This is a genomic window from Methylococcus sp. S1M (assembly GCF_051295855.1).
GTDB classification, from domain to species: domain Bacteria; phylum Pseudomonadota; class Gammaproteobacteria; order Methylococcales; family Methylococcaceae; genus Methylococcus; species Methylococcus capsulatus.
The window spans coordinates 1-53,299 of sequence record NZ_JBPDXO010000009.1 but is presented as its reverse complement, the minus strand read 5'-3'; the positions used below and the strand labels follow the sequence as shown (position 1 = coordinate 53,299).

The 53,299-nt window shown below is 62.7% G+C and carries 62 protein-coding genes (1 of these 62 cut by a window edge); 16 read left to right on the top strand and 46 right to left on the bottom strand.

The window, feature by feature from the left end; all coding sequences use genetic code 11:
- From ACSHWJ_RS14085 to ACSHWJ_RS14050, 8 genes are all read left to right on the top strand, one after another.
- Window positions 1-6,464, top strand: partial view of a tape measure protein gene (locus tag ACSHWJ_RS14085; protein WP_432539980.1) — the 3' portion only. It extends 175 nt beyond the left edge of the window; the window shows 6,464 of its 6,639 coding nt (coding positions 176-6,639); its start codon lies beyond the left edge, outside the window; the stop codon is at window positions 6,462-6,464.
- 3 nt (window positions 6,465-6,467) lie between these two features.
- On the top strand, window positions 6,468-7,970 hold the full coding sequence (locus tag ACSHWJ_RS14080) for a hypothetical protein (RefSeq protein WP_432539981.1): 1,503 nt from the start codon (window positions 6,468-6,470) through the stop codon (window positions 7,968-7,970).
- Between the two features lie 2 nt (window positions 7,971-7,972).
- Window positions 7,973-8,770 carry a hypothetical protein gene (locus ACSHWJ_RS14075; RefSeq protein ID WP_435920368.1) on the top strand — a complete coding sequence of 266 codons (798 nt, stop codon included), beginning with the start codon at window positions 7,973-7,975 and terminating at the stop codon, window positions 8,768-8,770.
- Window positions 8,771-8,786: 16 nt separating this feature from the next.
- Window positions 8,787-9,188 (top strand): hypothetical protein, encoded by a 402-nt coding sequence (locus ACSHWJ_RS14070; protein WP_432539983.1) that lies wholly within the window; start codon window positions 8,787-8,789, stop codon window positions 9,186-9,188.
- Window positions 9,189-9,208: 20 nt separating this feature from the next.
- A complete protein-coding gene (locus tag ACSHWJ_RS14065; protein ID WP_432539984.1) occupies window positions 9,209-10,945 on the top strand; it encodes a hypothetical protein in 1,737 nt (578 codons plus the stop codon).
- A gap of 8 nt (window positions 10,946-10,953) precedes the next feature.
- Window positions 10,954-11,325, top strand: a complete 372-nt coding sequence (locus ACSHWJ_RS14060) for a hypothetical protein (RefSeq protein WP_435920366.1) — start codon at window positions 10,954-10,956, stop codon at window positions 11,323-11,325.
- On the top strand, window positions 11,322-11,516 hold the full coding sequence (locus tag ACSHWJ_RS14055) for a hypothetical protein (RefSeq protein WP_432539986.1): 195 nt from the start codon (window positions 11,322-11,324) through the stop codon (window positions 11,514-11,516). The genes ACSHWJ_RS14060 and ACSHWJ_RS14055 overlap by 4 nt, the downstream gene beginning before the upstream one ends.
- A 173-nt stretch (window positions 11,517-11,689) precedes the next feature.
- On the top strand, window positions 11,690-12,460 hold the full coding sequence (locus tag ACSHWJ_RS14050; protein WP_432539987.1) for a DNA adenine methylase: 771 nt from the start codon (window positions 11,690-11,692) through the stop codon (window positions 12,458-12,460).
- A 57-nt stretch (window positions 12,461-12,517) separates the two neighbouring features.
- On the opposite strand, the gene ACSHWJ_RS14045 is transcribed toward ACSHWJ_RS14050, so the two are convergent.
- From ACSHWJ_RS14045 to ACSHWJ_RS14025, 5 genes are all read right to left on the bottom strand, one after another.
- The gene (locus ACSHWJ_RS14045) at window positions 12,518-14,116 is read right to left on the bottom strand and encodes a formylmethanofuran dehydrogenase subunit A (RefSeq protein WP_432539988.1); all 1,599 of its coding nucleotides are present in this window, start codon (window positions 14,114-14,116) and stop codon (window positions 12,518-12,520) included.
- Window positions 14,117-14,131: 15 nt separating this feature from the next.
- Window positions 14,132-14,821 (bottom strand): DUF1826 domain-containing protein, encoded by a 690-nt coding sequence (locus tag ACSHWJ_RS14040; RefSeq protein WP_432539989.1) that lies wholly within the window; start codon window positions 14,819-14,821, stop codon window positions 14,132-14,134.
- 15 nt (window positions 14,822-14,836) lie between these two features.
- A complete protein-coding gene (locus ACSHWJ_RS14035) occupies window positions 14,837-16,966 on the bottom strand; it encodes a TonB-dependent receptor (RefSeq protein WP_432539990.1) in 2,130 nt (709 codons plus the stop codon).
- Window positions 16,967-17,184: 218 nt separating this feature from the next.
- Window positions 17,185-17,703 (bottom strand): transcriptional repressor, encoded by a 519-nt coding sequence (locus ACSHWJ_RS14030; RefSeq protein ID WP_050738210.1) that lies wholly within the window; start codon window positions 17,701-17,703, stop codon window positions 17,185-17,187.
- Window positions 17,700-18,194, bottom strand: a complete 495-nt coding sequence (locus ACSHWJ_RS14025; RefSeq protein ID WP_017365416.1) for a hypothetical protein — start codon at window positions 18,192-18,194, stop codon at window positions 17,700-17,702. The genes ACSHWJ_RS14030 and ACSHWJ_RS14025 overlap by 4 nt, the downstream gene beginning before the upstream one ends.
- A gap of 164 nt (window positions 18,195-18,358) precedes the next feature.
- Here ACSHWJ_RS14025 and ACSHWJ_RS14020 point away from each other — a divergent pair, with 164 nt between their 5' ends.
- Window positions 18,359-18,715 (top strand): hypothetical protein, encoded by a 357-nt coding sequence (locus ACSHWJ_RS14020; protein WP_432539991.1) that lies wholly within the window; start codon window positions 18,359-18,361, stop codon window positions 18,713-18,715.
- A gap of 55 nt (window positions 18,716-18,770) precedes the next feature.
- Here ACSHWJ_RS14020 and ACSHWJ_RS14015 read toward each other — a convergent pair whose 3' ends face one another.
- From ACSHWJ_RS14015 to ACSHWJ_RS14005, 3 genes are read right to left on the bottom strand one after another with little or no spacing between them, the layout of a single operon-like run.
- On the bottom strand, window positions 18,771-21,869 hold the full coding sequence (locus ACSHWJ_RS14015; protein ID WP_432539992.1) for an efflux RND transporter permease subunit: 3,099 nt from the start codon (window positions 21,867-21,869) through the stop codon (window positions 18,771-18,773).
- A complete protein-coding gene (locus ACSHWJ_RS14010) occupies window positions 21,869-23,038 on the bottom strand; it encodes an efflux RND transporter periplasmic adaptor subunit (protein ID WP_010961553.1) in 1,170 nt (389 codons plus the stop codon). The genes ACSHWJ_RS14015 and ACSHWJ_RS14010 overlap by 1 nt, the downstream gene beginning before the upstream one ends.
- Complete coding sequence (locus ACSHWJ_RS14005) at window positions 23,035-24,333, bottom strand: TolC family protein (RefSeq protein WP_432539993.1); 1,299 nt, start codon at window positions 24,331-24,333, stop codon at window positions 23,035-23,037. The genes ACSHWJ_RS14010 and ACSHWJ_RS14005 overlap by 4 nt, the downstream gene beginning before the upstream one ends.
- Before the next feature lie 380 nt (window positions 24,334-24,713).
- Between ACSHWJ_RS14005 and ACSHWJ_RS14000 the strand changes: the two genes are divergently transcribed.
- Entirely contained in the window at window positions 24,714-25,400 is a 687-nt protein-coding gene (locus ACSHWJ_RS14000) for a response regulator (RefSeq protein ID WP_010961558.1), read from the top strand.
- Complete coding sequence (locus tag ACSHWJ_RS13995) at window positions 25,397-26,797, top strand: sensor histidine kinase (protein ID WP_432539994.1); 1,401 nt, start codon at window positions 25,397-25,399, stop codon at window positions 26,795-26,797. Before ACSHWJ_RS14000 ends, ACSHWJ_RS13995 begins: the two co-directional genes overlap by 4 nt.
- Window positions 26,798-26,932: 135 nt before the next feature.
- Here ACSHWJ_RS13995 and ACSHWJ_RS13990 read toward each other — a convergent pair whose 3' ends face one another.
- Genes ACSHWJ_RS13990 through gshB form a run of 7 tightly spaced genes read right to left on the bottom strand, consistent with a single transcriptional unit; the run spans window position 26,933 to window position 32,587 of the window.
- The gene (locus ACSHWJ_RS13990; protein WP_432539995.1) at window positions 26,933-28,228 is read right to left on the bottom strand and encodes a dihydroorotase; all 1,296 of its coding nucleotides are present in this window, start codon (window positions 28,226-28,228) and stop codon (window positions 26,933-26,935) included.
- On the bottom strand, window positions 28,225-29,211 hold the full coding sequence (locus ACSHWJ_RS13985; RefSeq protein WP_218798157.1) for an aspartate carbamoyltransferase catalytic subunit: 987 nt from the start codon (window positions 29,209-29,211) through the stop codon (window positions 28,225-28,227). Before ACSHWJ_RS13985 ends, ACSHWJ_RS13990 begins: the two co-directional genes overlap by 4 nt.
- Window positions 29,208-29,720: a bifunctional pyr operon transcriptional regulator/uracil phosphoribosyltransferase PyrR gene (pyrR, locus tag ACSHWJ_RS13980; protein ID WP_010961562.1), complete on the bottom strand. Its 513-nt coding sequence runs from the start codon at window positions 29,718-29,720 to the stop codon at window positions 29,208-29,210. Before pyrR ends, ACSHWJ_RS13985 begins: the two co-directional genes overlap by 4 nt.
- A gap of 3 nt (window positions 29,721-29,723) precedes the next feature.
- Entirely contained in the window at window positions 29,724-30,179 is a 456-nt protein-coding gene (gene ruvX, locus ACSHWJ_RS13975; protein WP_010961563.1) for a Holliday junction resolvase RuvX, read from the bottom strand.
- On the bottom strand, window positions 30,172-30,738 hold the full coding sequence (locus tag ACSHWJ_RS13970; protein WP_010961564.1) for a YqgE/AlgH family protein: 567 nt from the start codon (window positions 30,736-30,738) through the stop codon (window positions 30,172-30,174). Before ACSHWJ_RS13970 ends, ruvX begins: the two co-directional genes overlap by 8 nt.
- Before the next feature lie 45 nt (window positions 30,739-30,783).
- Window positions 30,784-31,623, bottom strand: coding sequence for an energy transducer TonB (locus tag ACSHWJ_RS13965; protein WP_432539999.1), 840 nt, complete (start codon window positions 31,621-31,623; stop codon window positions 30,784-30,786).
- On the bottom strand, window positions 31,613-32,587 hold the full coding sequence (gshB, locus tag ACSHWJ_RS13960; RefSeq protein WP_017365424.1) for a glutathione synthase: 975 nt from the start codon (window positions 32,585-32,587) through the stop codon (window positions 31,613-31,615). The genes ACSHWJ_RS13965 and gshB overlap by 11 nt, the downstream gene beginning before the upstream one ends.
- 97 nt (window positions 32,588-32,684) lie before the next feature.
- Here gshB and rpmB point away from each other — a divergent pair, with 97 nt between their 5' ends.
- The 5 genes from rpmB (at window position 32,685) to ACSHWJ_RS13935 (ending at window position 35,766) form a co-directional block, all read left to right on the top strand.
- On the top strand, window positions 32,685-32,921 hold the full coding sequence (gene rpmB, locus ACSHWJ_RS13955) for a 50S ribosomal protein L28 (RefSeq protein ID WP_010961567.1): 237 nt from the start codon (window positions 32,685-32,687) through the stop codon (window positions 32,919-32,921).
- Between the two features lie 17 nt (window positions 32,922-32,938).
- On the top strand, window positions 32,939-33,094 hold the full coding sequence (gene rpmG / locus ACSHWJ_RS13950; RefSeq protein WP_010961568.1) for a 50S ribosomal protein L33: 156 nt from the start codon (window positions 32,939-32,941) through the stop codon (window positions 33,092-33,094).
- A gap of 164 nt (window positions 33,095-33,258) precedes the next feature.
- Complete coding sequence (gene parA, locus ACSHWJ_RS13945; protein WP_017365425.1) at window positions 33,259-33,882, top strand: ParA family partition ATPase; 624 nt, start codon at window positions 33,259-33,261, stop codon at window positions 33,880-33,882.
- A 4-nt stretch (window positions 33,883-33,886) separates the two neighbouring features.
- Entirely contained in the window at window positions 33,887-34,234 is a 348-nt protein-coding gene (locus tag ACSHWJ_RS13940) for a hypothetical protein (RefSeq protein WP_010961570.1), read from the top strand.
- 185 nt (window positions 34,235-34,419) lie between these two features.
- Window positions 34,420-35,766, top strand: coding sequence for a DegQ family serine endoprotease (locus ACSHWJ_RS13935; protein WP_026045959.1), 1,347 nt, complete (start codon window positions 34,420-34,422; stop codon window positions 35,764-35,766).
- Between the two features lie 68 nt (window positions 35,767-35,834).
- Here the strand turns inward: ACSHWJ_RS13935 and ACSHWJ_RS13930 are convergent, their stop codons facing one another.
- From ACSHWJ_RS13930 to ACSHWJ_RS13780, 31 genes are all read right to left on the bottom strand, one after another.
- Entirely contained in the window at window positions 35,835-36,755 is a 921-nt protein-coding gene (locus ACSHWJ_RS13930) for a branched-chain amino acid transaminase (RefSeq protein WP_010961572.1), read from the bottom strand.
- Window positions 36,756-36,804: 49 nt separating this feature from the next.
- Window positions 36,805-39,651, bottom strand: a complete 2,847-nt coding sequence (gene glnE, locus ACSHWJ_RS13925) for a bifunctional [glutamate--ammonia ligase]-adenylyl-L-tyrosine phosphorylase/[glutamate--ammonia-ligase] adenylyltransferase (RefSeq protein ID WP_432539996.1) — start codon at window positions 39,649-39,651, stop codon at window positions 36,805-36,807.
- Window positions 39,652-39,783: 132 nt separating this feature from the next.
- Window positions 39,784-40,143 carry a 50S ribosomal protein L17 gene (gene rplQ / locus ACSHWJ_RS13920; protein ID WP_010961574.1) on the bottom strand — a complete coding sequence of 120 codons (360 nt, stop codon included), beginning with the start codon at window positions 40,141-40,143 and terminating at the stop codon, window positions 39,784-39,786.
- 21 nt (window positions 40,144-40,164) lie between these two features.
- Window positions 40,165-41,151 (bottom strand): DNA-directed RNA polymerase subunit alpha, encoded by a 987-nt coding sequence (locus tag ACSHWJ_RS13915; RefSeq protein ID WP_017365429.1) that lies wholly within the window; start codon window positions 41,149-41,151, stop codon window positions 40,165-40,167.
- Between the two features lie 23 nt (window positions 41,152-41,174).
- Window positions 41,175-41,795, bottom strand: a complete 621-nt coding sequence (rpsD, locus tag ACSHWJ_RS13910; protein ID WP_017365430.1) for a 30S ribosomal protein S4 — start codon at window positions 41,793-41,795, stop codon at window positions 41,175-41,177.
- 13 nt (window positions 41,796-41,808) lie between these two features.
- Window positions 41,809-42,195 carry a 30S ribosomal protein S11 gene (gene rpsK / locus ACSHWJ_RS13905; protein ID WP_010961577.1) on the bottom strand — a complete coding sequence of 129 codons (387 nt, stop codon included), beginning with the start codon at window positions 42,193-42,195 and terminating at the stop codon, window positions 41,809-41,811.
- A gap of 15 nt (window positions 42,196-42,210) precedes the next feature.
- Window positions 42,211-42,567, bottom strand: coding sequence for a 30S ribosomal protein S13 (rpsM, locus tag ACSHWJ_RS13900; RefSeq protein WP_010961578.1), 357 nt, complete (start codon window positions 42,565-42,567; stop codon window positions 42,211-42,213).
- Between the two features lie 82 nt (window positions 42,568-42,649).
- Window positions 42,650-42,763 carry a 50S ribosomal protein L36 gene (rpmJ, locus tag ACSHWJ_RS13895; RefSeq protein ID WP_010961579.1) on the bottom strand — a complete coding sequence of 38 codons (114 nt, stop codon included), beginning with the start codon at window positions 42,761-42,763 and terminating at the stop codon, window positions 42,650-42,652.
- A gap of 27 nt (window positions 42,764-42,790) precedes the next feature.
- Window positions 42,791-44,116 (bottom strand): preprotein translocase subunit SecY, encoded by a 1,326-nt coding sequence (secY, locus tag ACSHWJ_RS13890; protein WP_017365432.1) that lies wholly within the window; start codon window positions 44,114-44,116, stop codon window positions 42,791-42,793.
- A complete protein-coding gene (gene rplO, locus ACSHWJ_RS13885; RefSeq protein ID WP_010961581.1) occupies window positions 44,116-44,550 on the bottom strand; it encodes a 50S ribosomal protein L15 in 435 nt (144 codons plus the stop codon). The genes secY and rplO overlap by 1 nt, the downstream gene beginning before the upstream one ends.
- A gap of 1 nt (window position 44,551) precedes the next feature.
- Window positions 44,552-44,737 (bottom strand): 50S ribosomal protein L30, encoded by a 186-nt coding sequence (rpmD, locus tag ACSHWJ_RS13880; RefSeq protein WP_010961582.1) that lies wholly within the window; start codon window positions 44,735-44,737, stop codon window positions 44,552-44,554.
- A 5-nt stretch (window positions 44,738-44,742) separates the two neighbouring features.
- Window positions 44,743-45,252, bottom strand: coding sequence for a 30S ribosomal protein S5 (gene rpsE, locus ACSHWJ_RS13875; RefSeq protein ID WP_010961583.1), 510 nt, complete (start codon window positions 45,250-45,252; stop codon window positions 44,743-44,745).
- A 12-nt stretch (window positions 45,253-45,264) separates the two neighbouring features.
- Window positions 45,265-45,618, bottom strand: a complete 354-nt coding sequence (gene rplR / locus ACSHWJ_RS13870; protein ID WP_017365434.1) for a 50S ribosomal protein L18 — start codon at window positions 45,616-45,618, stop codon at window positions 45,265-45,267.
- Window positions 45,619-45,628: 10 nt separating this feature from the next.
- A complete protein-coding gene (gene rplF, locus ACSHWJ_RS13865; RefSeq protein ID WP_010961585.1) occupies window positions 45,629-46,162 on the bottom strand; it encodes a 50S ribosomal protein L6 in 534 nt (177 codons plus the stop codon).
- A 21-nt stretch (window positions 46,163-46,183) separates the two neighbouring features.
- On the bottom strand, window positions 46,184-46,579 hold the full coding sequence (gene rpsH / locus ACSHWJ_RS13860) for a 30S ribosomal protein S8 (protein WP_017365435.1): 396 nt from the start codon (window positions 46,577-46,579) through the stop codon (window positions 46,184-46,186).
- Between the two features lie 31 nt (window positions 46,580-46,610).
- A complete protein-coding gene (gene rpsN, locus ACSHWJ_RS13855; RefSeq protein ID WP_010961587.1) occupies window positions 46,611-46,916 on the bottom strand; it encodes a 30S ribosomal protein S14 in 306 nt (101 codons plus the stop codon).
- Window positions 46,917-46,929: 13 nt separating this feature from the next.
- Window positions 46,930-47,469, bottom strand: coding sequence for a 50S ribosomal protein L5 (rplE, locus tag ACSHWJ_RS13850; protein ID WP_010961588.1), 540 nt, complete (start codon window positions 47,467-47,469; stop codon window positions 46,930-46,932).
- 14 nt (window positions 47,470-47,483) lie between these two features.
- Window positions 47,484-47,801, bottom strand: coding sequence for a 50S ribosomal protein L24 (rplX, locus tag ACSHWJ_RS13845; RefSeq protein ID WP_010961589.1), 318 nt, complete (start codon window positions 47,799-47,801; stop codon window positions 47,484-47,486).
- Window positions 47,802-47,828: 27 nt separating this feature from the next.
- Entirely contained in the window at window positions 47,829-48,197 is a 369-nt protein-coding gene (gene rplN / locus ACSHWJ_RS13840; RefSeq protein WP_010961590.1) for a 50S ribosomal protein L14, read from the bottom strand.
- Window positions 48,198-48,241: 44 nt separating this feature from the next.
- Window positions 48,242-48,502: a 30S ribosomal protein S17 gene (gene rpsQ / locus ACSHWJ_RS13835; RefSeq protein ID WP_432539997.1), complete on the bottom strand. Its 261-nt coding sequence runs from the start codon at window positions 48,500-48,502 to the stop codon at window positions 48,242-48,244.
- Window positions 48,499-48,693 (bottom strand): 50S ribosomal protein L29, encoded by a 195-nt coding sequence (gene rpmC / locus ACSHWJ_RS13830; RefSeq protein WP_017365437.1) that lies wholly within the window; start codon window positions 48,691-48,693, stop codon window positions 48,499-48,501. Before rpmC ends, rpsQ begins: the two co-directional genes overlap by 4 nt.
- Complete coding sequence (gene rplP, locus ACSHWJ_RS13825; RefSeq protein WP_010961593.1) at window positions 48,693-49,106, bottom strand: 50S ribosomal protein L16; 414 nt, start codon at window positions 49,104-49,106, stop codon at window positions 48,693-48,695. The genes rpmC and rplP overlap by 1 nt, the downstream gene beginning before the upstream one ends.
- A gap of 12 nt (window positions 49,107-49,118) precedes the next feature.
- On the bottom strand, window positions 49,119-49,790 hold the full coding sequence (gene rpsC, locus ACSHWJ_RS13820; RefSeq protein WP_010961594.1) for a 30S ribosomal protein S3: 672 nt from the start codon (window positions 49,788-49,790) through the stop codon (window positions 49,119-49,121).
- A gap of 23 nt (window positions 49,791-49,813) precedes the next feature.
- Window positions 49,814-50,146, bottom strand: coding sequence for a 50S ribosomal protein L22 (gene rplV, locus ACSHWJ_RS13815; protein ID WP_010961595.1), 333 nt, complete (start codon window positions 50,144-50,146; stop codon window positions 49,814-49,816).
- A 13-nt stretch (window positions 50,147-50,159) separates the two neighbouring features.
- A complete protein-coding gene (gene rpsS / locus ACSHWJ_RS13810; RefSeq protein ID WP_010961596.1) occupies window positions 50,160-50,432 on the bottom strand; it encodes a 30S ribosomal protein S19 in 273 nt (90 codons plus the stop codon).
- A 19-nt stretch (window positions 50,433-50,451) separates the two neighbouring features.
- Window positions 50,452-51,279 (bottom strand): 50S ribosomal protein L2, encoded by an 828-nt coding sequence (rplB, locus tag ACSHWJ_RS13805; protein WP_017365438.1) that lies wholly within the window; start codon window positions 51,277-51,279, stop codon window positions 50,452-50,454.
- Window positions 51,280-51,313: 34 nt separating this feature from the next.
- Window positions 51,314-51,607 carry a 50S ribosomal protein L23 gene (gene rplW / locus ACSHWJ_RS13800; RefSeq protein ID WP_010961598.1) on the bottom strand — a complete coding sequence of 98 codons (294 nt, stop codon included), beginning with the start codon at window positions 51,605-51,607 and terminating at the stop codon, window positions 51,314-51,316.
- Complete coding sequence (gene rplD, locus ACSHWJ_RS13795) at window positions 51,604-52,221, bottom strand: 50S ribosomal protein L4 (RefSeq protein ID WP_010961599.1); 618 nt, start codon at window positions 52,219-52,221, stop codon at window positions 51,604-51,606. The genes rplW and rplD overlap by 4 nt, the downstream gene beginning before the upstream one ends.
- A 10-nt stretch (window positions 52,222-52,231) precedes the next feature.
- Entirely contained in the window at window positions 52,232-52,867 is a 636-nt protein-coding gene (rplC, locus tag ACSHWJ_RS13790; RefSeq protein WP_432539998.1) for a 50S ribosomal protein L3, read from the bottom strand.
- A 37-nt stretch (window positions 52,868-52,904) separates the two neighbouring features.
- Entirely contained in the window at window positions 52,905-53,216 is a 312-nt protein-coding gene (rpsJ, locus tag ACSHWJ_RS13785) for a 30S ribosomal protein S10 (RefSeq protein WP_010961601.1), read from the bottom strand.
- A gap of 4 nt (window positions 53,217-53,220) precedes the next feature.
- The coding region (locus ACSHWJ_RS13780) for a hypothetical protein (protein ID WP_432539324.1) at window positions 53,221-53,299 on the bottom strand (79 nt) is incomplete at its 5' end.

Sequence of the window (53,299 nt, the reverse complement as noted above, 5' to 3'; positions counted from 1 at the left end):
ACGGCTTCAAGCGCGTTGGCTCTGCCGCCAGCGAATCCGCTGGCCGTATCGACGCAGCTTACGGCAAGACCCGCCAGGGCCTGGATTCCATCAGCACGCAGCTGGCGACGGCCAAGCGCCAGTTTCTCGAATTCATCACCGCTCAGGCGGCGCTCGGCGCTGGCCGGGAACTGGCCGATGTGGCCGACCGCTACGCCAACCTCTCCGCCCGCCTCAAGCTCGCCACCCAAAGCGAGCTGGAATACGCCAAGGCGCAGGCGCAGGTGTTTGCCATCTCCCAGCGCTACAGCACCGCCCTCGACGACAACGCCAAGCTGTACTCCCGCATTGCTCCCGCGGTGCGCGATGCCGGGAAGAGCCAGGCCGACCTCGTTAAAGTCATCGAGGCCGTTAACGCCAGCCTGAAGACTTCCGGCGCCAGCGCAGCGGAGCAATCCTCCACCATCACCCAGCTGTCCCAGTCCCTGGCCTCCTCCACGGTGCAGTGGGAGGACTTCGGCCAGCTCGCCGACACCAACATGCGGCTGGTCGATGCCGTCGCCAAGCAATTGGGCGGCAGCATGGGGGACCTCAAGCAAAAGATGTCGGACGGGCTGATCAGCAACACGCAGTTGTTCGACGCCATCATTGCCGCTTCTGAACAGCTCAAGGCCGAAGCCGCCACGATGCCCAACACCATCGGCGGTGCGATGCAGCAGATCGAAAACGCCTTGGCGCGCTACATCGGCAAAGCCGACCAGGCCGCCGGCGCCAGCCGTGACATGGCCAATGCTATCAGCGGGGTGGCTACCCACTTCGACCAGATTGCTGACGGCGCGGTCCGGGCCGGTGAAGTGGTGGCGGTCGCCATCGGTGTCAAAGCCGTGACCGCGATGACTGCCTATGTGGCGGAGGCCGCGGCGGCCGCCAATGGCGCGCTGCTGTTCAGCCGGGCTGTGGGGGCGCTCGGCGGGCCGGTCGGCGCCGCCACCTTTGCTGTCCTCGCCGGCGCGGAAGCCCTCTCGGTCTGGCGCGCCAACATGATCGCGGCCAACGACGAGGCGCTCAAGATCCGCAGTCAGGGCAATGCCGGCGCGCTGAATACCACCGATCCCACCAAAGTCATAGGCGCCGATCTCAAGGCCAAGGTCGACCAGGCCAAGCAGTCGGTAGGCGAGCTGACTGTCACGGTCAACGCGTCGAGCGCCGCGCTGGCCGCCGCCGCGGAGACGACGAAGAAGTACACCGCCACCGAGCGCGAGGACATCCAGTCCAAGATCCGCTGGCTCGAAGCCCACGGCCAGCAGGCGGACGCGCTGCGGCTCGAAGGCGCCCTGCACGGCTTCACCGGCAAGGCGCTCGAGGCCTACGTCAAGCAGGAACTGGACACGATTGCGGCCAAGAAGGCCAACGCCGAAGCCACCAAGGCCCACAACAAGGCGCTGTCCGAGGAGGCCAGCGCGGTCAAGAAGTCCGCGACGGAACACCAGAACGCGCTCGAGGCCAGCGACCGCTTCATCCAGTCGCTGAAGGACGAGCTGGCGATGCTGCAGGACCGCACCGGCGCGTCCGAGGCCGAGATCGCGGCGCGCAAGGCGTCGGCCCGGCTCACCGGCGAGGAGGCCGAGGCGCGCGCCCGGCTCGCCCGGCAGATCAAGGAGGAGATCGACGCGCTCGAGGGCGCGGAGCGCATCCGCCAGCTGGAGATCAAGACCCAGAACGACATCGCCGAGGCGATCCAGCGCAAGGAGGAGGCCGCGGCCCGGGCGCTGCAGAGCGCCCAGGACGAGGAACAGAAGCAGCTCGCCCTGCTGGCCCAGATCCAGGCCGCGCACGAGGCCGGCTACGGGCCGGAGGCGCTGGCCCGGATGCGCGCCTACCTGAGCGCGGTCTACGACGTGACCCGCGGCATGGGCGAGGAGGAGGCCGCGGCCACGGCGGCCGCCATGGCCCACACCGAGGCCGCCACCCACATGATGGACGAGATGACCCGGACCGGCCAGTCCATGCTGGACGACCTGGGCGGCGTCGCCCGCAGCATGATGAGCGGCTTCTCCTCGCTGTTCTTCGAGCCTTTCGGCGCGGCCACCGAGAGCATGGGGGCGCGGTTCAGCCGGGTGCTGCAGCAGATGGCGGCGCAGCTCATGCAGAGCGCCGTGACGCGGCTCTTCACCGGCGGTCTCGGTCTCGTGGCCGGAGGCGAGGCCGGCGCGGGCGGCTGGCTCGGCGGGCTGCTCGGCCTGGGCGGGTCCGTGGTCGGCGCGGACGGCCTCATCACCCGCATGCCGCAGGTCGGCGAGGCCATGGTGCTGCCCTCCGGCAGCATGATCATCAACAGCGGCGGCAACGCCGTGTCCAGCTTCCCGCAGTACGTCAACTACGCCGGCACCGGGGCCAGCGTGGCCGGCTACGGCAACGGCCTGCTCGGCGGCCCCGGCTGGGCCACCGCGGCGCTGGGCTATGCCGGGGCCGGGCTGGGCGGCGCGGGTCTGGGCTACCTGATCGGCGGGCTGATCGGCGACCGGTACAACTACGGCCAGGCGGGCGGCGCGATCGGCGGTCTCGCGGGCGGCATCGGCGGCTATGCCGCGGCCACCTCGATGGGCTTGAGCGGCGCCATGGCCGGCCTCGCCGCGACCGGCGTTGGCGCCATTGCCGCGGCCGTCATCGCGGTCATTGCAAGCCAGGTCAAGGTAGGCAAACCGGATGCCCAGCTGATCGCCAACGTCACGCCCGGCGAGGGTTACGACATCACAGCGCTTAACTCTCGGCATGGTGGCAAGACCGGCCTATTCGGCCTGCTCGAGGGACTGGCAAACATCACCTTCGACCCGGCGGATCCGTTCCACTTCTCGCGCGACAACAGTCCGAACAAAGGCGCCTGGGCGCCCGGCGAGAAATTCCTCGGCGACGCCCTGACGGCCCTGTTCGGCCCGCTGGGCAAGCTCGAGGAGTCCCTCGGCGTGATGATCCCGGCGTTCCAGTTCATCGGGCGCATCCACGACGACAGGACCGGCATCCAGATCCCCGGCATCTACGCCTCCGGACCGTTCAAGTTCGACGACAACGCCGCCCAGTACATGCAGCAGGCCGTGAGCATCGCCACCATGCGGCTGCTCCAGCAGCCGGCGGTGCTGAACCAGATGACCGACCCGGTCACCAAGGCCGTGGTCATGCTGTCGGGGGATCTCCAGGCGTTTCAAGCCAACCTCGAAAAGGTCTCCGAGGTCCGCAAATATGCCGGCGGATCGTTCGAAGAAGTCGGCGGACGCAAAGCACTGGGCAAAGCCCTAGATTTGAGCGGCGGCGACATTGACGCCTACATTCAGAACATGAAAGAGCTCGGGACGCTCCGCACGTTTTTGGGCGAGTGGACACCAGACGTGGGCGCCTGGACTCAGACCGTGGCCGGGTTCGATGCCATGGAACGCGCGGCTGTCAAGTTCGGCGTCAGCGTCGGGAAAGTCGCTGACCAGATCGACAAAACGATCGAAGCCAAGCAAATCGGCATCCAGGACAAGCTGAACAATCTGCTCGGCAAGCCGCAGTCGATCCAGTCGAAGCTGTTCGGTGCCAACCAGCAGTTCGACGCGATCGATGCCGAGCAGAAAGGCGCGGTCGCCGATCTCGCCAAGTACAACAAGGACGAACGCCAGCGCGCCCTGAATTCACTCTCCGGTTTTGAGGCCAAGACGTTCGACAAGACCGACCGGAAGGGCGTCAAGTCGATGCTGGACAAGCTAAAGGATCCGGCATTGGCCAGCGATCCCGCCATGCTCGCCGAGTGGGAACAGGGCTGGGATGCGTTCTGGGATAACGAACTGGCCCAGGCCGGGAAGATCAAGAACAAGAAGAAGCGCGACGCCGCCATCGCCAACATCAAGTCCTTGCAGCAGCAGATGGACCCGCATGCCATGGAGCAGCAGGACGTCGAGGCGGCCAGGCAGGAGTACATCAAACAGCAAAAGCAGGCGGTGCTCGACCAGGCCCAGGCCTATGCCGGTCAAGGCGCGTCCCAATTCGCGGCAAAGCTGAAAGAGATCACCGACTATTTCAGCTGGGCGCGCGACGGCGCGAACGAGTTGGGCATCAGCGTCGACGAGTTGAACCAATACCAGAAGGCTGCCACCGACGCACTCAAAGGCCAGTTCGACGATGCGCTGAAACAATTTGCCGGGGAGAGCGTGTCTGGCGCCGCCGCGGCGCTCAAGGCCATCGACGACCAGGCCAAAACCTTCCGTGAGGACGCCATTGCGCTCGGCAAATCCGTCGAAGAGGTCGACAAGGCCACCGAGAAGGCGAAAAAGAAGCTCAAGGACGATTTCGTCCACGGCCTGGAGCAAATGGCCGGCGTGCTCGATGCCAACACGATCGCGTTCAATGGTCTGCGCGACCAGTTCAAAGGCCTGTACGAAGACGCGATAACCCTCGGCGTCGGGATGGACCAGGTCGGCGCCGCGCTCCTCCAGTCGATGAAAAACCTCTGGGAGCAGATGACGTCCGGCATCGAGCAGGCGCGCCAGTCCATCGCCCAGCAAATCGCCGAACTTCGCGGACCCCAGGCCGTCGCCGACCTGGCGGGGCAGAACGTCGACAAGGCCAAGCAGAAGCTCGCCGATTACCGTGCCGGCGGCGGTACCGACGTCAACCGGGAAATCGCGCTGATCCAGGCCGTGCAGTCGGCGGTGATGGCCCGCTACCAGGCAGAGCTGGCCCTGATCCAGGAGACCATCCAGCAGGAGGTCGAGGCCATCCAGGCCCGGGCGCAGGCCGAGATCGACGCGGTCAACGCCACCCTCAACGCCCAGATCGAGGCCGAGAACGACCGCCTCAACGCGGCCATCGAGGCCGAGAACGACCGGCTCAACGCCCAGATCGAGGCCATCAACGCGGCCAGCCAGGCGCAGATCGACGCCATCCAGGCGCAGGCCGACGCCGCGGCCGAAGCCCGGCAGGAGGCGCAGCAGGCCGAGCTGGACGCCCTGGGCGCGCAGCTCCAGACCGCGAACCAGCTCAAGAACGCGATCAAGGGCATCGCCGACTACGCCAAGTCCCTGCTGACCTCGGCCGAATCCCCGCTGTCGCCGGAAGCGCGGCTGGAAGCGGCCCGCAAGCAGTACGAGGAGACGCTGGCCAAGGCCCGGGCCGGCGACGCCGAGGCCGCGGCGCGCTACCAGCAGGACGCCGAGGCCTACCGCCAGGCCGCCAAGGACTACTACGCCTCGTCCTCCGGCTACGGCGACGTCTACAACAGAATCCAGGCGGACGCGGCCGCGCTGGGAAGCACCGAGGTCACCAGCCCTGACAGCATCGAATCGCAGATGAAGGCGCTGCGCAAGCAGCAGGCCGAAGACAACAAGGAGGCGCAGCGGCTCGTCAGGGAGCAGATCAAGGCCGTCCAGCAGGGGACGCAGGACCAGATCAAGGCCGCGCAGTCCGCCTCGAAGGACTACGTCACGCAGCTGCGCAAGGAGTCGCAGACGGTGGTGGAGGGGCTGCGCGCCGCCGCCGCGGACCAGATCAAGGCCATCCAGGATGCCGCCGCCCAGGCGACGAAGGACGCCCAGGACCTGAGCAAGCGCGCCGACGTGGCCGACCTGAAGGCCGCCGCCATCCTCGAGCTGCAGGCGCTCGACGCCAACCTGCAGGCGGCCTACGACGCGGCCGTGAAACAGTACCAGGGCTTCATCGACGCGCTTTCCGGCGTGGTCGGCGCCAACACCGCCGCCATCGAGGCCCTGGTCGGCTGGCTCAACGCCCAGGGCGTCGCGGTCACCCAGCCGCAGACCCGGGACACCATCATCCAGGTCAATGAAGACGGCTCCCAGACCACGCTGCAGGAGGGCAACAGCGGCAAGACCCAGTACCTCCCGCCGCCGAGGCACGCCGCGGGCGGACTGGCGCGCCCGGGCTGGGCGCTGGTCGGCGAGCTGGGGCCGGAGCTGGTCAACTTCGACCGCCCGGGCCGCGTCTACACCGCCCAGGACACGGCGAAGATGATGGCCGCGCTCAACGCCGCCAACGACGCCGCCCACGAGCGCCATGCCGGCGGCGGGCCGCGCGACATCCGCCGGCTGCTGCAGGCCGACCCGCGGGCGCTGCTGCAGGAGCTGCTCGGCGGCCTGCCGTCCGACCCCGCCCGGCTGCTGGCGCCGTTCCTGCCCGCCAACGACGCCCATGGCGCCTACGCCAACGTCATCTACCTACCGCATGCCGCCGACGCCTTCCAGAGCCTGATGGCCCGGCCGCCGGCATCCCAGCCGCCCGCCGCGCCCGATGACCGCCTCGCCGGCCTGCTCGAATCCCTCCGGTCCGGCGCCGGATTCAAGGGAATGAAAGAGGAGATGGGAAAACTGAGGACGGAACTGCGGGCGCTGGTGACGGCCCAGTCGGCTGCAAATCCGAAGCTGCTCGCCTCGCTGCAGGCGCTCATCGCCCGTTTCGATGACATGGTGAGCGAAGCCAGGCTGGCCAGGAGGGCATAGCAGGTGATCCTTCTCCAGGAATTCGACTACTACGACAGCAGCGAGAAGACGCTGTATCTCGCCTACGGCCGCGGCTACGACAGCGGCACCGGGATCTTCTACCGCCCGGCGATCATCCAGCCGGCGAAATACAGCCGCGACGCCAGCCTGATGCAGTTCGGCGGGAGAGCCAGCTCGAGCTATGGCGAGGCGCTCATAGCCAACGGCGACGGCTGGTTCGACTATCTGAATGGAGCCTGTTTCGAGGGCCGCGAGATGCGCATGTACACCCTCGGTGACGGGCAGCCGTATCAGGCGCGGACCCTGGTCATGCGCGCCATCATCGACGCCGTGGAGTGGCGGATGGACCAGATATCCATCCGTCTGACCGACAATGGCAAACTCCTCGACAGGCCGCTGCAGCCGGCCAAGTACGGCGGCACCAATGTCCTGCCCAACGGCATCGACGGCACGGCGGACGACATCAAGGGGCAGAGCAAGCCGCGCATCTACGGGCGCGTATCGCTGATGGGGGCCGTCGAGGTCAATACCTCCAAGCTGGTATTCCAGGTCAACGACCGGCCCGTGGCCCAGATCATCAACGTCTTCGACAAGGGCGCCTATCTGGCCCGGTCCGGCAGCACCTATGCCAGCCAGTCGGCCATGGAGTCCACTGCGCCAGCAGCCGGAGCGTTCAAGGCCTGTCCGTCCATCGGCTGCTTCCGCACCGGGTCCACGCCTTTCGGCGTGCTCTCGGTCTGCGTCGCAGAGAGCTTCGTCCCGTCCGACATCAGCGCGGCGGGCGTCATCCGGAGGATACTGGATGACATGGCCATCCCGCCGTCATCCTATTCGCTCCAGGACTTCGCCGATCTCGACGGCAAGAACTGCGGTCCCGTCGGGGTGGTGGTGCAGGACGGCGAAACCGCCTGGTCCGTCATCGAGCGCGTCGCCGCATCGGTCGGCGCGTGGGTCGGCTTCGACGCGCTCAATGTCTTCCGCGTGGCCAGGCTCGACGCTCCTACAGGCGCCTATTCGGCAGTCATCGACGATACCGTGATCGACTCGATCGCCAGACCCCTCCCAGCCGTCGCTCCGGCGTGGAAGATGACGCTGGAAGGCGATACCAACTATGCCGTTCAGGACCGGAACTCCCTCGCCGGCATCGTGTCTGACGCCCGGGCCGCCTGGCTGGGCGCGGCCAGCCGCTCTGCATCGGCGTCGGATGCCTCCGTCAAGACCATCCGGCTGAACGCCCAGGACTACACCGCGTCGTCGGTGCAGGTCTCCCTGTCGCAGCTCCAGGCCGAGGTCAACCGCCGCCTGAACCTGCTCAAGAACCGGCTCGACACCGTGGCCGTGACGGTGCGCGATTCGCCGGCCTCGTGGCTTGGCCGCGCCGACATCGGCACCGAAGTGCTGCTGAAGACCCGCTGGTACGGCTACGACGCCGGACGCCCCATGATCATCACCGGACTGCGGACCGACTTCCTCCGCAACCAGCTCGATCTCACGTTGATGGGTTGACGATGGCATTTTTCCTGCTCGGACATACCAACCAGATCGACTCGGCGACGCTCTCGGGCGGATCGTGGAACAGCCTGTATCCGCTGACGAACCTGCAGGATACCGCCCTGGCCCGCGTCGCGCGCAGCGCCGGCACGACGCCCGCCGCCAGCACGGTCGTGATCGACTGCGGAGCGGCGCGGGACATCCGCACGCTGGGGTTGGTCAACCATAACCTCCGGCCTGGCGCCGCCACGGTAAGGCTGGAAGGTTCCGGCTCGTCCGGTTTCTCTCCGCCCGTCGCCGACAGCGGCGCCGTCGCGGTCTACCCTGACAATGTGTCGGCATTCCCGACGTTCACGCTGGACCTGGGCGCAGTCTATACGGCCCGCTACTGGCGCATCACGATTTCCGACTCCGGCAATCCGGATGGCCACATCAGGCTGGGCCGGGTTTTCCTCGGCGACGGATGGCAGCCCACGGAGACGAACTTCGAGTGGGGCAGGATTCTGGGCATCAAGAACCCATCCACCGTCTCGGTGCTGCCGGGCGGTCGCCGGATCGTCGACGCGCGCAGTCCATGGCGCACCGTCAAATACCAGTTCTCCGACCTCTCCCGGACCAATGCCCTGCGCGAAATATTCCAGATCGCCTGGACCCACGGCCTCGACAGGGAAGTGCTGGTCTTCGAGGACCCGGCAGACACCGCTTATGCCGACGTAAGCAACTTTCTGGCCACGATGCGCCAGCTCCCGTCCATCGAATGGCCTTATCTGAGCGGCCACTCCGCCGCTCTGGAGTTTTCAGAAATCATCGCCTGACAGAGAGGTGACAGACATGGCAAACACGCTCTACCCGAAAGGCAAGGAGGCTTTCCTTTCCGGCTCGATCAACATGGCGGCAGACACCATCAAGGTGGCTTTCATCGATACCGGTACCTACACCTACAGTGCGTCGCACCAGTATTACTCGTCGGTCTCCGGGGTGGTTGGAACGCCGCAAGCGCTCAGCTCGAAGACCGTCACCAACGGCGTATTCGATGCAGCCGACGTGACTTTCACCGCGCTTTCAGGCCCTTCCGTCGAAGCCATCATCATCTACAAGGACACCGGCAATGCCGCCACGTCGCCGCTGATCGCATACATCGACACGGCGTCCTCGGGGCTGCCGTTCACGCCCTCGGGCGGAGACCAGCAGATCGTATGGGACAACGGGCCCAACAAGATCTTCGCGCTCTGAACTGAGCGCAGGGGATACGGGTGGCCAGCGTCACCTTGCGTCCGTCGTCCATCGTCGACGACGGCTCGATCGGCACCTGGAGCTGGTCCAATCCAGGCAATGCGGCATCGTCCGACAATGCCTATGCGACGGCGACGCCGTCCTCGCTGTTTCCGCAGACCCATTACCTCAAGTGCACCGGGCTGGGTTCGACGATCCCGGCCGGCGCAACGATCCTCGGGTTCGAGATCGGCAGCGAAGGAAAGACCAGTTCGACGGTAGCGCGCGACAATGCCGTCCGCCTGGTGATCGGCGGAGCGATCCAGACCGCCGACCAGTCCAGCGCGACCGACTGGCCGACCGCCGACGGCACGATCCTGCGCGGCGGCCCGACCAACCTCATGGGCACGTCGGGTCTCACCGGCGCCGACATCGACGCCAATTTCGGCTTCGCCATCTCGGTCAAGTACGTGAGCGGGTCGCAGAAGACGATCTCGGTCGACGACCTCTGGATCACCATCTATTATCAGGACCCTCCCGTAGCGGCGGCGGGCATCGCCTCCACGGCCGCGGCCGGGTCGCCCGGCATCACTGGGATATGCAATGCCGCAGGCGTCGGCTCCGCCGTCTCCTTCGGCGCGTCCGTCGTCATGCAGGCGCCCGTATCGCCCGTCGGCATCGCCTCCACGGCGGCGGCCGGGTCGCCGATACTTCCTCATCCCGTAGCGGCGGCGGGCATCGCCCCGACGCTGGCGTTCGGCCTCGCCACGCTGCCGCCGCCGGCGCGCCCCACCGGCATCGCCTCCACGGCCGCGCTCGGGTCGCCATCCATTGCCGGCAGGGTATCTGGACAGGGCATCGCCCCGACGCTGGCGTTCGGATCGCCGCTGATCCTGCACAAAGGGGCTCTCTACCGCGAGAACGCCACAGGCTTCATCGTCCGCCGGGAAAATCCGGGAACCGGCTATACGCTGCTGACGGAACCAACCACCGCTTCGGCCTGGCGGACGCTCGACATCTATGGCGTCACCAGCGCGTGGCACCCATCCGACGACCCGCCCGCCCAGGAAAGCGCCGCCCCCACCGTGGACTACAGCAACGTCACCGGCACCAAGCCGCCGGCGGACGCCACCCGCAACCAGATATACATCCAGTCGGGCACGCCCTCGTCGCCAGTCGCCGGCGACCTCTGGTTCGACACCGCCAACAAGACCTGGGCCACCTGGACCGGCTCGCTGTGGCAGGTGGTATCCGACGTGACCGCCTACAAGACCGCCGCCTCCATCGCCGGGCAGGGCGCGTTCGCGACGCTCGATGCGATCACGGCCGCCAATATCCGCAGCTACATCAACGACGCGATCATCAACGGCCACCAGCTCGCGGTAGGTGCTGTCAGCACGACTCGTGGCGCATCGGGGACGGTACTGGTCGCCAGCGGTAGTGAGGTGCAAACCTCGACCGGCTATAACATTCCGGCGGTGGCAAACGCCGCTCTACGGGGCACCGCCTTCGCGATACTTCTGGTATGCAACTGGCGTTACAACGTCAGTTCGGCCGCCGGTTACACGATCACCCGCCGCATCAAACGGGGCGCCTCCGTGATTGCGGAGGTGTCATTCGATGCCGCTTACGGACCGCACCAGTCGGTGATGGTGATCGACACGGCGTTCCCTTCGACCGCGGCATTCACTTACTCGGTCTACGCCCAGCACAACCTGGGCTGGGACGTGAACATCGACAGTTCGATTCTCATCCTGGAATTCCGGAAGGACGGTTAACCATGCCCATGTATGCGATCAGCCGCGGCGATGGATTTGTCTTGGAGACATTGACGATCCCAGCGGCGGAAAAACCTTTGTATGAGCGGCGATTGGTCGAGGTGACGGCGGTCGTGAACGGCCTGACCCACTACTACGATGGGGCGAACGTGCTGCCGCGGCCGCCTTCGCCGGTCACCTGGACGGACGCTTCAGAGAGCAACGGCGGGGCGTTGCTCGACGTACCGGCCGGAGCGATCGTGCGCATCGACGGCGAGGGTGTCGTGTCGCTGGAAGGTGGGCGCGAGGATCTCGAATTCCCGATGCCGGGCACTTACCGCGTGACGGTGGAAGCGTTTCCGTACCTGGACTTCGAAACATCCGTGACGATCGATCTATGACCATCACCCACCGACGCCCCTACGACGCAGCCCGGCGCCTGCAATACCCGCAGCTCACCGACCAGCTCGACGCGATCTACAAGGGATTTGTTGCGATCCGCGATAGCGGATTGATCGTGCTACCGGCCGAAACTTTGGCGTGGCTCGACCGAGTTGAACGGGTCAAGGCCCGGTGTCCGAAGGCTGGGTGAGCAATGAGAACTTGATGATGTAAAGACAGCGACCGGCCGAGTGCTACGAACACCCGGCCAGCCAGCCGACCCGCAGCGTATACCTGCAAGCCAACCCAAGGCTGCCACCGAATGGCCACTCGGTGTGGCAAGCCTAGTGGATTTCTAACGTTTGAAAAAGAGGCTTGCGACACATGCAATGTAAACCCATCGTGCCCTGGATCGGCGGCAAGCGCCGTCTGGCGCGGCATATCCTTCCTTTGTTCCCGCCCCATGACTGCTATGTCGAACCGTTCTGCGGCGCGGCCGCGTTGTACTTCCTCGAGGAGCCGGCCAAGTGCGAGGTCATCAACGACATCAACGGCGAACTGGTCAACCTGTACCGGGTGGTGCAGCATCACCTCGAGGAGTTCGTCCGCCAGTTCAAGTGGGCGCTGACCTCCCGGCAGATCTATGAATGGACGAAAGCTACGCCCGAAGAAACGCTGACCGACATCCAGCGGGCCGCCCGGTTCTTCTACCTGCAGAAGCTGGCGTTCGGCGGCAAGGTGGAGTCCAGGACCTTTGGCACGTCGACCACGTCCGGCCCCCGGCTCAACCTGCTGCGGCTCGAGGAGGAGCTGTCCGCGGCGCACCTGCGGCTGTCTCGGACCACCATTGAGCATCTGCCATGGGAGGAGTGCATCCGCCGTTACGACCGGCCACACACGCTGTTCTATCTCGACCCGCCGTATTGGGGAACGGAGGGTTACGGAGTGGAGTTCGGGTTGGAGAATTACGTCCGTATGGCGGAGCTGGCTCGGACGATCGAGGGACGGATGGTTATCTCGGTGAACGATATCCCAGAGATGCGGGCAGCATTCGAAGGGCTGCCCGCAAATTACGCCGACCTCTGTTACTCAGTCGGTGGCGGTAAGCGATCCCGCGGATCGAGCGGTGAACTGATCATTCGGAGCTGGACGTGATCTACGCGGCACATGCGTTGCTCATGAGGTTATTATGTTTCCCCACGCGCAAAATCGTCATGGACGATTTATCTCACAAATTCGTGGCCGTTTATCGCGCGCGGCTTCACGATCGACTACGGCGCCCTCGCGAACCACGAGTCTTCCGCCTTTCCATACCCATGCCGCATCGGCGAACATCGCCCGCCTGTCCGCCTGGGGCCGGTAGACCGCGACATCGGCAATGGCTCCGGGACACAGGTGGCCACGGTCTTCCAAACCCAGAAGACGCGCCGCCGCCGCCCGTGTCATGACCGCAACGTCATGGAGGGAAAACTCCCGGCGCAGGTGGGGCAAAAGCGTCAAGGCCAGCGCCTCCTGATCGAGCCGGGCCATGACCGATGCACGATAGTCGGCGTCCATCAGCAAGCGGATCAGTTCCGGATAGGCGGTGAAAGGCGCGCCGTTGGGATGATCGGTGGTGAAAAACAGGCGCCAGGGGTCTTCCGCCAGCAGGAAAATCTCGAGACCGACGGCCCACTGCAGGGTGTTGACGAAACTCCGCTCCCGGTACCGGTAAGGCACCACCCCACCGGCGCCGTCACACTCGGCCTCCCACACCGCCCATTTGCCGGGGCTGGCGTCGCCGTGGCGGTCGTACTGCGCGATCACGTCGCCGGAAACGGTCACCGTCTGCCCGAACAGCACCTGACCCACATCCATGGTGATGTTGGGGTGGCGGTGGAAGGCCTCCATCAGACGCGCCGCGCCCGACGAAAAACCCTTGGCGCCCTCCTTGCCGTAACCGTAGAACTGGACGTGCGCCAGATGCATGGGCAGGCCCTGCGCAGCCTCCATGGTGGCGACGGCGGTTTCCACGTTGCCCGGCACACCCAGATTGTTGCAGTGGACGTGCACGGGATGCGGGATGCCCAGCTCGCACACGGCCCGCTGCAGCGTTTGCAGGATCTGGCGGGAGCTGACACCGTAGTACGGCACCACATCGTCCAGATCGAACTGGCGCACGTTCCATTTGAAGGCCGCGGCCCCGCCGGCGTTGATCACCTTGAGTCCCAGGCAGCGGGTAGCGCGCAGCGTCCATGCCACGTAGTCGTTGACCTGCGCCTGGCCGGCCTTGCCGCGCAGCAATCCCAGCAGAAAATCGTCGCTGCCCAGGATGGCCAGGCCCGCCGTATCGACGATGGGGATGTCGGCCATCTGCAGATGGGCGTCCAGGGCGTTGGCCGGCAGCACCGCCGGCTCGACCACGGTGGTATACCCCATCCGGGCGTAACGGTGGCCGATGTCGGCGCTCGACCATTCGGCCGTACGGCCAAGTCCGGCGGGAGCCAACGGGGACCGCAAAGCAGGCCCCGAAGGGGCGAATCCCATGGATGGCGTGAGCCCCGGAGGATTTAGCCACCGCGCCATCGAGTTCCGATGCTGCTCCGGCAGAAGCACCCTCGCCGTGTTCACGTTGCCGCCGGCGATATGGCTGTGGATGTCGATCGCTCCGGCCATGAGGATATGGCCCGAAAGGTCGTGCACCTCGTCGATGGCGGCATCGGGCCCCGGATCGGCGGCGACGCGCCCATCCCGGAAATACAGATCACGGATCTCCCCCGCCCAACCCTGCACCGGGTCGTAGACGGACGCGCCTGCAAGTTTGGTCAGCACGCTGCAACCCTCCCGCTATAGGACCAGGTCCAGGATCAACAGCAGACGGCGCGGCTGTTCGGACGTTGGCCTGGGAGAGCGGTGCACGACGCCGGGATAGTCCCTCCCCGGCCAGGTGGCGCCCTTCATCAGGGCGACGGCATGGGCAGGCATGGCGCGCACGCCGCCGAGAATCAGCCCGGAATCCTCGTCGGCCAGACCTTTCGAACCGGCCAGCCCCAGCTTGCTGCGGTCGACCTCGTCGTCCGCCAGCCACTCGGTCCCCAACCCGCCGTAGGTACACACCAGCCGGCAGGGTACGAAATCGACATGGAAGCGCGGGCACATGGCCTGGTTCAGCGTGCGCAGACGCAGCCCAACCGAGCCGGTTTCGAACAGGTCGCAGAAGGCGGCGGTCAGCCGGGCGACGTCCCGCCACCATGGATCATGGCCCTCCAGCTCCCGGTATTCGGGCAGCAGCGAGGAAAAATCGAAATGCTCGAAGGACAACGTCTGCGACGATTCGATTGCGTCCCCGCGCTTCAGCAGTTCACCCACGAAGCGCCGGATCGCGGGCTCGGGCTCGCGCCGGATCAGGCAGAGATTGACGTCATCCTGATAGATGCATGCCAGATCGGCGAACTCGTCGGAGATGACGGCGGTCCGGACCGCTGGAGTCTCACGCGGGGGGGCGGCGGCGTTCATGGCATACCGGTGTGCAGGCATGTGTTCTTGGAAGGGTCAATAGGTGATCCGTAGCCCCAACTCCACCCCGCGCCCCGCCTCCGGCGCGAAATAGCGCAGATAGGAGGTGGAGTTTCGGAGGTTGTCGTTGAGCAGGTTGTTGCCTTGAGCGAAGACCAGCACTTCGGCGTCCTTGAATGCCTTGACCTCGTATTGCACACCTAGGTTGAGCAGCACGTAGCCGTTGGTCATGGCGTCGTTCTGGCCGGCATAGATCTGCTTCTCGCCGCGAGTCAGCCGCAGATTGCCGCTCCAGTGCTCGTCGTAGGCATAGTCGAGCTGGAAGCCGTAGCGCAGCGGCGGCATGCGCGGCACGTTGCCGCCGTTGACGAACTGGCCGCGGGTGAAGTCGCTGAACAGGGTCAGATCGATCACGCCGTAATGGTTCTCCATCAGCGGAAATCTGACGTTGCCTTCGTAGCCCAGGAAATACGCGCCGGCCTGAGTGGTCTGCACCACCGGGAAACAGGCGCCCGGACTGGTGCACACTTTCTCGAACTGTTCGGTATCTTCGTTGAACACCTCATCCGTGATCTGCTGGTAGATGTAGTCGTTCACGAAATTCTGGAACACGTTGAGCTCGGCGCTGACTCCCCGCCCTTTGTAGCGGTAGCCCCAGTCGAAGTTGTAGGAAGTTTCCTCGGTGAGATTGGGATTGCCCAGCTCGTAGCTGTGGGTGGCGTCGTGTATCCCGTGCGTAAACAGCTCCTGCACCTGGGGCGCCCGCTGCGACCGGGTGACGGCAAAACTGACGGAATTTTCGTCGTCGAACTTCCATTGGGCCGAGCCGGAGGCACTGATCGGCGCGTAACTGCGGTTGGGACCGCCCTGCGGATCGACGGAGTCCGATTCCCCGCGCAGCCCTAGTTCGTAGAAACCCGCACCCAGCTCGAAGGATTCGACGGCGAACACGCCGTAGCTGCCGAGTTGGGACTTGGGCACCAGCGCGTCGGGCGAACCGATCTCGATCGCCTCGAAATCCGCCGAGCTCATCTGCACCCCAACGACGCCCTTCAAGATGCCGATCGGCTGGTGGACCACTTCGAGACGGCCTTCGTTGGTCGTCTTGTTGAACCGAGCGGCCGCCACGCTGTCATCCAGCTCGGTGTGGGTGTAATTGACGTGGCCGAAGCGCATGCGCACGGCCTCGACGAAATCCACCGGCGCATTCAGCTCGCTCTTGAAGTCGTAGCGCGACTCCTTCAGGTTGATGCGGGTATTGCCTCCGCCGGGAGATCCGTCGGGTGGAATGCCGTAGTTGTTGCCGAGATAGTTGATCGACACCCCGGCGAAGCCCGGCTCGCCCACCAGGGAAAACCCGGCGGAACCGCCCTTGGCCCGATTTTCGGTGTTGGGGATGACGCCGTAGGAATTCTGGATCGGGCTGCCTTGCAAAGCCAGATCGGTCTGGCGCGCCTGAGTCTCGGCGATCGCCGGACCGCCAATGTGCAGATTGTTACCATCGCGGTAAAACCCGTCCAGATGATAGGACACCAGATCCTGGCCGCCCTCCACCTTGAGATTGGTCGTGGTTTGGCCCGAGACCGAGTTGAACCGCTGTTCCCCGGTCACCGTCATCGGCTTGTCCGGCACCAGCGAGGGAATGCGGTTGTCGAGGACGTTGACGATGCCGCCGATGGCCCCGCTGCCGTACAGCAGGGTCGCCGGCCCGCGCAGTACTTCCACGCGGTCGGCCAGCACCGGCTCCACCGCATTGGCATGGTCCGGGCTGATCTGGGAGACGTCGCCGGTGCCTATGCTGTTGGTCATTACCTGGACACGCGGCCCCGTCTGCCCCCGGATCACCGGTATGCCTACGCCGGGACCGAAGGATTCGCTGGTCACGCCGGCTTCCTGCTTGAGGGTTTCACCGATCGTGCCCCCGATTTTCCGGCGCAATTCGCTGCCCGTCAGCACGGTCACCGGCCGCGCCATTTCGGAGACCTTTTCTTCCAACGGACTGCTGATGACGACCGGTTCGAGCTGCACGGGAGCCGGCTCCGCACCGGAGGCGGGCCGATCCTTCCCGCCAGGGACCTGCTTGCCCTCCGGCTCGGAAACCTCGGCGGCATGGAGCGGCACGGCCAACACGATGAAGCACGAAGACAGGGAAAATCGTTTGAGCATGACGCCTCTTGAATCCGTACCTATGTTATATCGTCACTTGTCTCGCACCGGCCGCCCCGCAATCTTCCGACAAGCACTCGCGGCCAACCCCAAGAGCCATTCCGGCGGCGGGCGGAATTATATATGTTATAAAGTAACAACTACAAGCCGACCCGGGAACACGGGCCAGGACGGAGCGGCTGACCGCGACTGCGGTCAGCAAGGAATCGAGGAAGAACTCAAACGGGATCTTCTCGCGCGGCACAAGCCGAGCAGATGCCGTGTATTTCCAGCGCCTTGTAGCGAACGTGAAAGCCGGCCGACGCGATCTCTGCGGCCACCGCGGCCATGACGGATGAGGCGGCGCGCTCTTCGACCGTGTGGCAGCGGTCGCAGATCAGCAGCAGGAGTTCGTGCTGGCGCCCCACGTCACTGCAGCCGATGAAGGCATTGAGGCTTTCGACACGGTGGATGAAGCCCTGCTCCAGCAGGAAATCCAGCGCCCGGTATACGGTTGCGGGCTTGGCCGACGGATCGAACGGCTTGAGCAGTTCGAGCAGGTCGTAAGCCTTGACCGCCTCGTGATTTTCCCAGATCAGCGCGAGCACCTGGCGCCGCAACGGGGTGAAGCGAACGCCGCGCTCGCTGCAGAGTTTTTCGGCACGGCTCAGGGCGCGATCTATGCACCCCTGATGGTCGTGGCCGCCGGACGGCGCGAGCGCAACCGCCTCGGCGCCCGGGGTCCCTCCGAGACTCACTGCGGACGACCGGGACGCTCCGACTGGCGCAGCGGTGCCGGCTGCTGGCCTGCGCCCTGGCGTGAACGCGGGGAGCCGAGGCTGGTATCCACCAGCTTGGCGATCATGTCGTCCCAGGAAGCGTACTGCCTGAACTCCGGGTCCCCCATGGCGATCCTGGCATTGATCTCGGTCCGTGCCAGTTCGATGACCTCCTCCGGCGTCATGCCGTCCACCGCCTTGGCGAAGGCGTCCGGCCCCTCCTGGGACTTGATCTTGTCCAGCAGGCCGAAAGCCGTATCGAAAATCACCCGATCGTTGGTCGACAGATAACGCTTGACCTTCATCGCCGACTTGTATGCGGCGGCCTTGGACACCCCGTTGATTTCCGTGGTTCTCGACATGAATGCCGGGAGGAAATAGATGACCGCGAGCACCGCCATCACGACGGCGAGAACGCGCATGGCCTTGCTCGACAATCCGCTGTCTTTCTGTTCTAAAGACTGGCTCATATGATTTCTCCATGGATCGTTCCCCATGGGGGAACAGGATGCCCGACGCTGGCACGAATCCCGTCATCCCAGCAAGCTTACCGACGCATTATATAATTTCGGACCCGCCCGAATCACACGTCAAACGCCCAATGCCTAGGAATTTCCCCATCCTTGCGCTCGCGATGGCATCGCTCACTGGCTGCAGCCACGACATCGGGCTGATGCGGCAGGACGAAACCCTGACGGGATATGAATCGGCGATCCGCTGGGGCCAGTGGGAAAAGGCCGCGAGCTACCAGATCCCCAGGCCCCGTCCCGAGCAGAGACTCGACCGCCTGAAGGGCTACAAGGTCACGGGTTACCAGGTGCGCTACAGGCACAGCGAGGAGCCCTCCGCCCTACTGTTCCAGACTGTCGAAATCCGCTACCTGCGCCCGGACGAACTCACCGAGCGCAGCATGGTCGAGGAGGAGACGTGGCGCTATGACGGGGACAAAGAGCATTGGATGCTGGAAACCGATCTGCCTCACCTCCGGTGAGGAAGACCTGAGCGGACGAAGGGGAACGGGCCGACGGGATCGATCCCGCTCCTTGCTAAGAAGCCCCACCCTCACCCGCAACCGGCAGAGAAGGCGCAGCCAGGCGGTAAAGCACGGGGATCAAGAGTAGCGTCATCATCGTCGCGCTGAACAAACCCCAGACGATCACCGTGGCCACCGGCCTCTGCACGTCCGAACCGAGCCCGGTGGCGAGCGAGGCCGGGACCAGGCCCAGGATGGCCACCAGCGCCGTGATCAGGATGGGGCGGAAGCGGCGGGTGGCCGCGTCGATGATGGCCTGCTCCAGCGGCACACCCGCCAACCGGTGGCTGGTGATGGTGCGCAGCAGTAGCACACCGTCCATGATGGAGACGCCGAACACCGCGGCAAACCCCACCCCCGCCGACACATTGACGTTCATCCCGCGCACATACAACGCCAGGACCCCACCGATGAAGGCGAAGGGAATCGCCGTCAGCAAAATCAGCGCCACCCGTTGCGTCCGGAACATGACCAGGAGCAGAAGATAGATGACGCCGATCGTGACGGGGACCAGGAGTGCGAAATGCTGCTTCGCCCGCTGGAGGTTGTCGTACATGCCCAGCCAGGCCACATGGTAACCGGCAGGCATACGGATTTCCTGCTCGAACCGCGCTTGGGCATCGGCGACGAATCCGCCCTGGTCGCGTCCGACGATATCACTGCGGACCGTCAGACGGCGGCGTCCGTCGGCCCGGGCGATCATGGTCTGTCCGTCGACGATCCCGATGCGTGCCACTTGTGCGAGCGGGATGGGAATATTGGAAGCGTTATAGACCGGCAGCCGTCCCAATGCCTGGGGTGAGAGCAGATGCTCCGGGGAAAACCGGGTGACGATGTCGAAACGCCGCTCGCCCTCATACAGGGTACCGATCGGTGAACCGCCGATGGCGGTATCGATCAGCCGGGTCACATCCTCGATCCGGACGTTGTAGCGGGCACACAAGGAGCGGTCCGGCTCGATCAGCAGCTGTGGCTGGGGACCCTCCTGCTCGATGTTCACGTCGGTGGCGCCAGGCACCCGTTTGAGCAGCGCTTCGGCCTTTCGGGCCAGATCCAGCAGGACCTCCGAATCGGGACCGGAGAATTCGATCGCCAGGTTGGCCGAGGTGCCGTTGGTGTCCTCGGTAACGCTGTCGATGATCGGCTGGGTGAAGTTGAAGCGGGTGGTCGGAAACTCCTCCCGGAAACGGGCCCCGAGCGCAGCCAACAGTTCATGCTTGTTTCCGAACCGCGTCCAGGTCTCGCGCGGCTTCGGGCCCAGCATCATTTCGATCCGGCTGGGCGGGTAAGGGTCGGTGCCGCTGTCATTACGGCCGGTCTGCGCCACGGCGAACTGAATATCGGGAAATTCCAGGGCGATCTCCCGCAGACGGCGGCCGAAACGGGCGGTCTGCTGCAAGGAGGTGCCTTCCGGAAAGTTGGCGCGCACCCAGATGACCCCTTCGTCCATGTACGGCAGAAACTCCATCCCCAGCCGCGGCACCACCGTCACCAGGATCGATGCCAAGAGCCCTCCCGCAGTCGCCACGACAGACTTGCGGTGCTGGATGAGTGCGGTCAACAACGACCGGTACCGTCCGGTCAACCAGTGCAGCACCGGATTGTGCCACTCACGAAAGCCTCGCCTGAAAAAAAAGGTCGCCAGAACCGGCACGACGAACAGTGCGGAAAGCAGAGCCCCGCCCAATGCGAACACGATGGTCAAGGCCATCGGACGGAACAGCAAGCCCTCGATGTGAGTCAGCGTCAGCAGCGGCAGGAATGCCCCCAGGATCATCAGGAGCGAGAAGAATACCGGCCGCTCGACCTCCAGGGCCGCCTCCAGAACCGTCGGCATCACGCTTCCCAGTGCCCCGCCCCGTTCCCGCTCATCCAGCCGCCGGGCGATGTTCTCCGCCATGACCACGGCGCCGTCGACGATGATGCCGAAGTCGATGGCGCCGATCGAAAGCAGCCCGATCGGGATGCCCGCGAGGTACATCAATACCAGGGCGAACAGCAGGGCGAAGGGAATGGTCAACGCCACCAGCGCCGCCAGCGACGGCCGGCCGAGAAAAGCCAGCAGGATCAGGATGACGAGGCCGATACCCGTCATCACGCTGTGGCCGACGGTATGCAGCGTGCTTTCGACGAGAGTGCTGCGATCGTAGTAAGGCTCGATCCGGACGCCGGGAGGCAGCCCTTCGGTGTTGAGTTCGGTGATCGCCGCCTGCACCGCAGCCAACACGTCGGACGGATTCTCTCCCTTGCGCAGCAGCACGATGCCTTCGACTGCCTCGTCCTTGAAGTCCTTGCTGAATATGCCGGCCGGCACTTTGGAATCGAGCTGCACGTCGGCGACGTCACGGATGTAGATCGGAGTGCCGCCCAGGGATTTGACGAAGATCGTGCCGATTTCTTCCGCGTTCTGGAGCGATCCGCGGCCACGGATCACGAACGACATGCTGCCCCGCGAGAGCACGCTGCCACCGGCGCTGGCGTTGTTGGTCTGAATGGCATCTGCCACGTCGTTGACCGACAGACCGTAGCGCTGAAGCTGCGCCGGATGCAGCAGCACCGCGAATTGTTTTTCATAGCCTCCAAAATTGGAGACCTCCGCGACGCCGGGCACCCGGAGCAGGCGGGGTATGACCACCCAGTCGTTGAGCGTGCGCAGTTCCATCAAGTCCTGGCGTCCATCCGACACCAGCTCGTAGCGCAGCACTTCGCCATAAGCCGTGGCAAGCGGCCCCAGTTCGGCCAGGGCGCCCGCCGGTAATTCGAGGCCAGTCAACTTCTCCTGCACCCGCTGGCGCGCCCAATAGCTTTCCGTCCCCTCCTCGAATATGAGCTGGACTAGCGACAACCCGAAGATCGTACGCGAGCGGATGGTTTCCACCTTGGGCACGTTGCGCATGGCGATCTCGACCGGCAGTGTCACCTGGCGCTCGACTTCCTCGGGTGCGCGGCCGGGATAGGTCGTGATCACCTGGACCATCTGTGCCGAAATGTCCGGATAGGCGTCGATCTTCATCCGCGTGAACAGCCATCCGCCGAGCAGCATCAGGGCACCGGCCAGGATCAAGACCAGCCAGCGGAACTGCAGGGCGGCTCGAATGGATTTGGCGATCATCAGGGATCGTCTCCATCATCCGCCGGCGCCGTCCTGGCCTTGAGCAGTGCCTGCACCACCAAGGGCTTGAGCAGAATCGCACCATACCCGATGATGCGTTCCCCGCCCGCCAGTCCCGCGAGGATTTCGACCCGCTCCCCGGTCCGTTCCCCGACCTGAACGGGTGTGACGCGCCACGCTCCCCTGCCGGCCTCCGTCAATACGAAGTCGGTATCTCCGATATGCAAGACGCCATCCGAGGGCACCAGTACCGCGTCGCGCAGATCGGTACCCAGACCGATTTCGGCATACATGCCGGGCTTGAGCTGACCTTTGCTGTCGTCGAGCTCGAAAAACACCCGCAAGGTCCGGCGCTCCGGCGACAATGCCGGCGCCAGACTTCTCACCGTTCCCCGGAAGGACTGGCCGGGCAAGCCGAAAAAATGCGCTTCGCAGGCCTGACCCGGCTTCACCAGACTGATCCGGACTTCAGGGACATCCGCCATCACCATCGCCGAATCGGTGTCGGCGTGTTGCAGCAACGCCGGGTCCACACCCGCTTGGAGCAACTGGCGCTCCAGATCGGCATGGCTGTGGGTCGCCTGGGTGAGCGCACTCTCGGCCTCGAAGACCGCTTTTTGACCTTCCAGTTGAATCTGCAGCAAGGCTGCTTCCGCCTGGGTCAGATCCCGCACCGCTTCGGTGCCGGTGGCAACCAGTTTGCGCAAGCGCTCCACCACCCGCTCCTGCGACTGTAATTGCGCCGCCGTCAGTTCGCGGGTCTTCTTCAGGCGTTTGGCTTCGAAATCCATTTGGGTGCCCGCTTTTTCCCAGTCGGCGTAAATGCCCGACAACTCCACGCTGCTGAATTGCCAGCGGTCCTCCAGCGCTTCCTTACCGGGACGAAGCCGCGCCATCACCGCGCCGGTCACCGTCAACAAGGGGGTGCCGATACGTTCCTTGCGCACCGTGGGGAGGTCGAATTTCCGTTCCAGCAGGCTGCCGGGCTCGACGGACACGAGCCAAGGGCCGACGACGGTCGCCGTTCCCGAATTCGGGGGCCGCTCCACCGTGAACTCCGGCGCCGACGCGGGCCAGAAACGCCAGATCCCCATCACCAATGTCACCGCACCGGCCGCCAGGACAGCCAGGCGAAGCGCGACCGGAAGGGCACGAAACCGGGAAATCATCGAAGCACCTGCTTTCCGATAGCGGCATTGAGGGCATAGAGTGAATGCCAGTAGCTGGACCGGCTGGCGATATGCAGCCGGAAGGTTTCGCGGTAGGCGCGCTGGGCATCCAGCACGTCGATCAGCGGCTTGCCGCCCAGTTCATAGGCGGCGCGAATCTTGTCACGCACTTTGCGGGCGGCATCGAGCTGTCCGGGATCGTCGATCATCAGGGCATCCCGCGCCGCCTCGAAGTTCTTGACCGCTTCGAGGATTTCGGCCCGCAGGCTCACCAGCTGAGCAGTGAGATTATGTTCGGCCTGGCTCTTCAAGGACTTGGCTTTGGCGATGTTGCCCTGGTTGCGGTCGAAAACCGGCAGGTGCATCTGCAGGATGACGTTCCACGAATCGGCATTCGCCTGATTCATCTCATGCTGGAACTGATTGGTGTAACCGAAGGCGGGTTTGACCTCCGGATAGGCGCGGCGCTCCTCCAGTTCCACGTTCGCGGCCGCCATCGCGATCCGGCGCTGCAGCGCGATCAGATCGGGCCGGTTTTCCTCCGCCAGGGCAAAAGCGGCATCGACCGCCAACGGCGCCGCCGGCGCAGCGACGTCCAGCTCCCCCTTCACTTTCAGCGGGACGTCGTCTGAATAGCCGAGGAAGGTCCGCAGCCGCGCGATGGCTGTCGCCAAAGCGGTTTCTCGGCTGCGAACCTCACGGCGGCTTCCGAAAATGAACACCCTGACGCGGTCCAGCTCGATGGTGCCAGCCCCCCCGAGCTCCACACGGTTCGCCGTGATCCGTTCCAACTGCGACAGATTGTCGAGGTCCACCCGCGCCAGGTCGAGCAGGGCCTGTGCCTCCAGCACATCGTAAAAGGCGGCGATGGTACCGGCGATGCGCCGGCGGAGCAGATCGGAGAACTGGGCCGTGGTCACGTCCACGCCTTTCTGGGCGGTGACGATCGCCGCGGCGCGTTTGCCGAAAAGGAACCAGTCGATCGGAAAACTTACCAGCGCGTCGGTCTGGGTCGGCCCACCCTGCCGGGTTTCGCGCCAGGGCTGCGCCCACGGGATCATCAGCACATCCGCGGTCAGCTCCGGATTGGGCAGCAGACCGGCCGTGACCAGATCCGCCTCTGCCTGCCGTACGCTTTCCAAGCCGGCCTTGATTTGCGGATCGGCCTCCAGCGCCCGGCCGATCGCCTGATTCAGGGTCAACTCCCGCACCGCGTCCGCGATGCCGATGTCGCCGGACGGCACGGGAGCGGGCGGAGCCGCCGATGCCGTTCCGGGCTGGACGGCATCCTGCATGAAGACGGGGAGACCCGGGGGCCTGTATCCCGGTGCGGCACAACCGCCAAGAAGCCACACGGCGCAAAGCAGACAACGCCCGAGCCGGCTCGGGCCAATACCTCTTTCGTCCGCCTGGAAGACGCCCCTCTCCACTCGTATACCCGCCAGTATTTTCATTTGATGTGTCGATGCCCGCCGGACAGACCGTGCCGCCCACGGCGTTCCGGTCGGCACGCGCAGACGGCCCAGGCACTCCGCGAAAAGCGCGTGTAGGATAGCGAAGCAATGCTTAAGATTGGTTCAAGAAACCCTGAATTCTTCTTCAGGATCGGCTTCGACCGGCGAGGCGGTAGACTATCGCCCCCCGAGGCTTCAACAGAGAACCCCCACGGCAGACGATGAGAATCCTCCTGGTCGAAGACGACCGGAAAGCAGCCGGACTTCTGACACGCGGACTCGGCGAGGAGGGTTTCCGCGTCGACACCGCCCACTCCGCGGAAGACACCGAGCAGAAGAACCTCCACACCGGGTACGGGCTGATCATCCTCGACTGGAACCTGCCCGGCAAAGACGGGCTGACTTTCTGTGAGGAACTTCGGAAGCGGGAGATACGCACGCCGGTTTTGATGCTCACCGCCCGCGATGCGCTGACGGACAGGGTGAGGGGACTCGACACCGGCGCCGACGACTATCTCACCAAGCCCTTCGCCTTCGAGGAACTGCTCGCGCGCGTTCGTGCCCTACTGCGGCGGGCGGAACAAGCCCGTCCGGCGATGCTGTCGGTCGCCGACCTCGTCCTCGACCCGCGCAGTCGACGCGTCACGCGGAGCGGACGCCCGCTCTCCCTCACCCCCAAGGAATACGCCATCCTGGAACTCCTGTTGCGACGGGCCGGCGAAGTCGTATCCCGCACCCAGTTGGCCGAGGAGATATGGAGAACCGGTCTCATCGCTCTGGACAATCTGATCGATGTTCACATCAGCAATCTACGCCGTAAGGTGGATCCGCCCGGCGTTCCGCCTCTCATTCGAACGGTGAGAGGCTGCGGCTTCAGCCTGGCGGCGGCTGACAGCGAATCGCCGTGATCCTCGGTTTACGGGCACGTCTGATCCTCGTCCACCTGGCCGTCGTCGTCATCGTGCTGGCCTGCTCCGCCGCCGGCGCCTACTGGATGCTGCGCCAGGCGGTCCACAGTCGGCTCGACGCCGCGCTGCTGGCCCTTGCGGAAACCGAACGGGCGATGCTGCTGGAAGGCGGAGAACAGTCGATCAAGATCCATGAAACCGCCCCCGGCCCCGCGCCTCCCTCCTTCATCCGTCTCGACCGGCTGGTGCAGATTGTCGACGGCGACGGCCGCGTTCTGGCACGTAGCGCAAACCTCGGCACCGCTCGGCTTCCCTCGCCGCCCGGCCTGCTGTCGCGCCTGAGCCGGGGGGAAACGGTCTTCGACACCCTCCCGGCGTTCGGCGAGGAACCGGTTCGAATGGTATCCATTCCGGTACGGAAGGACGGTTCGCGACTGGCGATCCAGGTTGCCGGATCACTGGATGACGCAAGAAACGTCATGAAATCGGCCGGCCTGTTGTTCATCGTCCTGACCTCCGGTTTGCTGGTGGCGGTAGGCATTGCCGGCACATCGCTGACTCGCAGGGCATTCCACGCGATCGACGAGGTCGTCCGTCAAGCCCGCCGGATCGGTGAGGCCAACCTCGGCGAACGTCTCCCTCATCCGGGCAGCCGCGACGAAATCGGCAGACTGGTCGACACGCTGAACGAGATGCTCGGTCGTCTGGAGCGGAGCTTCGAGGTCCAGCGCCGCTTCACGGCTGACGCCTCCCACGAACTTCGCTCGCCTTTGTCCCGACTGCGCGCGGAACTCGAAATCACCCTCCGTCGTCCCCGGCGCCCGGACGAATATGAACGGACCCTGCACTCCTGCCTCGAGGAAGTGGAACGGCTGACCCAACTGGTGGAAGCACTGCTCGAACTGGCACGGCTCGACGCACAGCAGGAAGCCATTCCCGGCGAGAACGTTTGTCTGAACACGGTTCTGGCCGAAGTCGTGCGTCGCCAGCAACCGCTGGCGCAGGAACGCTCGATCGGGATCGTCGTCGAAACCTCGCAACCCGTGACCGCGTGGGTGTCCGGCGCTTCGATCGGCGTCGCTTTCTCCAACGTCCTGGAAAACGCCTTGAAATTCTCGCAGCCCGGCGGAACCGTCCACATCGGACTGGCTGCCGACGCTCGGGAGGCGGTAGTGAGTATTTGCGACAACGGACCGGGAATCGAGCCCGGCGAAAAAGACCGGCTGTTCGAGCGTTTTTTCCGGGGTTCGGTCGCCCGCTCCGGTGCTATGCCCGGAACCGGCCTGGGCCTCGCGCTGTCACAGGCCCTCGTCCGGCATTGCGGGGGAACCATCGAAGTCACGAATATCCCGGAAGGCGGCGCCCGGTTCACGATACGCCTGCCATTGGGACCCTGAACAGACCCGCCCGCATCACTACGACGGGAAACACACCGTCCCGCCCGCTCGACGTCGTCGTCCGAAAAGGAACGGTGGATCTTGGGAATCCGAGCGGGAGCCGGGCGGATTATACGCTCGGCACCGCGGCGCCGTTCACGAAGCGGTCTCGCTAGGGTAGACCAGCCGGCCCCCTACCAGGGTCGCCGTCACCCGCCCCGTCAGGGCCCGCTCCCAGAACGGCGTGTTGCGGCCGGCGCTGACCCAGCCGCCCTCCGCCGGCACCCACACGGCCGCGGGATCGAATACACAGACGTCTGCCGGTGCGCCCGGAGCCAGCCGGCCGGACTCCAGGCCGAGGATCGCCGCTGGCCCCACGGTAAGGCGGGCAATGGCGGCCGACAGCGGCAGCCTTCCCTCCGCCACCAGCGCATACATGAGCGGCAGGAGGGTCTGCAACGAAGACAGACCGGGCTCGGTCTCGGGGAAGACGTCGAGCTTGGCGTCAGGCTCGTGGGGTTGATGATCCGAGCAGACCGCCGAAATCCGGCCGTCCGCCACGGCCGCGAGCAGTGCGTCGCGGTCGGCCGTTGTACGAAACGGAGGACGGCTGTGACAGAGCGCATCGAAACCGTCGACGCTCGACTCGGTGAGATGCAGATGATGCACCGCCACGTCCGCGCTGACGTGCACACCGCGCGCCCTGGCCTCGGCGACCATTTCCACCGCGCGGCCGCTGCTGAGCTGGCCGAAATGCGCCCGCACCCCCGTCTGCTCGATCAGCGGGAGTGCCTGGGCGACCGCGACGGTCTCCGCCGTCTCGGGAATACCCGGTAGCCCGAGACGGCTGCCCACCGCTCCTTCATGCACGCAGCCCTGGCTGCACAGCCACGGTTCCTCGGGACGAAACACCACGACGAGACCGAAGCTCGCCGCATATTCCAGCGCCCGCCGCAGCACCAGCAGGTTGGCGAGCGGCCGGTCGGCATTGCTCAGGGCCAGGCAGCCAGCGCGCTTGAGCGCATGCATTTCGCTCAGGTCCTTTCCGTTCAGGCTGCGGGTCAGGGCACCGATCGGCAGCACCCGCACCTTGCCCGCCTGTTCCGCCCGCTCCGTGACCAGCTTGACCACGGCGGGCGTATCGATCACGGGGGTGGTATCGGGCGGGCAGCACAGGGTCGTGATGCCGCCGGCCACCGCCGCCGCCCCCTCGGACACGATGGTACCCTTGTGTTCCTGTCCGGGCTCGCGGAGACGGGCGCACAGATCGATGAAACCGGGACACACGATCCTGCCGCCGGCATCGATGCGGTGGTCAGCCTCGAAGCCGTCCGGACGGCTGCCGACGCCGACGATGACGCCGTCCGCCACGCATACCACCCCTGTCCCGTCGAAACCGCTCGCCGGATCGACGATTCGCCCGCCCTCGATGAGGACGCGTGGGCCGCTCATACCGGCACCTCCGAGTCCGGACCGGCATGCATGGCCATGGACATGACCGCCATGCGGACCGCGATACCGTGGGTGACCTGCTGCAGGATCACGGATCTCGGACCGTCCGCGATGGCCGAATCGATCTCGATGCCGCGGTTGATCGGCCCCGGATGCATGACGATGACGTCCGGCCTCGCCTTCTCCAGGCGCTTCTCGGTCAGGCCGAAGCGCTGGAAATATTCGTGTTCGGACGGTATGAACGCGCTCCCCATGCGCTCGAGCTGCAGACGCAGCATGATCACCACATCGACGTCGCGCAGTCCCTCGTTGAGATCGTGGTAAGGCACCACGCCCAAGGCTTCGACATGGGCTGGCAAGAGCGTCTTTGGCGCCACCACCCGCACCTCATCCACCCCCAGGGTATTGAGTGCCCAGATTTCGGAACGCGCCACCCGGGAATGCAGGATGTCGCCGACGATGGCCACCTTGAGGCCGGCGAATCCGCCCTTGGCCCGGCGGATGGTGAACACGTCCAGCATGGCCTGGGTCGGGTGGGCATGGCGGCCGTCTCCGGCGTTGAGCACGCTGATGTGCGGTGCGACGTGGCGGGCGATGAAATGGGCGGCCCCGCTCTGAGCGTGACGCACCACGAACATGTCGACGTGCATCGCCTCCAGGTTGCGGATGGTATCGAGCAGGCTTTCTCCCTTGGAGGTCGCAGAGGTCGCGATGTTGATGTTGAGCACGTCGGCGGACAAACGTTTGGCGGCGAGTTCGAAGGTCGTCCGGGTGCGGGTACTGTTCTCGAAAAACAGATTGACCACGGTCTTGCCGCGCAGCAGGGGCACCTTCTTGACGTTCTGAGCCGTCACGCCGGCGAAGGACTCGGCGGTGTCCATGATCCGGGTCAGCAATTCCCGGCTCAGACCCTCGATCGTCAGGAAATGGCGCAGACGCCCGGAAGCAGTGAGCTGGATGTCGGCAGCGGCCGTCACGCTCATCGCCCCCCCGCACGCATCGTCAGTTGCAGAGGCTCGGGGCCGGTGAGCTTGATGCGCCGCCCCGGCTCCAGCTCCACCCGTCCGCCGATGCAATCGGCCTGGATGGGAATCTGCCGGCCGTTACGGTCGATCAGCACGCCGAGCACAATCTCCGCGGGCCGGCCGTAATCGAAGATCTCGTTCAGTGCGGCGCGCACGGTACGGCCGGTGTACAGCACGTCGTCGATCAGCACGATGTTGCGGCCGTCGACCCGGAACGGCAGCTTGCTCGCCCGCACGTCCGGATTCATGCCCGATTGCGGGTAATCGTCCCGGTAGAACGAGATGTCCAGATACCCTAGCGGCTCGGACAATCCCAAACGCCGATGCAGGACTTCGGCGATCCAGGCCCCGCCGGTATGGACACCGATCATGGCCGGATCGTCGAGCCGGCGCCTGGCGAGTTCCTCACGCAGGGAGTTCTCCAGGCGCGCCAGCAGCGTTTCGACGTCGAAATCCGCTTGGTTCATGTATTACCTCGGTGATGCCTTGTCGATCGAAAACCAGGTTTGCAGGATCAATTGCGCCGCCATTTCGTCTTTCACCTGCTCGAACTCGACCGACTTGCGGCGGCGACGCTGGTAGAAGTGGGTGCGCGATTCGGCCGTGGTGAGTGTCTCGTCCACCGTATACACCGGCAGCCGGTAACGGCCTTCGAGCTGCCGGCAGAAGCGTAAGGTCGGCGCCGTGATCGGATTTTCGCTGCCGTCCTGCTGGTGGGAAAGGCCGACGACCAATCCCGCGGGCAGCCACTGGTCGATGAGTTCGGAAATGGCGGCCCACAACCGCGCGGACGGCTGGGCCCGCAGGGTCCGGAGCGGCGCTGCGGTGCCGGTGACGGATTGACCTACTGCGACCCCGATGTTCCGCTCGCCGAAATCGAAACCGAGATAAGTGGCGCCACGTGAATCGGCCGGCACCTCAGCCATGCCCGGCCTGACTGGTCAAGAGCGAGATGTCGACGCCCACCAGATCGGCCGCAGCTTTCCAGCGCCGTCCGGGCGGGTGCTCGAAGATCACGGCGTTGTCCGAGGGCGCGTTGAGCCAGGAATTGTCGATGATCTCGCGCTCGAGCTGGCCCTGCCCCCAACCGGCGTAGCCCAGTGCCAGCAACATGCGCCTCGGCCCTTCACCCCGCCCGACCGCTTCCAAAATGTCTCTGGACGTCGTCAATGCCAGACGTTCGGACACCACCAAGGTGGAGGCCCATACCGTGGCCGGTTCATGCAGAATGAAGCCGCGCTCCGGATGCACGGGGCCGCCGAAAAACACCGGCAGATCGCCCAGTTCGGCGACTTTCAGATCGATCTCCATCTGCCGCATGATATCGCTCAGCTTCAGCTCGGACGGACGGTTGATGATGATGCCCAGAGCGCCGTCCGCATTGTGCTGGCAAACCAGGGTCACGGTCTTCGCGAAATGCGGATCGGTCAGACCAGGCATGGCGATCAGGAAATGGTTGGCGAGAAATTCTGCTTCCGAGTTCATCGTCGTTAGTATCGGCGCTCCGTGAGCGGCGTCGCAAGCGGCAAACTACGGCGCGGTCTCCAAACGCTTGCCGTTCAGGAACTTCCAGGTGCGGGTGATCACCAGCATATCGGCTTCCTCCCGCAGTTCCACCGGAAACGGGGCAAACGGTGCCGCCAGATGGACGATCCTCACCGCTGCCTCGTCCAATGCCGGCTCCCCGGAAGAACGCCGCACCTGCACCTTGTATACGCTGCCGTCGGGCCGGAGCGCCACGCTCAGCAGCAGACTGCCCGTCAGATCCTTGCGGCGAGCCTCCTCCGGGTAATTCAGATTGCCGATGCGCTCGACCTTGTCCTGCCAGGCCCGCTCGTAGGCCGCCGCCTTGTATTTGTGGGCATTGACCGAGTTGATGTAGACCATCCGCGGGTGCGGAGCCTCCTGCTGCTGCCGTACGTAAGCCGCACCGAATTCGGCGATCTGCCGGCTCAGGGATTCGGCAGAGATGGGGACGGCCGGAGAGACTTCAAGCTCCGGCTCGACCACCGGCGCGGCCTTGACCGAGCGTTCGGCCCGGTTGCCTCGCAGCTTGGGCGGACGCTCCGTCACCGGGCGCGACGCCCCGTTTTGCGCCGGTTCTGTCATCTTTTTGGCCACCCGGCCCGGCACCGGCTCGACAGTCTCCGGTCGGTCGTCACCGCGCTGGTTTTCCGCCGCCCGATGTTCCGCCCGCTTCGGCGCCTCGGGAGTGGGAAGCCGCAGGACCGCCACGTCGAACACCCGGGGCAGGTCTTTCGTGGTCACAGTGGACCGGACGTTCAGACCGAGGATCACCGCGGCGTGTGCCGCGAGCGCGATCAGCAGCGCGAGCAGCAGACGGCTTTGGTCGCGCGACTCAAGCGACATCACGGGCCCGGTCCTCCCCGGACACGACCGACTCGATGTGGTCCATGAGCATGGCGCTGATGTTCAGGCCGAACAGCGTGTCCAGCTCCTGGATGCAGGTCGGGCTGGTGACGTTGACCTCGGTGAGGTAATCGCCGATGACATCGAGACCGGTAAATACCAGGCCGCGCTGGCGCAGGGTGGGCCCGACCTGCGACACGATCCAGCGGTCCCGCTCGGTCAGTTCCCTTCCTTCCGCCCGACCGCCAGCCGCCAGATTGCCCCGGCTTTCGCCGTGGGCGGGGATGCGCGCCAGGGCATAGGGGACCGCTTCGCCGTTGACGACGAGTATCCGCTTGTCGCCATCCCGGATTTCCGGAAGGTAACGCTGCGCCATGACAAAACGGCGGTTATGCTGGGTCATGGTTTCGAGGATGACGCTCAGGTTGTGATCGCCCTCGGCGACCCGGAAGATCGAGGCGCCGCCCATGCCGTCGAGCGGCTTCAGGACGATCTCGCCATGCTCGCGTAGAAATTCACGGAGGCGACCTGCCTCGCGGGCGACCAGCGTCGGCGCGCAGCATTGGGGGAACCAGGCAGTGAACAGCTTCTCGTTGGCATCCCGCAGCGAACGCGGCCGGTTGACCACATACACGCCCCGGTTCTCGGCGCATTCGAGCAGATAGGTGGCATAAATGTATTCCTGGTCGAAGGGCGGATCCTTCCGCATCAGAATGACGTCGAGCGTGTCCAGCGCGATGTCCCGCTCGTCCAGAAACTCGAACCAGCGGACGTAATCGCGTTCGACCTGAAGGTGCCTGACCCGTGCATGGGCACGACCGTCACGCAGGTAAAGATCGTTCAACTCCATGTAGAAGAGCTCCCAACCCCGCGCCTGAGCTTCCAACAGCATCGCGAAACTGCTGTCCTTCCCGATCTTGATCTTGCCGATCGGGTCCATCACTATCCCGAGTTTCAAAGTCATCGCCTTCCCGAAAGAACCGTTCCTGCAGTTGACTAAACGCCGTCAAACCCTTATAAAGCACGTTTTTCCACCCTGCAAGCCGACATTGAGGTAAGCCATGTCCAAGGTATGTCAGGTTACGGGGAAGCGACGTATTGTAGGCCATAACGTTTCCCACGCTAACAACAAGACGAAAAGACTGTTCAACCCCAACCTGCACGAACGCCGTTTCTGGGTCGAGAGTGAGAACCGCTGGGTCCGCCTCAAAGTGTCGAACCATGGCCTGCGGGTCATCGACAAGTGTGGAATCGATGCCGTCCTGGCCGACATCCGCAAACGCGGCGAACGGGTTTGAGCACAGGAGTATGAGCCATGCGTGACAAGATCAAGTTGGTATCCAGCGCCGGCACCGGTCATTTCTATACGACCACCAAGAACAAGCGCACCATGCCGGAGAAAATGGAAATCAAGAAATTCGATCCGGTCGTGCGCAAGCACGTCCTGTACAAAGAAGCCAAGATCAAATAAAACGGTCCACCCCCACCATCGGCGCGCTCAGCCCGGACTGCTGCGCGCCTCCCAGCCGTCCAGGCCGTCCGCATGGCCCCGGACGGTCCGCCAGCGATGCAAGCATCGCCGGAATCGACTAGCATACACAGCCATACCGTACTTCGCGCGGGCGGCATCCCTGTATGATCATCGGCGTTCTCAACCAGAAAGGTGGCGTCGGCAAGACCACCTTGTCGGTCAATATCGCGGCCGCTCTGGCGTTGTCGGGCAAGCGAACCCTGCTCATCGATGCCGACCCGCAGGGCAGCGCCCTGGACTGGCAAGCGAGCCGGCGGGGCGACACCCTGTTTCCCGTCGTCGGCATGGCGAAACCGACCTTGCACAAGGACGTGCCGGAACTCGCTTCCGGCTATGACCACGTCATCATCGACGGACCTCCCCGGGTCAATGAGCTCGCCCGGTCCGCCATCATGGCCTGCGATCTCGTCCTCATCCCGGTTCAGCCCTCTCCTTACGACGTCTGGGCTGCCAACGAGATTGTCAAGTTGATACAGGAGGTTAAGATATACAACGATCATCTCGAAGGGAAATTCATCGTCAACCGGAAGATCGTGAATACCGCGATCGGCCGCGACGTGGCCGAAGCGCTCAAAGATCACCCTTTCCCGGTTGCGGAAACAAATGTCAATCAAAGGGTTGTCTATGCCGAAAGCGCCGCCTCCGGCCTCTCCGTCCTCGAGTTCGACCACAAGGGCGCGGCAGCCAGGGAAATCAAAGCGCTCGTTCGTGAACTCGTTGAGGAGTAAGCCCATGGCCAAGAAAGTCGTACCCATTACGTCCAAACCGCGCGGGCCGGTCCTAAGCCTGGTATCAGCGGCAGAGGAAAGGACCGCGCCCTCTCCCTCCCCTTCGACCAACACCATCGACGATCTTGGCAAATCCGGCCTCGTCGCCAAAGCTGTCTACGGGTCGGTTTACTGCCTTTCCTTCAGCGTGGTCCTCGGCGCCCTGGTCTTGGGCAAGCTCATCCCGGGACGGCGGGTGATCGCCAAAGGACTTCAGGATGGTGCCGCCGCGGCGCGCCAGTCGCTCACCTGGCTCGAAACGCCGCGGAGCAGTCCCGCTCCCGGCTTCGGCCCGAGTACGCTCAAAGCCTGACGTCTCCCATCCCGACGACCTCACGGACCGCCCCTCCCTAGCGGCCCACCTTCGTCGATATTGTCATCGTACCGCCGGCATCCCATATTTTCGGTATTCCCGTGCCGCTGCTCCATCGGGCTTTTTGCTAGACTTTGGACCCTCTTGCTATGCGGTTTAGAAAGATAATCGATAGAGGTAATTCCATGCGCATGAAATCCATCGGCGCGCTGTTGCTACTGACCGCCAGCGGCCTGTCCCTCTGCCCCCCGGTGTGGGCGGATTTGCCCGCCAGCGTCAACGGTCTGCCACTGCCCAGCCTCGCGCCCGTCTTGAAGAAGGCCATGCCCGCTGTGGTCAACATCTCGACGAAGACCCAGATCGAAATCGCCGAGAATCCCCTGATGCAAGACCCCTTCTTCCGGCATTTCTTCGGTATTCCGAATCAGCCGCGGCGCCGTGAGAGCTCCAGCCTCGGCTCCGGGGTGATCGTCGACGCCCGCCGAGGCTACATCCTCACCAACAACCATGTGATCGACAAGGCGGACGAGATAAGCGTGACCTTGAGAGACGGACGCCAGTTGAGCGCAAAACTGGTCGGCGCCGATCCGGAGTCGGATTTGGCCGTCATCAAGGTCGAACCCAAGAATCTGACGGAACTGCCCATCGGTGATTCGAGTCAGCTCGAAGTCGGCGACTTCGTGGTAGCCATCGGCAATCCCTTTGGCCTGGGGCAGACAGTGACCTCCGGCATCGTCAGTGCCCTGGGGCGATCCGGACTCGGCATTGAGGGGTACGAGGATTTCATCCAGACCGACGCCTCGATCAACCCCGGCAACTCGGGAGGCGCCTTGATCAATCTCCGTGGCGAGCTGGTCGGCGTGAATACGGCCATCATCGCTCCCACCGGCGGAAACGTGGGCATCGGTTTCGCCATCCCGTCCAACATGGCCGCCAGCATCATGACCCAACTGGTCGAAAAGGGCGAAATCCGCCGCGGCCAGATCGGCATCACCATCCAAGACCTGACGCCGGATCTCGCTCAGGCCTTTGGCCTGAAGCAGAGCCAGGGCGCGGTGATCACCGGCGTCCAAAAGGATTCCCCGGCCGCATCTTCGGGCCTGGAAGCCGGCGACGTCGTCGTCAGCGTCAATGACCGCCCGGTCAAAAACAGCGCGGACGTCCGCAACACCATCGGCCTCCTGCCCATAGGCGAAGAAGTCCGGGTCGAAGTGATGCACAAGGGGGAGAGAGTGGTACGCGAGGTGGTGATCCGCGCCCCCAAACTGGTCCAGGAAGAGGGCAATAAAATCCATCCCAGACTGTCCGGTGTCATACTTAAGAACAACGAGGAGGGCGGTGTCCAGGTGGAAAAAATCCACACGAGTTCTTACGCCTTCCAGGCCGGCCTGCGCCCCGGCGACGTGATCGTGATGGCGAACCGCGAGGAAATCGAAACGCTCGATGACCTGAAGCGCGCCACCAAGGGCCGCTCGGAGCTGCTCCTCAGCGTCCAGCGAGGCAGCGGCTCGTTCTTCTTGATGCTGAAGTAGAACGGACCGACGGACCGTGCGGCAGACGCATCACGCTCATCTGCCGCACGGTCGGGCCGAAAGCCTCGTCAAACGTGGCTCAACCATTCGGCATGGTCTGAGCGACGGCCATGCACGTAGTCGAAATAAAGTGCCTGCAGCTTCTCTGTCACCGGCCCGCGGCCCCCTGCGCCGATCACGCGCCCGTCTACCTCTCGGATCGGCGTGACTTCGGCGGCGGTCCCGGTGAAAAACGCCTCATCGGCTATGTAAACCTCGTCGCGGGTGATGCGTTTTTCCACGACTTCCAGGCCGTTTTCCCTCGCCAGCGTCATCACGGTGTCTCGCGTAATGCCCTCGAGCGCCGACGTCAGATCCGGCGTATAGAGCCTGCCATGGCGGACGATGAAGATATTTTCACCGCTGCCTTCGGCAACGTAGCCTTCCTGGTCGAGCAACAACGCTTCATCACAACCGGCTTCGATCGCTTCCTGCACGGCCAGGATGGAATTGAGATAGTTTCCATTGGCCTTGGCCTTGCTCATGACGCTGTTGACGTGATTCCTAGTATAAGAGGAGGTTCTCACGCGGATGCCGCGAGCCATGTTTTCAGCCCCGAGATAACTGCCCCATTGCCAGGCGGCGACCATCACATGGACCGCCAGTCCGTGAGCATGCAGACCCATGCCCTCGGCCCCGAGGAAACACATCGGCCTAATGTAGGCACTTTCCAGATTATTGCGCGCCACCGCCTCCAGTTGGACGCGGTCGAGAGTATCCTTGTCGAACGGAATCGACATTTTCATAATGTGGGCCGAGCGGAACAGCCGGTCCGTGTGGTCACGGAGCCGGAAGACCGACGGGCCGCGCGCGGTACGGTAGGCGCGCAGGCCTTCGAACACGCCGCAGCCGTAGTGCAGCGTGTGGGTCAAAACGTGAACCTTGGCATCGCGCCAGGGGAGCCACGTCCCATCGAGCCAGATCTGTCCGTCCCGATCGTCCATCGTCATGAAATGATCTCCTGCAATCAGAGGGGAATTGCTGTCGGCCGCTGTTCGCTCAAAACACCGGCGCCTCAATGATCTGCTTCCAGATTGCCTCCACAGCCGCGCGGTGCCCGGGAAACTCCGATGATGCCGCCAACGCCGGCATCTCTTGCAAAGCAAGACGGTGCACCCTGCCGCGATAGTCGCAATAGGCGCATCGAAGGCGGTCTGCCTGGCCGAGCTCCAGAAAATTTATGGCGCGAAGGCTGTCCAATAGGCGGACCGTATCGGTCCAGCGGGTGATCTCACAATGCTTCGCGGCGCTGATGAGGACGCCGAATTGTACAATAAACTCGATATCGGCAATACCGCCAACGCCCTGCTTCAAATCGAACACTCCGGGCCGTCTGTCCGCCAGATGTTCCCGCATCTTCTCGCGCATGGTCCGAACATCGAGCCTCACCTGCCGACTGTCCCTCTCCCGGCAAAGCACGTTCCGCCGGATCGCATCGAACCGTGCACCCACCTTCGGATCACCCGCCACGAACCGCGCCCGCACCAGCGCCTGCCGCTCCCATGTCCAGGCCTGATGCAGCTGGTAATTTTCGTAGGCATCGGCTTTGCTGACGAGGAGACCCGAGCTTCCGCTGGGCCGCAGGCGAAGATCGACTTCATACAATGCCCCGCCTGGCATGTCGGCCGTCAGCAGACTGACCATCCGCTGAACCACGCGGGCATAAAACTCGGCGGCGCTGATCGGACGCGGCCCATCGGTGACGGCGTCGCTGGCCACCCCATCGTAGAGGAAAACCAGATCGAGGTCGGACCCATAGCCCAGCTCTATGCCGCCGAGCTTTCCGTAGGCGATGATCCCGAATCCCGGAAAATCAACCGAGGTTTCCGCCTCCACCGGAGGGATGCCGTGACGCGCAGCCGCGAATTTCCAGGCCAGCCGCAGCACCCGTTCGATCACGACCTCGGCCAGATCCGTCAGGTAATCACTGACGACCATGACCGGGATGACGTTCATGATGTCGGCCGCCGCGATCCGCAGCTGGTGTGCCGCCTTAAATTGCCTAAGCCGCAACATCAGCTGCTCGTCGTCATCGGGAGCCAGACTGCTGAAGAGAATGTCCGCCTCCCGCCCCAAGGACTCACGGGTCAAGGGGCTGTACAGGGTCCTCGGGTCCAGTAACTCATCAAGCAGAATCGGAGCGCCGGCTATGAGCCTTACGATCCAGGGACTTGCCGCCGCCAGCCGGACCAGCTGCGACAGCGCGGACGGGTTTTCCGCCAGCAGCGAAAAATAGACCCCCCTGCCGGCGATCGATTCGAACAACTCGAGGATTCTACCCAACACGCCGACAGGATCGGACACACGGAACGCGGCGAGCTCCGCCAGCAACTTTCCGATGACTCTCTGAAGCTCCGCCCTGGCACCGGCACCGAGCCGCCGAACAGGCGCCGAGGCCCGGAACTTGACCAAAGCGCCGGTCATGGCTTCGGCGGCTCCGTCAAACCCCGCCAGCGCTTGGGATAGCTCCGCCTCGCCGCCGTCCAGCAGCGGCTCCCCCCTTGCGGGCTGCGGAGGTTCGGCGATCACCTCCGTGAAAATCTCGTGGACACGGCGCCGGACCTCGTCAAGACGGTGCAGGAAACCCTCCCACGATTCGAACCCCATCGAAAACGCCAATAGCCCGCGCCGTTCCTCCGATACTGGGAGCTCGTGGGTCTGCTTGTCCTCGTATTGCTGGAGCCGGTTCTCGACTTTGCGCAAAAACCGATAGGCAGCGCAGAGAAATGAAGCCGTCCCGTGTTCGAGCAGACGCAAACGCCCCAACCTCTCCAGGACGACGAGGATGCGCCGGTCCTGCAGCTCCACGTTCCGGCCGCCCCGAATCAGTTGAAACGCCTGACCGATGAACTCGATTTCCCGAATGCCACCCGCACCCAGTTTGATGTTGTCCCCCCTGTCCTTCCGCCTGAGTTCGGCCATGATCCTCGCCTTGAGCGACCTCAGTTCCCCGAAAACCCGGTAATCGAGATAGCGACGGTACACGAAAGGGTGAAAGAACCGTTCAAACTCCCTGCCGTCTTTGGCATCTCCGCCCACGGCACGCACCTTGACCATCGCATAGCGTTCCCAGTCGCGCGCTTGGGCCTGGTAATAGCGTTCACAGGAATCGAAGCTGACCACGAGCGGGCCGCTCTCACCGAAAGGTCGCAGCCGCACGTCCACACGAAAAACGAAGCCGTCTTCTGTCACCGCATCCAGCACATGCACCAGTGACTGCGCGAGCCGCGTATAAAATTCCGCATATGTCGCACCGTTGCGGCCGGGCAACTCGCCGTCTTCGACGTAGGCGAACACCAGATCGATGTCGGAGGAAAAGTTCAGCTCGTATCCCCCCAGCTTTCCCATGCCTAAAACGACCAGACTCTGCGCCGAGCCGTCTTTGCGGCGCGGAACACCCCACCGCCGGCAGGCATCGTCGAATAGCCAGTCGAGGGCCGTCCGGATGGCCGACTCGGCCGTCTCGGATATTCTCGTCAATACGCTATCGATATCGAGAAGGCCGCAAATGTCTTGCCAGGCGATGATCGCCATTTCCCGATTACGCCATTGGCGCAATACCCGCATCAGGCCATTCCGATCGGCCACTTCCGCCACACGCTGCTGCAAATCCGCTGAGGGATTCCTTTCCGGTGTGTGCCCTTCGAACAACGAGGCAAGCAGGGGGATGACATGAGCGTCGCGCTTTACGACCCCCAGAAAGAAACGGCTGCACCTACAGACGGTGTCCAGGGACTGACGGAAAGACTCGGAATAGTCCTGAAACGGGTATCCCCACTGCGCGAAAATCCGTTCGCACTCATGGAACGCAGAACACGAACCCGACGTATCAGGGGGAGGGGCCACTAAGCTTTCAATGAAACAGAATGGTCGGCGAGAAACTCCGGCATGGCGCCATGCCTTTCAAACGATGGGGCCGCCGGAAGCCCCGAAGGGGAGTATGCCGGGGCGCACCGCTCCGCTCCGGCAGGGGTGCGCTCAGGTTCGATCCACGAGTTCCACGTACGCCATCGGACTTGCGTCGCCCGCCCGAAAGCCGCACTTGAGAATCCGCGTATAACCACCGGGGCGCGTCTTGAAACGGGGCCCGAGATCGTTGAAGAGCTTCGTCACCGCTTCCCGGTTGCGAAGCCGAGCGAATGCCAGCCGCCGACCGGCCACGCTATCCTCTTTCGACAAGGTGATCAGGGGCTCGACGTAACGCCTGATCTCTTTGGCCTTCGGCAGCGTCGTCTTGATGATCTCATGTTCCACGAGCGCAGCCGCCAAATTGCGATACAAGGCAGCGCGATGACTGCTCGTCAAGTTGAACTTCCTTCCTGCTTTACGATGACGCATGATTCTTTACCCCTAAAAAGGCTATTGGTTCAGCTTCTTAAGGCCTTCCGGCGGCCAATTCTCCAAACGCATGCCGAGCGACAATCCCTTGGTCGCCAACACGTCCTTGATCTCGGTAAGAGATTTTTTCCCCAAATTGGGAGTCTTGAGCAAGTCTGCCTCGCTGCGCTGGATAAGATCCCCGATATAGAAAATGTTCTCGGCCTTCAGGCAATTCGCCGAACGCACCGTGAGTTCGAGATCGTCTACAGGATGGAGCAGCAAGGGATCGAACTGGGGCCCATCCTCACCGAAAAGCGGCAGATCCTCGCCCTTGAGGTCGACCAGGATAGCAAGATGCTGGTTCAGAATGTTGGCGGCGTGTTTGACCGCCTCTTCCGGCTGCACGGTCCCATTGGTCTGCAACTCGATAACCAGCCGGTCCAGGTCGGTACGCTGCTCGACGCGCGCACTCTCGACGACGTAGGACACCTTTTTTATGGGACTGAAACTCGCGTCCAAATGCAACGTGCCGATGGCCGAATCACCCTCGATGGCACGGTTGGCGACGGGCTGATAGCCTCTTCCCTTCTGGACGTGGAGGGTCATGCGCAGCCGGCCGTTCCCGTTGATGTGGGCGATCAGCAATTCCGGATTGAGCACTTCGACGTCATGGGAAGCCTCAATGTCGCCTGCCAGAACCGGACCGGGGCCGTGCTTATCGATATTGAGATAAACGTCATGTGGCCCGTTCAAACGGATGGCGAGATTCTTGAGATTCAGAAGCACGTCGATGACATCCTCCTGAACCCCCTCGATGGTCGAATATTCGTGCAGCACGCCGTCGATGACGACGTCCGTGACCGCCGCACCGGGAATGGCAGAAAGAAGCACGCGTCTCAAGGCGTTGCCCAGGGTGTGTCCGAACCCCCGCTCTAGCGGTTCGATGACCACACGTGCGGAATGGCTTCCGTGGGGAACCACCTCCACCGTACGCGGCTTGATCAGCTCGGCAAGCGAGTTGTGCATAATTACGTATACCCCGTCACGCGCTATTTCGAATACAGCTCAACGACCAGTTGCTCGTTGATGTCCGAGCCCAGCTCACTCCTTTCCGGCGCCGATTTGAAAATGCCTTTCATCGACTTGACGTCGACGTCCACCCAAGACGGAAAGCCGTACTGCTCGGTGACCTGCAGCGCATCCTTGACGCGGCCTTGAGATTTCGCCTTATCCCGAATCTCGATGACGTCCCCGCTTTGCACCTGGTATGAAGGTATGTTGAGCGTCCGCCCGTTCAGATTGATTGCTTTGTGCGATACGAGTTGGCGCGCCTCGGCGCGTGTCGAGGCGAACCCCATGCGATAGACCACGTTGTCGAGACGCGATTCCAGCAGTGCCAGCAGGTTTTCGCCCGTGGAGCCTTTCCGCCGGGAAGCCTCGGCATAATAATTGCGAAACTGCCGCTCCATGATGCCGTAAATCCGCCGCAGCTTCTGCTTCTCCCGAAGCTGGGCCGCGTAATCACTCAGCCGCGGCCGCTTCTGGCCGTGCTGCCCAGGCGGCTGATCCAGCTTACATTTCGATTCCAGGGACTTGCCCCTCGACTTGAGAAACAGATCAGTCCCCTCGCGGCGGCTCAACTTGCATTTCGGGCCCAGATATCTAGCCATAACAAACCTCCCGTCAAACGCGCCGCTTCTTTGGGGGACGACACCCGTTATGGGGCAGCGGCGTAGTATCCACTACGTTAACAATCTTAAAGCCCAAAGCGTTCAGAGAACGCACGGCAGACTCCCTTCCAGGGCCTGGACCGGTAACGTGGACGTCCAGATTCTTGATTCCGTACTCCTTCGCCACCGCACCCGCCTTCTCGGCGGCCACTTGAGCGGCGAACGGTGTACTCTTGCGCGACCCGCGAAAGCCCGAAGCACCGGCGCTGGCCCACGAAAGCGCGTTACCCTTTCTATCGGTGATGGTGATTATGGTGTTGTTGAAAGACGCGCTGATATGCGCGATCCCGTCCGAGATATCTCTTTTGACTCTTTTTACGGGGCGACCTGTCGTGGCCATTGTTCTACCGTACCTCTATTTCTTGATCGGACGACGCGGTCCCTTTCGGGTGCGGGCGTTGGTGCGGGTGCGTTGCCCGCGCACGGGCAAACCGCGCCTGTGCCTCATGCCGCGGTAGGAACCGAGATCCATAAGCCGCTTGATGTTCATGGCAACCTCGCGTCGAAGATCGCCCTCGACGACGAACTTCGCGACCTCGCCACGCAGCCGCTCAACCTGTTCATCGCTCAGCTCCCTGACTTTTTTGTCCGTCTCGATCCCAGCATTCTTGCAGATCAGACCGGCGCGCGTACGACCGATGCCGTAGATCGCGGTCAATGAAATAAGTACATGCTTGTGATCTGGGATGTTGACTCCAGCAATACGTGCCATTTACACGAACTCCAACTCTAAGCCGCTGAGCGAAAGCTGACCATTATACACAGCCGCCACCGTTCCCACAACGGCGAAACCATCAACCCTGCCGCTGCTTGTGGCGGGCATCCTTACAAATGATCCGGACGATACCATTCCTCTTCAGGACCTTACAGTTCCGGCAGATGCGCTTAACTGATGCTCTAACTTTCATGATGTTTCTCCGGCGACCTCAAGAAAATCACCTGATGTTAATATTGGTTTTCTTCAACAATCCTTCGTACTGCTGTGAGATCACATAGGTCTGTATCTGCGCCATGAAATCCATGACAACGACGACGATGATCAACAACGAAGTACCGCCGAAGTAGAATGGCACGTTCCAATATACGATCAAAAACTCCGGCAACAAGCATACCGCGGTGATATAGATGCCCCCGATCAGCGTCAGCCGCGTCATGACGGTGTCCACATACCTCGCGGTCTGCTGACCTGGCCTGATTCCAGGGATAAACGCACCGGATTTCTTCAGATTCTCTGCCGTCTCATTGGAATTAAAAACCAACGCAGCGTAAAAAAAGCAGAAAAACATGATTGCCGCCGCATAGCACAGAACGTAAAGCGGCTGTCCGGGCGACAGCGTGCTCGCTATGTCCTGCAACCATATCAGCCTTTCCGAATTACCGAACCAACCGGCCAGGGTTGCCGGGAACAGGATGATCGACGACGCGAAAATCGGCGGAATAACCCCGGACATGTTCAGCTTCAGGGGCAGGAAGCTCTTCTGGGCCGCGTACATACGCCGCCCTTCCTGACGCTTGGCGTAGTTGATCGTAATCCGCCGTTGCCCCTTTTCGACGAATACCACGAGCCATGTCACAGCAACCGCGATGGCGGCGATGCCAATGATACTAAACGCGCTCAATTCGCCCGTGCGTGCCAGCTCGAGAGTTCCGCCGACGGCCGAAGGCAAACCGGCCACGATGCCGGCGAAGATGATGATGGATATGCCATTCCCCAACCCTCTTTCGGTCACCTGCTCGCCGAGCCACATTAGAAACATGGTACCGGTGACGAGCGAAATGGCCGTAAGGGCAACGAACTGAAATCCAGGGGAAACGACGATGGGCGCCCCGCCTGCGCTCTGATTTTGCAACGCCATCGCCACGCCCGTGGCCTGGAAAGACGCCAACACCACCGTCGCGTAACGGGTGTATTGGTTGATCTTCTTTCGCCCCGATTCGCCTTCCTTTTTCAACTGTTCGAGCTTCGGAACGACGATCGTCATCAACTGCAAAATGATCGATGCCGAAATGTAGGGCATGATCCCGAGCGCGAAAATGCTCAGCCGTTTCAGCGCGCCGCCGGAAAACATGTTCACCATGTCGAGGATCGAGCTGCCCTGTTGATTGAACATGGCAGCCAAAGCCTTCGGGTCCACCCCGGGGATCGGGATATGCGCGCCGATCCGGAACACGATCAGCGCTCCAACGACGAACAGCAGACGCTGGCGAAGCTCGGTGAACCGGCCGCCGCGGTCGGCCATCAAGGGATTGATGGCGTTCATCAGCTTTCCACTTTGCCGCCCGCGGCTTCAATCGCGGCGCGGGCGCCCCGTGTCACACCCACACCACGGACGGTCACCACCCCGCCCACACTCCCCGTGGCGATGATCTTGACCCTCTTCGCCTCAGTCGGAACGAGCCCCGCCTCCTTCAACTCCGCGAGCCCGATGACGCCTCCCCCGACTTTCGAGATCTGCGTCAGCGTCACCTCGGCGACGAAGCGCTTCTTCGCGCTTCGGAAGCCCACCTTCGGCAACCGGCGTTGCAGCGGCATCTGACCGCCTTCGAAACCGACTTTATGGAACCCGCCTGCGCGGGCCTTCTGCCCTTTGTGTCCCCGACCGCAGGTCTTGCCTAGAGTCGAGCCGATGCCTCGCCCTACCCGCTTTTTTTCCGGACGGCTGCCGTCCCGCGCGCCGATAGTGTTCAAAAACATGTCAGATTTCCTCGACCTTGAGCAGGTAGGAGACTTTGGAGATCATGCCCAAAATTTCCGGCGTGCCCCGAACTTCGACAGTGTGATGAGGTTTACGCAATCCAAGTCCACGAAGACACGCTTTGTGTGTCTCGAGTCGTCCGTTGGCGCTGCGTACCTGGGTTACTCGCAAAGTTTTAACCGTCATCGTCATCACCCCAACAATTCCTCGACGGTCATCCCGCGCTTGGCGGCGACGGATTTGGGGTCTCGCAATGCAGTCAAGCCTTTGATGGTCGCACGGACGACGTTGATCGGGTTGTTGGTGCCGATACACTTCGCGAGGACGTTATGCACACCGACGACTTCGAACACGGCGCGCATGGCCCCCCCGGCAATGATGCCGGTACCCTCCGAAGCCGGTTGCATGTGCACCTTGGCCGCGCCTGCCGCTGCGGTCACCGGATGATGCAACGTCTGACCATTGAGCGCGACCTTGCGCATATTCTTGCGCGCCTGCTCCATCGATTTCTGGATCGCCACCGGCACCTCGCGTGCCTTGCTGAGACCGAAGCCTACCCGCCCGTTGCCGTCACCGACGACGGTCAGTGCGGTGAATCCGAACTGACGTCCGCCTTTGACCACCTTGGAGACACGCCGGACGGCGACCAGCTTTTCCTGCAGCCCCTCACCCGCGCCTGCCTGAATATTCACGTTTGCCATTAATATTCCCCGCTAGAACTGAAGGCCGGCTTCACGCGCTGCTTCGGCCAGCGCCTTGACCCGTCCGTGATACTTGAATCCGGACCGGTCGAAAGCGACGCTGGAGATGCCAACCGCAAGCGCTTTTTCGGCGATGCGACGACCCACTGCGATGGCGGCGTCTTTGTTTCCAGTCACCGGCAGCGTTTCCCGGATGGCGGACTCGAGCGTCGAGGCGGCAGCGAGGACCGTTCCGCCATCAGGGCTGATGACCTGCGCATAGATGTGCCGGGGAGTCCGATGGATGGTCAGTCGGTTCGCCCCCATGGCGCGAATGACGTGCCGTGTTTTTGCTGCCCTTTTGAGGCGGGCTTGTTTTTTATCCATTGCTTTTGCCTTACTTCTTCTTCGCTTCCTTGCGGATGATGACCTCGTCCGCATAGCGGACGCCCTTGCCCTTATAGGGTTCCGGAGCCCGGAACGCACGAATGTCGGCGGCCACCTGACCGACCACCTGCCGGTCGGCGCCCTTGACCACGATGTCGGTCTGCGAAGGCGTCTCGACCACAACGCCCGCAGGCACCTTGAATTCCACCGGATGCGAGAATCCCAGACTGAGGCTCAATACGTCTCCCTTGGCCTGCGCACGATACCCCACGCCGACCAGAGAGAGCTTCCGTTCGAAGCCGTTGCTGACACCCACGATCATGTTGGCCAGGTTCGCCCGTGTCGTCCCGGCGAGGGCATTTTGCCGCTGATCGTTTTTGTTGTAACGGATGGATAGAGTGCCCCCCTCCAGATCGACTCCGAGTTCCGCGGGAACGGTGCGTGACAACAGCCCGTTCTTGCCTTTCGCGGTCACGATACCGTCGGCGATGGTTACTTCCACACCCTTCGGAATGGAGATTGGATTATTCGCTACACGAGACATATCGGCCAGCCTATACAAACATCATTCAACGATACAAAGGACTTCGCCGCCTTCACCGAGCGATCTGGCCCTACGGTCCGACATCACGCCCTTGGACGTCGACACTATGGCGATGCCAAACCCGCCCATGACTTTCGGCAGCTCGTCGCGCCCCCTATAGCGCCGACATCCCGGTTTGCTGACCCGCTGGATCTTGTCGATGACCGGCGCCCCATTGTGGTACTTAAGCTCGACGCGGATGTTGTGCTTACCCTGTTCCGCCACGTCGGAGAAACCGGCGATATAGCCCTCCTCCTTCAAAACCTGGCAAACGGCCCGCTTGAGTTTGGACGCCGGCACGATGATCTCCGCCTTGCCGGCGGCCTGGCCATTGCGTATCCGCGTAAGGAGATCGCTCAAAGGATCTGACATGCTCATGACTGTTAACTCCGATACTTCGGCCGTGGCCTTACCAGCTCGCCTTGACCACACCCGGCACTTCGCCGCGCATGACGCACTCGCGCAACTTGTTCCGCCCCAATCCGAACTTGCGGTAGAAGCCATGGGGCCGCCCGGTCAGCTGGCAGCGGTTGCGCTGCCGCGTCGCGGCACTGTCGCGTGGCAGCTTCTGCAAAGCGACGATGGCCGCTTCCCGCTGCTCATCGGGAGTTTCCACGCCTTTGATGAGGGACTTCAGCTCCGCCCTCTTCTTTTCGTAGCGGCCGTTCAGCTTCTGGCGCTTCACTTCGCGCGCGATCATTGATTTTTTTGCCATGCCCCGCCCCTTGTCAGGTCCGGAAAGGAAATTTGAACGCTTCGAGCAACGCTTTGGCTTCGGCGTCGGTCTTGGCTGTCGACGTGATGGTGATATCCATGCCCCGGATGGCATCGATCTTGTCATAATCGATTTCCGGAAAAATTATCTGTTCCCTCACCCCCATGGAATAATTGCCCCGACCGTCAAACGCCTTCGGGTTCAATCCCCGGAAATCCCTTATACGGGGAATCGCGACACTGATGAGCCGATCCAGAAATTCATACATCCGCGCGCGCCGCAGAGTCACTTTGCAGCCCACCGGCATGCCCTCGCGGATCTTGAAACCTGCAATCGATTTCCTGGCGTGAGTGACGATCGGCTTCTGACCTCCGATCGCTTGCATGTTCTCGACCGCATTCTGCAAGATCTTCTTGTCTGCCACCGCCTCGCCCACCCCCATGTTGAGGGTGATCTTCACCAGACGCGGGACTTCCATGACGGACTTGTAACCAAATCGCGCCATTAATTCCGGTACGACTTTCTCTTTGTAATGGTTTTCTAACCTAGCCATGACACATCCGCTTCTCAAGCGTCAATCAGTTCGTTGGTGGACCGGTAGAAACGGACTTTCCTGCCATCAGCCAGCAGCCGAAACCCTACGCGGTCCCCCTTGTTGATGGCGGCGTTGAACAGAGCCACGTTCGAACTGTGAATCGGCATGGCCTTCTCGACGATACCGCCCGTCACTCCTCTCATTGGGTTCGGGCGCTGATGTTTACGGACGAGATTGACACCCTCAACCACCAACTTGTCTCCACTCAGCACCGAAAGTACCAAGCCTTTCTTTCCTTTGTCTTTCCCGGCGATGACGATGACCTGATCGCCTTTCTTGATCCTACGCATGAGGCAACACCTTCTTACTTGGGTACGTCAAAGCACTTCCGGTGCCAGAGAGATAATCTTCATGAACTTCTCCGAACGAAGTTCACGCGTAACCGGCCCGAAAATGCGGGTGCCAATGGGCTGATGCTGGTTGTTCAGAATGACTGCCGCGTTGTTGTCAAACCGGATCAGAGAACCGTCGGCGCGCCGGACACCCTTGCGAGTGCGAACGACCACGGCGTTATAGACTTCACCCTTTTTGACGCGTCCCCGGGGAATCGCGTCCTTTACACTGACCTTGATGATGTCGCCGACATTCGCGTACCGCCGCTTGGACCCACCAAGGACCTTAATACACATGACTTGTCGCGCGCCGCTGTTGTCCGCGACATCCAGACAGGTCTGCATCTGTATCATCGTTCAAATCTCCAAATATTCGCTCAAGGCCCTGGTGGACGACTTCATACCGCCCGCTCTACGATCGCACCGAGAATCCAGGCCTTTTTCTTCGAAATGGGCCTGGACGCATGCAGTGTCACCAGATCGCCGATGCTGCACTCGTTATTTTCATCGTGCGCCAGTACTTTCGTCGTGCGCCGGATATACTTGCCATATAACGGATGGGAAACCTGTCGCTCAATGGCAACCACGATGGTCCGATCCATTTTGTTCGACACCACGCGCCCAGTGACGCTCCGCGCGCGCCCTTCGCTCGCCGTCATACCTTTCCGCCTTTTTCTGCCAGAACCATATTCACCCGCGCGATGTCGCGCCGCACCGCCCTGATCCGATGGAAGTGGCTCAACTGTCCGGTTGCCTTCTGCATCCTCAGGCTGAACGCCTCCCGATGCAGGTCCATCAACGTCGACTTGAGTTCTTCAACCTGTTTCGCTCTCAATTCGCTGGCCTTCATCACATCACCGTACGCAGGGAAAAGGTGGTCTGGACCGGCAATTTCGCCGCTGCCAACCGGAACGCCTCACGAGCCAGTTCTTCGCTGACACCTTCGAGTTCGTACAGCATGGTACCGGGCTTGATTTCTGCCACCCAGAACTCCACACTGCCTTTACCGCTACCCATGCGGACTTCCAGCGGCTTCTTGCTGACGGGCTTGTCCGGGAATACGCGGATCCAGATTTTCCCACCGCGCTTCACGTGGCGAGAAATGGTCCGACGGGCCGCCTCGATTTGGCGGGCGGTTATTCTACCGCGAGTCGTCGCCTTGAGGCCATACTCACCGAACGATACCTTGCTTCCGGCGATGGCCACGCCGGTATTGCGCCCCTTGTGCTGTTTTCTATATTTCGTTCTTTTTGGCTGCAACATGGCACGACTCCATCAAGCTTCGACCGCACTGCGGGTTTTCGGCTCCGTGTGCACGGGCTCGAACACCTCGCCTTTGAAAATCCACACCTTAACGCCGATGACCCCATACGTCGTTACCGCTTCGGCGAAACCGTAATCGATGTCCGCGCGAAAGGTGTGAAGCGGCACCCGACCCTCGCGATACCATTCCGTCCGCGCGATCTCGGCGCCGTTGAGCCTGCCGGCGACACTGATCTTGATACCCTCGGCCCCTACACGCAGCGTGTTCTGCACCGCGCGCTTCATGGCACGCCGGAACATGATGCGCTTCTCAAGCTGCTGCGCCACGCCTTCTGCTACGAGCTGCGCATCCAGCTCGGGCTTGCGGATCTCTTCGACGCTGACCTGCACGGGAACACCCATGAAGCGCGACACATCCCGGCGCAGCGCGTCGATGTCCTCACCCCGCTTGCCGATGACTATTCCGGGCCTCGCCGTATGGATCGTGATTTGGGCATTGTTCGCCAACCGATTGATCTGGATCCGGCTGACCGACGCATGCTTGAGTTTCTGCTTCAGAAACTCGCGAACCTTAAGGTCGTTGTTGAGAAATACGGGATATGACTTGCTGTCCGCGAACCAGCGCGACGACCAATCTTTGATATATCCCAGACGAATTCCAGTAGGATTGACTTTCTGCCCCATGACGGAAATGCCTTTACTAAATACTAGTTATCCGACACCAGCACGGTGATGTGCGAAGTGCGCTTGAGTATCCGGTTTGCGCGCCCCTTCGCCCGGGGGCTCATCCGCTTGAGAACAGGGCCCTCATCAACGAACACGGTCTTGACGCGCAGCTCATCCACATCGGCTCCTTCGTTGTGTTCCGCATTGGCGATGGCTGCCTGCAAGACTTTCTTCACCAAACCGGCAGCCTTTTTATTGCTGAACGTCAAAAGGTCCAACGCGGCGGCAACGTTGAGTCCCCGAATCTGGTCGGCGACCAGCCGGCACTTTTGAGGAGAAATGCGCGCTGTTCTATGCCTCGATAATGCTTCCATCGACTTACACGCCTCACTTGCTCTTCTTGTCGGCCTGATGACCTTTGTAAGTCCGCGTCGGCGCGAACTCCCCCAATTTGTGGCCGACCATGTTATCGCTGACCAGGACGGGAACGTGCTGCTTCCCGTTGTGCACAGCGATGGTTTTCCCGATCATCTCAGGCAATACCATGGATCGGCGCGACCATGTTTTGATGGGCTTTTTGGCGCCGGTCGCGTTCGCCTCGTCGATCTTCTTCATCAAATGATGGTCGACAAACGGACCTTTCTTGATAGAACGTGGCACGGTCTATTCCTCTTACTCGTTATCGCGTCTTGCGTCTGCGGATGATCAGACCATCGGTTCGTTTATTGTTCCGGGTCTTGTAGCCCTTGGTGGGTATGCCCCAGGGCGAGACGGGATGCCTGCCCCCGGATGTCCGTCCCTCACCGCCTCCATGAGGATGATCCACGGGGTTCATGGCGACACCCCGGACTGTCGGGCGAACCCCCCGCCAGCGCGATGCGCCCGCCTTCCCCAGCGAAACCAGGTTATGTTCGTTATTGGAGACCTCGCCGATCGTCGCTTTGCAATCGGCCAGCACCTTGCGCATCTCACCGGAACGCATGCGCAGGGTGGCATATTCGCCTTCCTTCGCGACCAACTGGATGGACGTGCCGGCACTGCGCGCGTACTGGGCCCCCTTCCCAGGCTTGCCCTCGACGCAATGCACGACGGTGCCGACGGGAATGTTGCGCAGGGGCAGACTGTTACCGACCTTGATCGCGGCGAACTCACCGGCGACGATTTCGCTGCCGGCGCTCAGACCCGCCGGCGCGACGATATAGCGACGCTCCCCATCACGATACAGCACGAGAGCAATGTATGCGGTACGGTTGGGATCGTACTCGATACGCTCAACCCGCGCCGGTATGTCGAGCTTGTCCCGCTTGAAGTCCACGATACGATAGAACTGCTTGTGTCCACCGCCTTTGTGCCGGGTTGTCACACGGCCCTGATTATTGCGGCCCGAAGAACGCGTCTGCTTCTCGAGCAGTTTCGCATACGGTTCGCCCTTGTACAGTTCCTCGCTGCGCACCCGCGTGACAAAGCGTGCGCCCGCAGAAGTGGGTTTTTGTTTAATCAGAGCCATGGTCTTGTCTTTACTCAAGCAATCGAATATCGGATTAATTTACCGCCAGCTCAATGTCAAAGCCCGGCTTCAGCTTCACGTAAGCTTTCTTCCAGTCCGAACGCTGCCCCATGAACCGCCCGAACCGCTTGGATTTGCCCTTGACGTTGAGTATACGCACGGAGTCGACCTTCACACCGAACATGAGTTCAACCGCGCTTTTGATTTGCAGCTTGCTGGCAGCCGGCTTCACCCGGAACACAAACTGGCGGTTTTTTTCCGCGCCAGCGGTCGATTTTTCCGAGACCACGGGAGCGATCAGGGTACGCATCAACTCGATCTGGTTCATGACAGCCTCACCTCCAGCTTACGAATCGCCGAGCTGGTGGCGATAACGCGCTCGGCGTGCACCAGGTCGACCGGACTCAATGTATCGGCGGTATTGATACTCACATTCGGCAGATTGCGCGATGACAGGGCCAGATTCAGATCGAGCTGTTCAGCCAGAATGACGGTATACCCCTCACCGAAGCTCTTCAGCTTCGCTGCCAGCTCACGGGTCTTGGGAGACGTCGGAACGATACCATCCGAGACGACGAGGCGCCCCTGGCGCAGCAACTCTGAAAATATGGACCGGACAGCCGCCCGGTACATCTTTTTGTTCAACTTCTGCCGGTAGTTCCGGTTGGATGCCGCGAATGTCACACCGCCGGTGCGCCATAGCGGGCTACGCGTGGTTCCAGCCCGCGCGTGACCGGATCCCTTCTGTTTCCAGGGTTTCTTACCTCCGCCCGACACGTCCGACCGACTCTTCTGGGCTTTCGTTCCCGAACGCGCTGCGGCGAGATAACCGACGACGAGCTGATGCACCAGGGATTCGTTGAATCCCTGACCGAATACCTTATCGGAAACCTCCAGGTCGCCAGCGGCACCGTTTTCGATTTTTGGAATACTGAGGCTCATGACCAACCACCTATTTCTTCGTAGCCGGGCGGACGATCACGTCCGCCCCCTTGGCACCGGGCACCGCTCCCTTCACGAGGAGCAGGGACCGCTCGGCATCAATGCCGACGATCCGCAAATTGGGAACCGTGATGTTCTTGTCCCCCATGTGGCCGGCCATTCTCTTACCCTTGAACACGCGGCCGGGCGTCTGGTTTTGACCGATGGATCCCGGCGCCCTGTGGGACAGCGAGTTGCCATGGGTCGCGTCCTGCGTCCGGAAGTTATGCCGCTTCACGACACCGGCGAAGCCTTTGCCGATACTCCGCGCACGGGCATCGACGAACTGGCCTTCCGCAAACACCCCGACACCGAGCTCGGTACCGACCGTATAGTCCTGATCGGAATCCTCCAGGCGGAACTCCCACAGCCCTCGCCCCGCTTCTACGCCGGCCTTCGAGTAGTGCCCCGCGTCCGCTTTCGTGAGACGCGAGCGCTTCTTGCTGCCCGTGGTTACCTGAATGGCGCGATAGCCGTCTGACTCCAGGGTCTTCACCTGAACTACCCGGTTGGGCTCGACATGGATCACCGTCACCGGAACCGCGGCACCGGCGTCCGTAAAAATATGGGTCATTCCGCACTTGCGGCCGACTAAACCTATGGCCATCTCTCTTCCCCGAGTCGTGTGCTCTAATACCTGTCAATCAGTTCAGCTTGATCTGAACGTCGACGCCCGCAGCCAGATCCAGGCGCATGAGCGCATCCACGGTCTTGTCCGTTGGCTCGATTATGTCCATCAGACGCTTGTGGGTGCGAAGCTCGTATTGATCACGGGCATCCTTGTTCACGTGCGGTGACACCAGCACGGTGAACCGTTCCTTCTTGGTCGGCAGCGGGATCGGCCCCAGCACCTGCGCGCCGGTACGTTTTGCGGTTTCAACGATTTCCGACGCCGACTGGTCGATGAGCCGGTGATCGAACGCCTTCAAACGGATACGAATTCTCTGCTTAGCCATGAGCTCACTCGATGATCTTGGAGACAACGCCTGCGCCGACGGTACGACCGCCCTCGCGCACGGCAAACCGCAAGCCTTCGTCC

What these genes read in the sequence shown, in the direction of transcription:
- ACSHWJ_RS14075 (WP_435920368.1), top strand. Translation starts at nt 7,973, where the DNA reads ATGGCATTTTTCCTGCTCGGACATACCAACCAGATCGACTCGGCGACG.
- ACSHWJ_RS14070 (WP_432539983.1), top strand. Translation starts at nt 8,787, where the DNA reads ATGGCAAACACGCTCTACCCGAAAGGCAAGGAGGCTTTCCTTTCCGGC.
- ACSHWJ_RS14060 (WP_435920366.1), top strand. Translation starts at nt 10,954, where the DNA reads ATGTATGCGATCAGCCGCGGCGATGGATTTGTCTTGGAGACATTGACG.
- ACSHWJ_RS14055 (WP_432539986.1), top strand. Translation starts at nt 11,322, where the DNA reads ATGACCATCACCCACCGACGCCCCTACGACGCAGCCCGGCGCCTGCAA.
- ACSHWJ_RS14050 (WP_432539987.1), top strand. Translation starts at nt 11,690, where the DNA reads ATGCAATGTAAACCCATCGTGCCCTGGATCGGCGGCAAGCGCCGTCTG.
- ACSHWJ_RS14040 (WP_432539989.1), bottom strand. Translation starts at nt 14,821, where the DNA reads ATGCCTGCACACCGGTATGCCATGAACGCCGCCGCCCCCCCGCGTGAG.
- ACSHWJ_RS14035 (WP_432539990.1), bottom strand. Translation starts at nt 16,966, where the DNA reads ATGCTCAAACGATTTTCCCTGTCTTCGTGCTTCATCGTGTTGGCCGTG.
- ACSHWJ_RS14025 (WP_017365416.1), bottom strand. Translation starts at nt 18,194, where the DNA reads ATGAGCCAGTCTTTAGAACAGAAAGACAGCGGATTGTCGAGCAAGGCC.
- ACSHWJ_RS14020 (WP_432539991.1), top strand. Translation starts at nt 18,359, where the DNA reads ATGGCATCGCTCACTGGCTGCAGCCACGACATCGGGCTGATGCGGCAG.
- ACSHWJ_RS14015 (WP_432539992.1), bottom strand. Translation starts at nt 21,869, where the DNA reads ATGATCGCCAAATCCATTCGAGCCGCCCTGCAGTTCCGCTGGCTGGTC.
- ACSHWJ_RS14010 (WP_010961553.1), bottom strand. Translation starts at nt 23,038, where the DNA reads ATGATTTCCCGGTTTCGTGCCCTTCCGGTCGCGCTTCGCCTGGCTGTC.
- ACSHWJ_RS14005 (WP_432539993.1), bottom strand. Translation starts at nt 24,333, where the DNA reads ATGCAGGATGCCGTCCAGCCCGGAACGGCATCGGCGGCTCCGCCCGCT.
- ACSHWJ_RS14000 (WP_010961558.1), top strand. Translation starts at nt 24,714, where the DNA reads ATGAGAATCCTCCTGGTCGAAGACGACCGGAAAGCAGCCGGACTTCTG.
- ACSHWJ_RS13990 (WP_432539995.1), bottom strand. Translation starts at nt 28,228, where the DNA reads ATGAGCGGCCCACGCGTCCTCATCGAGGGCGGGCGAATCGTCGATCCG.
- ACSHWJ_RS13985 (WP_218798157.1), bottom strand. Translation starts at nt 29,211, where the DNA reads ATGAGCGTGACGGCCGCTGCCGACATCCAGCTCACTGCTTCCGGGCGT.
- pyrR (WP_010961562.1), bottom strand. Translation starts at nt 29,720, where the DNA reads ATGAACCAAGCGGATTTCGACGTCGAAACGCTGCTGGCGCGCCTGGAG.
- ruvX (WP_010961563.1), bottom strand. Translation starts at nt 30,179, where the DNA reads ATGGCTGAGGTGCCGGCCGATTCACGTGGCGCCACTTATCTCGGTTTC.
- ACSHWJ_RS13970 (WP_010961564.1), bottom strand. Translation starts at nt 30,738, where the DNA reads ATGAACTCGGAAGCAGAATTTCTCGCCAACCATTTCCTGATCGCCATG.
- ACSHWJ_RS13965 (WP_432539999.1), bottom strand. Translation starts at nt 31,623, where the DNA reads ATGTCGCTTGAGTCGCGCGACCAAAGCCGTCTGCTGCTCGCGCTGCTG.
- gshB (WP_017365424.1), bottom strand. Translation starts at nt 32,587, where the DNA reads ATGACTTTGAAACTCGGGATAGTGATGGACCCGATCGGCAAGATCAAG.
- rpmB (WP_010961567.1), top strand. Translation starts at nt 32,685, where the DNA reads ATGTCCAAGGTATGTCAGGTTACGGGGAAGCGACGTATTGTAGGCCAT.
- rpmG (WP_010961568.1), top strand. Translation starts at nt 32,939, where the DNA reads ATGCGTGACAAGATCAAGTTGGTATCCAGCGCCGGCACCGGTCATTTC.
- parA (WP_017365425.1), top strand. Translation starts at nt 33,259, where the DNA reads ATGATCATCGGCGTTCTCAACCAGAAAGGTGGCGTCGGCAAGACCACC.
- ACSHWJ_RS13940 (WP_010961570.1), top strand. Translation starts at nt 33,887, where the DNA reads ATGGCCAAGAAAGTCGTACCCATTACGTCCAAACCGCGCGGGCCGGTC.
- ACSHWJ_RS13935 (WP_026045959.1), top strand. Translation starts at nt 34,420, where the DNA reads ATGCGCATGAAATCCATCGGCGCGCTGTTGCTACTGACCGCCAGCGGC.
- ACSHWJ_RS13930 (WP_010961572.1), bottom strand. Translation starts at nt 36,755, where the DNA reads ATGACGATGGACGATCGGGACGGACAGATCTGGCTCGATGGGACGTGG.
- rplQ (WP_010961574.1), bottom strand. Translation starts at nt 40,143, where the DNA reads ATGCGTCATCGTAAAGCAGGAAGGAAGTTCAACTTGACGAGCAGTCAT.
- ACSHWJ_RS13915 (WP_017365429.1), bottom strand. Translation starts at nt 41,151, where the DNA reads ATGCACAACTCGCTTGCCGAGCTGATCAAGCCGCGTACGGTGGAGGTG.
- rpsD (WP_017365430.1), bottom strand. Translation starts at nt 41,795, where the DNA reads ATGGCTAGATATCTGGGCCCGAAATGCAAGTTGAGCCGCCGCGAGGGG.
- rpsK (WP_010961577.1), bottom strand. Translation starts at nt 42,195, where the DNA reads ATGGCCACGACAGGTCGCCCCGTAAAAAGAGTCAAAAGAGATATCTCG.
- rpsM (WP_010961578.1), bottom strand. Translation starts at nt 42,567, where the DNA reads ATGGCACGTATTGCTGGAGTCAACATCCCAGATCACAAGCATGTACTT.
- rpmJ (WP_010961579.1), bottom strand. Translation starts at nt 42,763, where the DNA reads ATGAAAGTTAGAGCATCAGTTAAGCGCATCTGCCGGAACTGTAAGGTC.
- secY (WP_017365432.1), bottom strand. Translation starts at nt 44,116, where the DNA reads ATGAACGCCATCAATCCCTTGATGGCCGACCGCGGCGGCCGGTTCACC.
- rplO (WP_010961581.1), bottom strand. Translation starts at nt 44,550, where the DNA reads ATGTTTTTGAACACTATCGGCGCGCGGGACGGCAGCCGTCCGGAAAAA.
- rpmD (WP_010961582.1), bottom strand. Translation starts at nt 44,737, where the DNA reads ATGACGGTTAAAACTTTGCGAGTAACCCAGGTACGCAGCGCCAACGGA.
- rpsE (WP_010961583.1), bottom strand. Translation starts at nt 45,252, where the DNA reads ATGGCAAACGTGAATATTCAGGCAGGCGCGGGTGAGGGGCTGCAGGAA.
- rplR (WP_017365434.1), bottom strand. Translation starts at nt 45,618, where the DNA reads ATGGATAAAAAACAAGCCCGCCTCAAAAGGGCAGCAAAAACACGGCAC.
- rplF (WP_010961585.1), bottom strand. Translation starts at nt 46,162, where the DNA reads ATGTCTCGTGTAGCGAATAATCCAATCTCCATTCCGAAGGGTGTGGAA.
- rpsH (WP_017365435.1), bottom strand. Translation starts at nt 46,579, where the DNA reads ATGAGCATGTCAGATCCTTTGAGCGATCTCCTTACGCGGATACGCAAT.
- rpsN (WP_010961587.1), bottom strand. Translation starts at nt 46,916, where the DNA reads ATGGCAAAAAAATCAATGATCGCGCGCGAAGTGAAGCGCCAGAAGCTG.
- rplE (WP_010961588.1), bottom strand. Translation starts at nt 47,469, where the DNA reads ATGGCTAGGTTAGAAAACCATTACAAAGAGAAAGTCGTACCGGAATTA.
- rplX (WP_010961589.1), bottom strand. Translation starts at nt 47,801, where the DNA reads ATGCGTAGGATCAAGAAAGGCGATCAGGTCATCGTCATCGCCGGGAAA.
- rplN (WP_010961590.1), bottom strand. Translation starts at nt 48,197, where the DNA reads ATGATACAGATGCAGACCTGTCTGGATGTCGCGGACAACAGCGGCGCG.
- rpsQ (WP_432539997.1), bottom strand. Translation starts at nt 48,502, where the DNA reads ATGACGGCGAGCGAAGGGCGCGCGCGGAGCGTCACTGGGCGCGTGGTG.
- rpmC (WP_017365437.1), bottom strand. Translation starts at nt 48,693, where the DNA reads ATGAAGGCCAGCGAATTGAGAGCGAAACAGGTTGAAGAACTCAAGTCG.
- rplP (WP_010961593.1), bottom strand. Translation starts at nt 49,106, where the DNA reads ATGTTGCAGCCAAAAAGAACGAAATATAGAAAACAGCACAAGGGGCGC.
- rpsC (WP_010961594.1), bottom strand. Translation starts at nt 49,790, where the DNA reads ATGGGGCAGAAAGTCAATCCTACTGGAATTCGTCTGGGATATATCAAA.
- rplV (WP_010961595.1), bottom strand. Translation starts at nt 50,146, where the DNA reads ATGGAAGCATTATCGAGGCATAGAACAGCGCGCATTTCTCCTCAAAAG.
- rplB (WP_017365438.1), bottom strand. Translation starts at nt 51,279, where the DNA reads ATGGCTCTGATTAAACAAAAACCCACTTCTGCGGGCGCACGCTTTGTC.
- rplW (WP_010961598.1), bottom strand. Translation starts at nt 51,607, where the DNA reads ATGAACCAGATCGAGTTGATGCGTACCCTGATCGCTCCCGTGGTCTCG.
- rplD (WP_010961599.1), bottom strand. Translation starts at nt 52,221, where the DNA reads ATGAGCCTCAGTATTCCAAAAATCGAAAACGGTGCCGCTGGCGACCTG.
- rplC (WP_432539998.1), bottom strand. Translation starts at nt 52,867, where the DNA reads ATGGCCATAGGTTTAGTCGGCCGCAAGTGCGGAATGACCCATATTTTT.
- rpsJ (WP_010961601.1), bottom strand. Translation starts at nt 53,216, where the DNA reads ATGGCTAAGCAGAGAATTCGTATCCGTTTGAAGGCGTTCGATCACCGG.